General features: G+C 56.6%; 51 protein-coding genes and 3 pseudogenes (1 of these 54 running past the window's edge). 30 read left to right on the plus strand and 24 right to left on the minus strand.

Features of this window, described 5'->3' with window-relative positions:
- From ACF8FB_RS10330 to ACF8FB_RS10355, 6 genes are all read left to right on the plus strand, one after another.
- Positions 1-63, plus strand: the end of a protein-coding gene (locus ACF8FB_RS10330) for a TIGR03751 family conjugal transfer lipoprotein (protein WP_392511282.1). The gene continues 357 nt to the left of window position 1, outside the view; only the last 63 of its 420 coding nucleotides appear in the window; its start codon lies beyond the left edge, outside the window; the stop codon is at positions 61-63.
- A complete protein-coding gene (locus ACF8FB_RS10335) occupies positions 63-2,804 on the plus strand; it encodes a conjugative transfer ATPase (RefSeq protein ID WP_392511283.1) in 2,742 nt (913 codons plus the stop codon). Before ACF8FB_RS10330 ends, ACF8FB_RS10335 begins: the two co-directional genes overlap by 1 nt.
- Before the next feature lie 222 nt (positions 2,805-3,026).
- Complete coding sequence (locus ACF8FB_RS10340; protein WP_392511314.1) at positions 3,027-4,004, plus strand: TIGR03756 family integrating conjugative element protein; 978 nt, start codon at positions 3,027-3,029, stop codon at positions 4,002-4,004.
- Positions 4,004-5,359 (plus strand): integrating conjugative element protein, encoded by a 1,356-nt coding sequence (locus ACF8FB_RS10345; protein WP_367250899.1) that lies wholly within the window; start codon positions 4,004-4,006, stop codon positions 5,357-5,359. The genes ACF8FB_RS10340 and ACF8FB_RS10345 overlap by 1 nt, the downstream gene beginning before the upstream one ends.
- Positions 5,356-5,661: a hypothetical protein gene (locus tag ACF8FB_RS10350; RefSeq protein ID WP_367250900.1), complete on the plus strand. Its 306-nt coding sequence runs from the start codon at positions 5,356-5,358 to the stop codon at positions 5,659-5,661. The genes ACF8FB_RS10345 and ACF8FB_RS10350 overlap by 4 nt, the downstream gene beginning before the upstream one ends.
- 9 nt (positions 5,662-5,670) lie before the next feature.
- On the plus strand, positions 5,671-7,209 hold the full coding sequence (locus tag ACF8FB_RS10355; RefSeq protein ID WP_367250901.1) for a conjugal transfer protein TraG N-terminal domain-containing protein: 1,539 nt from the start codon (positions 5,671-5,673) through the stop codon (positions 7,207-7,209).
- A 3-nt stretch (positions 7,210-7,212) separates the two neighbouring features.
- On the opposite strand, the gene ACF8FB_RS10360 is transcribed toward ACF8FB_RS10355, so the two are convergent.
- Positions 7,213-7,572, minus strand: coding sequence for a hypothetical protein (locus ACF8FB_RS10360; RefSeq protein ID WP_302088562.1), 360 nt, complete (start codon positions 7,570-7,572; stop codon positions 7,213-7,215).
- 462 nt (positions 7,573-8,034) lie between these two features.
- Between ACF8FB_RS10360 and ACF8FB_RS10365 the strand changes: the two genes are divergently transcribed.
- From ACF8FB_RS10365 to ACF8FB_RS10375, 3 genes are all read left to right on the plus strand, one after another.
- Positions 8,035-8,400, plus strand: a complete 366-nt coding sequence (locus ACF8FB_RS10365) for a DUF3085 domain-containing protein (protein WP_367250902.1) — start codon at positions 8,035-8,037, stop codon at positions 8,398-8,400.
- 295 nt (positions 8,401-8,695) lie between these two features.
- A complete protein-coding gene (locus tag ACF8FB_RS10370; RefSeq protein WP_367250903.1) occupies positions 8,696-9,016 on the plus strand; it encodes a hypothetical protein in 321 nt (106 codons plus the stop codon).
- An 86-nt stretch (positions 9,017-9,102) separates the two neighbouring features.
- The gene (locus ACF8FB_RS10375) at positions 9,103-10,041 is read left to right on the plus strand and encodes an ArdC family protein (RefSeq protein WP_392511284.1); all 939 of its coding nucleotides are present in this window, start codon (positions 9,103-9,105) and stop codon (positions 10,039-10,041) included.
- Between the two features lie 84 nt (positions 10,042-10,125).
- On the opposite strand, the gene ACF8FB_RS10380 is transcribed toward ACF8FB_RS10375, so the two are convergent.
- Together ACF8FB_RS10380 and ACF8FB_RS10385 are read right to left on the minus strand one after the other, a co-directional pair.
- Positions 10,126-10,491 (minus strand): histone-like nucleoid-structuring protein, MvaT/MvaU family, encoded by a 366-nt coding sequence (locus ACF8FB_RS10380; RefSeq protein ID WP_367250905.1) that lies wholly within the window; start codon positions 10,489-10,491, stop codon positions 10,126-10,128.
- 125 nt (positions 10,492-10,616) lie between these two features.
- Positions 10,617-10,810: pseudogene (locus tag ACF8FB_RS10385) on the minus strand (hypothetical protein).
- A 222-nt stretch (positions 10,811-11,032) separates the two neighbouring features.
- Here ACF8FB_RS10385 and mobH point away from each other — a divergent pair.
- Positions 11,033-12,757, plus strand: a complete 1,725-nt coding sequence (mobH, locus tag ACF8FB_RS10390; RefSeq protein WP_392511285.1) for a MobH family relaxase — start codon at positions 11,033-11,035, stop codon at positions 12,755-12,757.
- 264 nt (positions 12,758-13,021) lie between these two features.
- Here mobH and ACF8FB_RS10395 read toward each other — a convergent pair whose 3' ends face one another.
- Together ACF8FB_RS10395 and ACF8FB_RS10400 are read right to left on the minus strand one after the other, a co-directional pair.
- On the minus strand, positions 13,022-14,200 hold the full coding sequence (locus ACF8FB_RS10395; protein ID WP_392511286.1) for a UvrD-helicase domain-containing protein: 1,179 nt from the start codon (positions 14,198-14,200) through the stop codon (positions 13,022-13,024).
- Positions 14,193-14,549 carry a hypothetical protein gene (locus ACF8FB_RS10400; protein ID WP_392511287.1) on the minus strand — a complete coding sequence of 119 codons (357 nt, stop codon included), beginning with the start codon at positions 14,547-14,549 and terminating at the stop codon, positions 14,193-14,195. Before ACF8FB_RS10400 ends, ACF8FB_RS10395 begins: the two co-directional genes overlap by 8 nt.
- Positions 14,550-15,772: 1,223 nt before the next feature.
- Here ACF8FB_RS10400 and ACF8FB_RS10405 point away from each other — a divergent pair.
- Positions 15,773-15,853: pseudogene (locus ACF8FB_RS10405) on the plus strand (dehydrogenase); the annotation flags it as partial.
- Between the two features lie 42 nt (positions 15,854-15,895).
- On the opposite strand, the pseudogene ACF8FB_RS10410 reads toward ACF8FB_RS10405, so the two are convergent.
- From ACF8FB_RS10410 to ACF8FB_RS10420, 3 genes and pseudogenes are all read right to left on the minus strand, one after another.
- Positions 15,896-16,173: pseudogene (locus tag ACF8FB_RS10410) on the minus strand (LysE family translocator); the annotation flags it as partial.
- Between the two features lie 436 nt (positions 16,174-16,609).
- Positions 16,610-17,491, minus strand: coding sequence for an alpha/beta fold hydrolase (locus ACF8FB_RS10415; protein ID WP_015270316.1), 882 nt, complete (start codon positions 17,489-17,491; stop codon positions 16,610-16,612).
- A 212-nt stretch (positions 17,492-17,703) separates the two neighbouring features.
- Positions 17,704-18,684, minus strand: a complete 981-nt coding sequence (locus ACF8FB_RS10420; RefSeq protein WP_392511288.1) for a LysR family transcriptional regulator — start codon at positions 18,682-18,684, stop codon at positions 17,704-17,706.
- A 112-nt stretch (positions 18,685-18,796) separates the two neighbouring features.
- Here ACF8FB_RS10420 and ACF8FB_RS10425 point away from each other — a divergent pair, with 112 nt between their 5' ends.
- The 7 genes from ACF8FB_RS10425 to ACF8FB_RS10455 are packed head-to-tail and all read left to right on the plus strand — an operon-like array spanning position 18,797 to position 25,255.
- A complete protein-coding gene (locus tag ACF8FB_RS10425) occupies positions 18,797-20,149 on the plus strand; it encodes a cation:dicarboxylate symporter family transporter (RefSeq protein WP_392511289.1) in 1,353 nt (450 codons plus the stop codon).
- An 11-nt stretch (positions 20,150-20,160) separates the two neighbouring features.
- Entirely contained in the window at positions 20,161-20,721 is a 561-nt protein-coding gene (locus ACF8FB_RS10430; protein ID WP_015270313.1) for a carboxymuconolactone decarboxylase family protein, read from the plus strand.
- Between the two features lie 10 nt (positions 20,722-20,731).
- Positions 20,732-21,550: an SDR family NAD(P)-dependent oxidoreductase gene (locus tag ACF8FB_RS10435; protein ID WP_003258699.1), complete on the plus strand. Its 819-nt coding sequence runs from the start codon at positions 20,732-20,734 to the stop codon at positions 21,548-21,550.
- 60 nt (positions 21,551-21,610) lie between these two features.
- Entirely contained in the window at positions 21,611-22,555 is a 945-nt protein-coding gene (locus ACF8FB_RS10440) for an amidohydrolase family protein (protein ID WP_392511290.1), read from the plus strand.
- Positions 22,556-22,591: 36 nt separating this feature from the next.
- Positions 22,592-23,527: an SMP-30/gluconolactonase/LRE family protein gene (locus ACF8FB_RS10445; RefSeq protein WP_085588720.1), complete on the plus strand. Its 936-nt coding sequence runs from the start codon at positions 22,592-22,594 to the stop codon at positions 23,525-23,527.
- Positions 23,528-23,552: 25 nt separating this feature from the next.
- Positions 23,553-24,365, plus strand: a complete 813-nt coding sequence (locus ACF8FB_RS10450) for a substrate-binding domain-containing protein (protein ID WP_085588718.1) — start codon at positions 23,553-23,555, stop codon at positions 24,363-24,365.
- Positions 24,362-25,255: an alpha/beta fold hydrolase gene (locus ACF8FB_RS10455; protein ID WP_085588716.1), complete on the plus strand. Its 894-nt coding sequence runs from the start codon at positions 24,362-24,364 to the stop codon at positions 25,253-25,255. Before ACF8FB_RS10450 ends, ACF8FB_RS10455 begins: the two co-directional genes overlap by 4 nt.
- A 141-nt stretch (positions 25,256-25,396) precedes the next feature.
- Here the strand turns inward: ACF8FB_RS10455 and ACF8FB_RS10460 are convergent, their stop codons facing one another.
- Positions 25,397-26,320: a carbon-nitrogen hydrolase family protein gene (locus ACF8FB_RS10460; RefSeq protein WP_015270308.1), complete on the minus strand. Its 924-nt coding sequence runs from the start codon at positions 26,318-26,320 to the stop codon at positions 25,397-25,399.
- A gap of 152 nt (positions 26,321-26,472) precedes the next feature.
- Between ACF8FB_RS10460 and ACF8FB_RS10465 the strand changes: the two genes are divergently transcribed.
- Positions 26,473-27,399, plus strand: a complete 927-nt coding sequence (locus tag ACF8FB_RS10465; protein WP_392511291.1) for a LysR substrate-binding domain-containing protein — start codon at positions 26,473-26,475, stop codon at positions 27,397-27,399.
- Positions 27,400-27,472: 73 nt separating this feature from the next.
- Here the strand turns inward: ACF8FB_RS10465 and pcaF are convergent, their stop codons facing one another.
- Both pcaF and ACF8FB_RS10475 read right to left on the minus strand, forming a co-directional pair.
- Complete coding sequence (gene pcaF, locus ACF8FB_RS10470) at positions 27,473-28,690, minus strand: 3-oxoadipyl-CoA thiolase (RefSeq protein ID WP_085588712.1); 1,218 nt, start codon at positions 28,688-28,690, stop codon at positions 27,473-27,475.
- A 103-nt stretch (positions 28,691-28,793) separates the two neighbouring features.
- Positions 28,794-29,696 carry a LysR family transcriptional regulator gene (locus ACF8FB_RS10475; RefSeq protein WP_392511292.1) on the minus strand — a complete coding sequence of 301 codons (903 nt, stop codon included), beginning with the start codon at positions 29,694-29,696 and terminating at the stop codon, positions 28,794-28,796.
- A gap of 100 nt (positions 29,697-29,796) precedes the next feature.
- Between ACF8FB_RS10475 and ACF8FB_RS10480 the strand changes: the two genes are divergently transcribed.
- On the plus strand, positions 29,797-30,906 hold the full coding sequence (locus tag ACF8FB_RS10480; protein ID WP_392511293.1) for an AbrB family transcriptional regulator: 1,110 nt from the start codon (positions 29,797-29,799) through the stop codon (positions 30,904-30,906).
- A gap of 10 nt (positions 30,907-30,916) precedes the next feature.
- On the opposite strand, the gene ACF8FB_RS10485 is transcribed toward ACF8FB_RS10480, so the two are convergent.
- The 7 genes from ACF8FB_RS10485 to ACF8FB_RS10515 all read right to left on the minus strand — a co-directional run bounded on the left by ACF8FB_RS10485 (position 30,917) and on the right by ACF8FB_RS10515 (position 40,127).
- Positions 30,917-33,001 (minus strand): 3-hydroxyacyl-CoA dehydrogenase NAD-binding domain-containing protein, encoded by a 2,085-nt coding sequence (locus ACF8FB_RS10485; protein WP_085588706.1) that lies wholly within the window; start codon positions 32,999-33,001, stop codon positions 30,917-30,919.
- Positions 33,002-33,027: 26 nt separating this feature from the next.
- Positions 33,028-34,281: an OprD family porin gene (locus ACF8FB_RS10490; protein WP_392511294.1), complete on the minus strand. Its 1,254-nt coding sequence runs from the start codon at positions 34,279-34,281 to the stop codon at positions 33,028-33,030.
- Between the two features lie 80 nt (positions 34,282-34,361).
- On the minus strand, positions 34,362-35,360 hold the full coding sequence (locus tag ACF8FB_RS10495; protein ID WP_392511295.1) for an ABC transporter substrate-binding protein: 999 nt from the start codon (positions 35,358-35,360) through the stop codon (positions 34,362-34,364).
- A 36-nt stretch (positions 35,361-35,396) separates the two neighbouring features.
- Complete coding sequence (locus tag ACF8FB_RS10500; RefSeq protein ID WP_392511296.1) at positions 35,397-36,164, minus strand: ABC transporter permease; 768 nt, start codon at positions 36,162-36,164, stop codon at positions 35,397-35,399.
- A 26-nt stretch (positions 36,165-36,190) separates the two neighbouring features.
- A complete protein-coding gene (locus tag ACF8FB_RS10505; RefSeq protein ID WP_392511297.1) occupies positions 36,191-37,018 on the minus strand; it encodes an ABC transporter ATP-binding protein in 828 nt (275 codons plus the stop codon).
- Between the two features lie 217 nt (positions 37,019-37,235).
- Positions 37,236-39,317, minus strand: a complete 2,082-nt coding sequence (locus ACF8FB_RS10510; protein WP_392511298.1) for an acetate--CoA ligase family protein — start codon at positions 39,315-39,317, stop codon at positions 37,236-37,238.
- Positions 39,318-39,320: 3 nt separating this feature from the next.
- The gene (locus ACF8FB_RS10515; RefSeq protein WP_392511299.1) at positions 39,321-40,127 is read right to left on the minus strand and encodes an enoyl-CoA hydratase/isomerase family protein; all 807 of its coding nucleotides are present in this window, start codon (positions 40,125-40,127) and stop codon (positions 39,321-39,323) included.
- Between the two features lie 82 nt (positions 40,128-40,209).
- Here ACF8FB_RS10515 and ACF8FB_RS10520 point away from each other — a divergent pair, with 82 nt between their 5' ends.
- Both ACF8FB_RS10520 and ACF8FB_RS10525 read left to right on the plus strand, forming a co-directional pair.
- Complete coding sequence (locus tag ACF8FB_RS10520; protein ID WP_392511300.1) at positions 40,210-41,046, plus strand: IclR family transcriptional regulator; 837 nt, start codon at positions 40,210-40,212, stop codon at positions 41,044-41,046.
- A gap of 555 nt (positions 41,047-41,601) precedes the next feature.
- Positions 41,602-42,900 (plus strand): MFS transporter, encoded by a 1,299-nt coding sequence (locus ACF8FB_RS10525; RefSeq protein WP_392511301.1) that lies wholly within the window; start codon positions 41,602-41,604, stop codon positions 42,898-42,900.
- A 188-nt stretch (positions 42,901-43,088) separates the two neighbouring features.
- Here the strand turns inward: ACF8FB_RS10525 and ACF8FB_RS10530 are convergent, their stop codons facing one another.
- Positions 43,089-43,616 carry a GNAT family N-acetyltransferase gene (locus ACF8FB_RS10530; RefSeq protein ID WP_392511302.1) on the minus strand — a complete coding sequence of 176 codons (528 nt, stop codon included), beginning with the start codon at positions 43,614-43,616 and terminating at the stop codon, positions 43,089-43,091.
- A 156-nt stretch (positions 43,617-43,772) separates the two neighbouring features.
- Here ACF8FB_RS10530 and ACF8FB_RS10535 point away from each other — a divergent pair, with 156 nt between their 5' ends.
- The gene (locus ACF8FB_RS10535) at positions 43,773-44,393 is read left to right on the plus strand and encodes a tyrosine-type recombinase/integrase (RefSeq protein WP_020191365.1); all 621 of its coding nucleotides are present in this window, start codon (positions 43,773-43,775) and stop codon (positions 44,391-44,393) included.
- A 224-nt stretch (positions 44,394-44,617) separates the two neighbouring features.
- Here the strand turns inward: ACF8FB_RS10535 and ACF8FB_RS10540 are convergent, their stop codons facing one another.
- Complete coding sequence (locus ACF8FB_RS10540) at positions 44,618-44,998, minus strand: cupin domain-containing protein (protein WP_392511303.1); 381 nt, start codon at positions 44,996-44,998, stop codon at positions 44,618-44,620.
- 110 nt (positions 44,999-45,108) lie between these two features.
- Here ACF8FB_RS10540 and ACF8FB_RS10545 point away from each other — a divergent pair, with 110 nt between their 5' ends.
- On the plus strand, positions 45,109-45,969 hold the full coding sequence (locus ACF8FB_RS10545) for a LysR family transcriptional regulator (protein WP_392511304.1): 861 nt from the start codon (positions 45,109-45,111) through the stop codon (positions 45,967-45,969).
- Positions 45,970-46,186: 217 nt separating this feature from the next.
- Here the strand turns inward: ACF8FB_RS10545 and ACF8FB_RS10550 are convergent, their stop codons facing one another.
- Complete coding sequence (locus ACF8FB_RS10550; RefSeq protein ID WP_392511315.1) at positions 46,187-46,816, minus strand: DUF4113 domain-containing protein; 630 nt, start codon at positions 46,814-46,816, stop codon at positions 46,187-46,189.
- 108 nt (positions 46,817-46,924) lie between these two features.
- On the opposite strand from ACF8FB_RS10550, the gene ACF8FB_RS10555 reads away from it, so the two are divergent.
- Genes ACF8FB_RS10555 through ACF8FB_RS10565 form a run of 3 tightly spaced genes read left to right on the plus strand, consistent with a single transcriptional unit; the run spans position 46,925 to position 49,328 of the window.
- Positions 46,925-47,968, plus strand: coding sequence for an adenosine deaminase (locus tag ACF8FB_RS10555; RefSeq protein WP_392511305.1), 1,044 nt, complete (start codon positions 46,925-46,927; stop codon positions 47,966-47,968).
- Positions 47,965-48,525: a non-canonical purine NTP pyrophosphatase gene (locus tag ACF8FB_RS10560; protein ID WP_392511306.1), complete on the plus strand. Its 561-nt coding sequence runs from the start codon at positions 47,965-47,967 to the stop codon at positions 48,523-48,525. The genes ACF8FB_RS10555 and ACF8FB_RS10560 overlap by 4 nt, the downstream gene beginning before the upstream one ends.
- Positions 48,522-49,328, plus strand: coding sequence for an SIR2 family protein (locus tag ACF8FB_RS10565; protein ID WP_392511307.1), 807 nt, complete (start codon positions 48,522-48,524; stop codon positions 49,326-49,328). The genes ACF8FB_RS10560 and ACF8FB_RS10565 overlap by 4 nt, the downstream gene beginning before the upstream one ends.
- A 238-nt stretch (positions 49,329-49,566) precedes the next feature.
- On the opposite strand, the gene ACF8FB_RS10570 is transcribed toward ACF8FB_RS10565, so the two are convergent.
- Both ACF8FB_RS10570 and ACF8FB_RS10575 read right to left on the minus strand, forming a co-directional pair.
- Positions 49,567-49,770 carry a hypothetical protein gene (locus ACF8FB_RS10570; protein WP_392511308.1) on the minus strand — a complete coding sequence of 68 codons (204 nt, stop codon included), beginning with the start codon at positions 49,768-49,770 and terminating at the stop codon, positions 49,567-49,569.
- Between the two features lie 258 nt (positions 49,771-50,028).
- Positions 50,029-50,559 (minus strand): hypothetical protein, encoded by a 531-nt coding sequence (locus ACF8FB_RS10575; RefSeq protein WP_392511309.1) that lies wholly within the window; start codon positions 50,557-50,559, stop codon positions 50,029-50,031.
- 292 nt (positions 50,560-50,851) lie between these two features.
- Between ACF8FB_RS10575 and ACF8FB_RS10580 the strand changes: the two genes are divergently transcribed.
- The 3 genes from ACF8FB_RS10580 (at position 50,852) to ACF8FB_RS10590 (ending at position 53,201) form a co-directional block, all read left to right on the plus strand.
- Positions 50,852-52,048, plus strand: coding sequence for a hypothetical protein (locus ACF8FB_RS10580; RefSeq protein ID WP_392511310.1), 1,197 nt, complete (start codon positions 50,852-50,854; stop codon positions 52,046-52,048).
- Positions 52,049-52,222: 174 nt separating this feature from the next.
- Positions 52,223-52,567: a hypothetical protein gene (locus tag ACF8FB_RS10585; protein ID WP_392511311.1), complete on the plus strand. Its 345-nt coding sequence runs from the start codon at positions 52,223-52,225 to the stop codon at positions 52,565-52,567.
- Positions 52,568-52,571: 4 nt separating this feature from the next.
- Positions 52,572-53,201 carry a hypothetical protein gene (locus ACF8FB_RS10590; RefSeq protein WP_392511312.1) on the plus strand — a complete coding sequence of 210 codons (630 nt, stop codon included), beginning with the start codon at positions 52,572-52,574 and terminating at the stop codon, positions 53,199-53,201.
- 72 nt (positions 53,202-53,273) lie between these two features.
- On the opposite strand, the gene ACF8FB_RS10595 is transcribed toward ACF8FB_RS10590, so the two are convergent.
- A complete protein-coding gene (locus ACF8FB_RS10595; RefSeq protein ID WP_392511313.1) occupies positions 53,274-53,363 on the minus strand; it encodes a hypothetical protein in 90 nt (29 codons plus the stop codon).
- Positions 53,364-53,598 lie beyond the last annotated feature (235 nt).

Raw genomic sequence — 53,598 nt, forward strand, 5'->3', positions numbered from 1 at the left:
GTATTTCCGCTGTACGAGAAGGTCCAGTACGCGCTGCCCGGCGAACGCTTGGACGACCTGTGATGGCCGATGATCCGAGTCACGACCCGCCACGCTGGAAGCCCTGGCGCGCGGCGCAGCGCCGACGCGCGACGCTTGCCGACGAGACCATCCAGTACGCGCATAACCCCAGCTTCACCGATCACCTGCCCTGGGTCGAATACCTCGAGAATAAGCAGTGTTTTCTGCTCGACGACAACCGCTCAGTGGGCGCGGTGTTCGAGCTGCAGCCGATCGGGACCGAGGGCCGTGAGCCTGAGTGGTTGATGGCGGCCCGTGACGCCCTGGAGGATGCGCTGCAGGACAGCTTCGACGAACTGGACCAGGCGCCCTGGGTGGTGCAGTTCTTTTGCCAGGACGACAGTGACTTTGCCCCGTACCTGGAACGCCTGGAGCGCTATATCGCGCCCCGCGCCCGCGGCACACCATTCACCCAGGCCTTCTTCACGTCGATGCAGCGTCACCTCGACGCCATTGCTAAACCGGGAGGGCTGTTCGATGACCATGTCGTGTCCCACCTGCCCTGGCGCGGCAGCAATCGGCGGATTCGCCTGGTGGTCTATCGCTGGCTCGGGGACCAGCGTGACGAAGACGGGCAGAGCCCGACTCAGCTGCTGAGCCGCACCTGCGACCGCCTGGTGGCGTCGCTGCAGGCCTGCGGGGTCAGCCCTCGACGATTGACCGGCCGCGACTTCTACACCTGGTTGCTGCCCTGGTTCAACCCGTCTCCAGCCCTCACCGGCGAATCCCCCGCAGCGTTCTATCGACGCGTGCCCTATCCGGAGACGGACGACGGCGAGGAGCTACCGCTGCCGTTCGACCACGATTTTGCCGAGCGGCTGTTTTTCCAGGAACCGCGCTCCGATAGCGAACAGGGCCTCTGGTACTTCGATCAACAGCCCCATGCGGTGATGGTGGTCGACAAGCTGCGTAGGCCGCCGCATATCGGCCAGCTGACCGGCGAAACGCGTAAGGGCGAGGCGTTGAACGCCTTGTTCGATCAGTTGCCCGAGCAGGCGGTGATGAGCCTGACCCTGGTGATCACGCCCCAGGATGTGCTTGAGGAGCAGCTCAACCGTCTGGCGCGTAAAGCCATCGGCGAGAACCTCGCCTCGACCCAAACCCGCCAGGACGTGGAAGAAGCGCGCGCGCTGATTGGGCGCAAGCACAAGCTGTACCGCGGCACCTTGGCGCTGTATCTGCGCGGTGCGGATGAACAGCAGCTGCGCCAACGTTCGGTCCAGGCTGCCAACGTGCTGCTCGGTGCCGGCCTGCAGCCGGTGCGCGAGGGCGATGAAGTGGCCGCCTGCAACAGCTACCTGCGCTGGTTGCCGATGGTCTACAACCCCGCCCGAGATACGCGCAACTGGTACACCCGGCTGCTGTTTGCCCAGCATGTCGCCAACCTATTGCCGCTTTGGGGACGCAGCATCGGTACCGGCAACCCGGGCATCACCTTTTTCAATCGTGGGGGTGCACCGCTGTCGTTCGACCCGCTGTCGCGCTTCGACCGCTCGATGAATGGCCACCTGCTGTTGTTCGGCCCGACCGGCGCCGGCAAATCGGCCACCCTGGTCTCGATCCTGATGCAGGTCATGGCCGTGTACCGGCCGAGGCTGTTCATCGTTGAAGCGGGCAACTCCTTTGGCCTGCAGGGCGACTACTTCGCCACGCTCGGCTTGTCCGTCAACAAGGTCCAGCTCAAACCCGGCAGTAGCCTTAGCCTGGCGCCGTTTGCCGATGCCCGTCGGCTGATCGAGCACCCGGATCAGGTGGCCAGCCTGTCGATCGAAGACCTGGATGAAAACGCGCCGGACAGTGATGAGCAGCGCGATGTGCTGGGCGAATTGGAGATCACCGCACGGCTGATGATCACCGGTGGTGAAGCGAAGGAAGAGGCACGCCTGACCCGCGCGGATCGCAGCCTGATCCGCGAGTGCATCCTCGATGCCGCCCAGCACAGCGCCGCGACCGACCAACAGGTACTCACGCGTCATGTCCGCGATGCCCTGCGCCAGGTCGCCAGCGACGCCCATTTGCCTGACAAACGCCGGGAACGCGCGCAGGAGATGGCCGAGTCCATCGACCTGTTCTGCCAGGGTTTTGAGGGCGCCCTGTTTGACCGGCCCGGCACGCCCTGGCCGGAGAGCGACGTGACGATCGTCGACCTCGCCACCTACGCCCGCGAGGGTTATGAAGCGCAGATGTCGATCAGCTACATCAGCCTGATGAACACGGTGAACAACCTCGCCGAGCGCGACCAGTACCTCGGCCGGCCAATCATCATGGTCACCGACGAGGGTCACATCATCACCAAAAACCCGCTGCTGGCCCCCTTTGTCGTCAAGGGCACGAAGATGTGGCGCAAGCTGGGCGCCTGGTTCTGGCTGGCGACGCAGAACCTGGCCGACTTCCCCGACGCGGCGCAGACCATGCTCAACATGATCGAGTGGTGGATCTGCCTGAACATGCCGCCGGCGGAAATCGAGGAAATCGCCCGTTTCAAGAAACTCACGCCGGCGCAGAAGGCGCTGCTGCTCTCCGCGAGCAAGGCCTCGTGCAAGTACACCGAGGGCGTAGTCCTGTCGAAGAACCTGGAAACACTGTTCCGCGCAGTGCCGCCGAGCCTGTACCTCGCACTAGCCATGACCGAGCCCGAGGAAAAAGCCCAACGGTGGCGATTGATGGAGGAGCACCAGCAGTCCGAGCTGGAGGCCGCCCTGCAGATCGCGACGGAGATCGATCGCCTGCGCGGCATGTTATGAGCGATGCCGCCAGGACTGTTCGCAATCCCTTAGTTCAGCAAAAAATCGACAAGAGCACATTTGTACTCTTTCGGTATTTTGCCTGACTCGCTCTCCCAGATCAGCCGCCAGACGAAATCGATAAACGCGGGCTCAGTTTGTTTCCCGTACTCCAGTGCCGGATACGGGATGCTGAAACTTGGCGCATGGATGCACACCGCTGCCACCTGCCGAGCGTTGCCCATGAACGTGACCGCCTCTACCGCCTGCAGATCACCGAAGCCCAGCAAGACCGGCCGAAGTCGTGCGCTCACTGCGGCGGTTCTGCTCATCGCCACCGAGCAGTGCCTGGCACTGACCACCCCGACCATCATCGCCTCCGTCACTTCGCTGCAGTGCCTGGAGTACCGGGTCGTCGGGATCTGCTACTGGCTGCTGTGCACGCCGTTCGGCTGCACGGTGCGAACCTCGCCGAAGATCCGGCATTTCATTCCCGAGCTGGTGGTGTCGAGTTACGCCGACACCGGCGCCAACCCCTGGAGTGAGATGTCGGCACTGTCGATGCCGACGTCAGCATCCCAAGGCGGTGGCAACCTCATCACGCCTTCGCTGCAGCGCGATAACCTGCCTCGGTTCAAGAATGTCGACGGCATCGGGCACCCCGGCGGGGCTGCCCTGACGGCCTTTGCGCACACGTTCGGCTATGCGTGCCCAAGCGGTGCCGTGCCGCTTGCGCCCTACTACCTCAGTACCCTCGACCCGCTGGCGTGGCGCCAGGCCATTCCCGAATCTGTCTACCCGCAAGCACTGGTTCCGGGCATGCGCGAGATCGGTAACCAGGCACTCGGCGACATGTGGGGTAGCGTCTACCCACGCCACGGTTTTCTGGTGCAGCCCGACGATTTCAAGGCGGCTGCCGTAGTGGCCCAGCGCGCCAGTGATTTCATCACCCGCGCTGGCCAGCCGCATGTCTACGTGCCGTTGCAGCCAATGCCCGCTCCCGGCTACTGGCCGCCGCAGCCGGTGATTGAGAACAACGTCAACAACCACCGCTGGCAATTGCTCACGCCGGTGATCCAAAGCACCTGCGCCATCTTCCCCAGCGCTACGATCCAGAGCGCCGACGGCGCCTATGCCTGGTCGCTGTGGCGGCCCTACCGCTGCTGCCAGCGCATGGGCCAGACCTTCCTGTTCAGCATCGATTTTGACGGAGGCCAATGATGAAGACACTCTCGCTAGGTCTGCTGTGCTTCCTCGTCTATGCCGTGGGCAACGCCGCCGAGAACGGCTACCACCTTGGTGACCAGGCTCAGGTGCTGGACGACCGGGTGATGTACACCATCGGCGGCGGTTCAGCGGCAGGAGCGCCCTCCTCGCTCTACCGACCCAATGGCCTTGGCGTGGGCATGTCTTGGCGCGCCAACATGATGTGCGGAAACATGAACCTCTCGAACACCCTGCAGAACCAGCTCAATGGCGCCACCCAGGGCTTCCAGCAGATCATGGGCAACGTCATTCAGAACGCCACACAGGCGGTGATGTCGCTGCCGGCGATGATCATCCAGCGGGCCAACCCCGGGTTGTACGAGCTGCTGAGCAATGGTGTTCTGCAGGGACGGATCGACTTCGACCGATCCAAGCTCACCTGCCAGGCAATGGCGGCGAAGATGGCCGACAAGGTCGACCAGGCCGGCTGGGGCGCGCTGGCGCAGAACCAGGAGATGCAGCACAACCTCGAGCAGTCCGGCGGTGATGCCGTGACGGCGGTGAAGGACACCGAATCCAACAACGGCAACAACGGCGTCAGTTGGGTCGGTGGGAAAAAAGCCGGTGGCAACGGCCAGCAACCCATCCGGGTGACGTCGGACGTGGTCAAAGCCGGCTACAACCTGCTGCACAACCGGGCGGTCGAGGATACCTCGGCTCTTGGTTCGGCTTGCCAGAATGGCGCCATCTGCCAAGCCTGGTCGAGCCCCGAGGAAGCCTCCGAGTGGGCGACGCGTGTGCTCGGGGAAACCGAGGTTCAGACCTGCGACGACTGCGAGACGCTGCGGGTAACTGCCGGTACCGGGCTGTCGCCGCTGATCCAGGAAACCTACACGGAAAACCTGGAAGGCTTGCAACTCATGGTCTCGGGTGCCGACCAGCCGACACCAGAGAACCTGGGCAAAGTCTCTAGCCCGTTGCTGCAGGTCTCCCGCGGCGTCATCGAAGGGCTACGCGACGACCCCGACCAGAACCTGCTGGCCCGACGCCTGGCCAGCGAGACCGCGCTATCGAGCGTGATCTACAAGGCGATGCTGCTGCAGCGCACGCTGTTTGCCGGCAGCCATGAGCCTAACGTGGCCTCAGCACAGCCCGCCACCAGCGCCCTCAATGGCAACGTCGAAACCCTCGAGCGCGAGATCCGCCTGCTGCAAACCGAGCTGCAGGTGCGCCAGTCGCTGGCCACGAACACCGCCAGCCTGGTCCTCGATCGCCACGCCGGCGGTGCCGACGCCTCGCGTAGCATCGATCAGCGTGATCCGGAGCCGGACCGTTTGCGCCGGGCCGAACAGGAGAGGAGCACGCCATGATCTTGTTTTCGGTGAGGTCCACGCTCGCACGTGTGCTGATGATCCTCGGCGCCATGCTGGGCATGTTGATGATTGCTTGGATGGCGCTGCACCTGTCCGTGACCCAGCTTGATTGGGTCCAAACAGCACGCTCAAGCACGCACTATTTCGCGTGCTGGCGCGCGCTCTTGTACACCCTGATTTTTGCCGGGTGGGCCGCAGCGTTACGCAGGCGGCCCAAGCCTGAAGATGAGCAACGGCTGAAGCGCCTGGGCTTGATCGGCTTCAGCTCGATCATCCTGGTCGAACTGTCTCGCGTGTGAGGTGCAAACATGAACATGAGCACCAACAGCTATCTCGAGTACTACCTGTCGCTGCTGGCCTGGATCATCAACAACGGCATCTGGAACACGTTGGCAGACACCGGACTGTTCGCCGCTCCCTTCGGTGCAATCATCCTCCAGGAATGGCTGTCGGCCCGGCAACAGGGTGCCGACGAGGGCAACAAAGGGCTGTTGTCGATCCCTCGCATCGAGAACCGGTTGTGGATGAGCTACGTGGTCATATTGTTTGGCTGCATGCCGTTTTTCCCGCTGAACCTTTCATCCGTGAGCTTTGACTATGCGGCGAGCCAGCGCTGTGGCGTGTCCATGGCGAAGCCCGCAGACACGGCCTGGGGCACAACCTTCAACACCATCGGCGAGAAGTCAGCGAATGTACCGGTGTGGTGGTTCCTGGTGCATGCCACGAGCAAAGGCATCACCGCCGCCGCGACCGCGTCGATCCCCTGCGCACCTGACATCCGTGCGATGCGCATGGAGATCGACAGCTCGCGGATCAACGACCAGGTACTGCTGCAGGAGGTCGCCGACTTCACTCGAGACTGCTACGGCTTTTCCCGCTCGAGGTTGTTTACCAATCGGCCCGAACTGGACGAATCGCAGAGCTATGACGCTTCATGGATTGGCTCGACCTACCTGCTGAACACACCGGGCTATTACGATACCGATCGATCGCGAACGCCCAGAATCGATTGGCCATACGACGAGACCCGTGACACCTCCCTACCCCAGCTCGACAACGGTGCTGGTTATCCCACCTGCAAGCAGTGGTGGAGCGATGGCACCATCGGATTACGTGATCGTTTGGTGGCCGAGGTCGATCCATCGCTGATGTCGCAGTTGCGGGGTTGGCTGACTGGGCGCACCACGACCGAGATCGAAGACGCTACCTTGCGAGAACTGGTGAGCCCGCGGCAGCAATCGTTGAGCATGGCACCCGGGCAGGTGTTCCAGGACTACGGCAGCAGTGCCCGGGGCGGTTCACTGACACAAGGGCTCAACAACCTGGCCACCAATACCGGCCTGGCCCTGGGTTCTTTCAGCAATTTCCCGGCGATGAATGCCCTGCGTGCCGCCCTACCCATGGTTCAAGCCTTCCTGATCATGGGCACGATCATCAGTTTGCCGCTGGTGCTGCTGATCAGCACTTACCAGCTCAAGGCGCTCATGACGATTACGTTCGCGCTGTTCACCCTGCACATGCTGACGTTCTGGTGGGAGCTTGCGCGCTGGATCGATTCGAGCATGCTGGAAACGCTGTACAACCAAGTCTCCGCCACCGAACAGCTGCTTTTGTCATTACCGACGGCAGGATTCATGGACGGGACGGTTACCGCGCAGGTGATCGAGTACGTTATGGGCGCAATGTTCGTGGTGCTGCCGATGTTTTTCCTCGGCGCGATGAGCTGGGCTGGTTACAACGTTGGCAGCAACGTTCAAAGCTTGCTTACTCAGGGCGTGGAAAGCGCCAAACTTCAAGCTGGGAAAGGATCATCTGAAGTTGTCGGGGGTATTCAAAAGCTCAAGTAAAAATCAGCGTAGTGATCCGTGGTCGTCATACATTTCAGGATACTTTAAACGATGGCGAGGGTGACTCACTTCGAAAATATCAGGCTCATTATCAGGTGCAGTTATTGGCAATGCTGCGATTGTCCAAAGCGCAAGCATCCCAAGCGCTAAGAAAAGCGCAACTGACGCAACCGCAAGCAAAATGAGCAACTTGAAAATCTGCAAGCCAAATTGCCGATACTTGAAGGGCACTGAAGCTAATGCACTGGAGTGAAGCACCGTCGTTTCGAGTCGCTTGACCATCTGGCCAGCACCAACCGCAGCGTGTATGCAATGCTTGCCGATGCTGGTCCGACTGGAGGTTGAAGAAGCTGTAGTCGACATTTGATTGGCTCCTTTCCCGTCATTTCGCTCGCGGCCATTTGGTTACAGCCAACTTGGATCCAAGCTTTAGCTTACTCTGCTGCCGCTGATTTCCATGACCGTTGATCACCTGAGGGTAGCGAATTATCACCGGTGGCGCTCAGTGGACTGGTTCGCTCGACCCGTGCGAAAAACACCATTGACGCTTTTCGGCTCGCTTGTTAAACCAGTTGTGCAATCGCTGGTTTTCCGGCATCCCAGGTAGCCATAACCTTTGAGGCTACGTCACGTATGTGATGGTTACCCCCCAAATGCGACTCGCGTTCGGCAGCTCGCATGGTCACCGTTCCCCGGTGATGAACGCCTTCTAATCCCCGTAGCTCTCTGAGCCTGCGTCTTCGACGCACCTAACCCAATCCATTCCAGTGCTGGGAATTCTCCCGCATGGGTGGCATTCCTCCGCACCTTCTGGAGGATCTCACCATGTTGCGTTTCACAGGCACTGAACTTCACGCCGTGTTAGCAGAGGCCAGTATCAACGGTTGCAGAGTGATATTGGTCAAAGACCACGGCGTCTACCTAATGTCAGAGGTTGGCGAAAGCAAGCCGGATGGCGGTGGGCGTAAACGCGTGGCTTACGCCACCGGTTGCAACCCTGCCGTCGACGCCTTCGACACCTGGTGGAATCGCGCCCGCGATGAATTTGGCGGCGATGATTTTGCCGAGTACTTTGACATCAATGATCCCGTTCTCGCCAGCCTTCGCGGCACTGCAGGATCGCTGGTGGTGGAGGCCACCTCCACCCACCTGTACCTGGCCGCCGAGGTTGATCCTGCGGGAAAAGCTTGAACGTAAAAGCAAGCACTTCGCGCTTCCCGAGAGGCACTTAGCGGGCCTTTCGGGAGGCATTACACACTACGTTCAGACTGAGTGGAGATCGCCGCTGGTCAGGAATTCAAGGCCGATAGTCTTCCTTGGAACACCCTGGATAGACCCGTTCAAAAGAGGTCAGGATCGGAGATTGACCCCACGCTCAGGCGCGTTTTAATGGACGGACGCTCCCTGCTCGGCGGGTTGATCGGATCCGGCAAATCCACACCAAACCTCAGAAAGGTGACGCGGAATCTGCTAACCGGAGGCCTCCATGCCCAGGATGAACCACCTCTCCACTGCAATTGTGCTGAGCCCAGGGGTCTGGCGGCAGTTCATTGAACCCGCCACAGGCGAGGAGCCGGTTGGACAATCTGCACTGCGCTTGGCTGGCCTGCTCAATAGCGCGCTGATCTCTGCACCGCTTGCCCTGCACCGTCCCATAGCACTGCAACTCGACCTACTGAGCAACGGCACTTCAGAAATTGCCCATTTGCCGCAGCTTCAGCTGGCTCGCGTCACACCACGCAGCGGCCCGGCTTTTTTGCTCGTCCGACTGCCTGATGAGAGCGCGGTAGACATCGCCGCCCTCTGACCCAGTTAGCACACTCACTTCCCCTCTACCCCACCGGGAACCCTTCCCGGTGGGGAGGTGTTCCCCCTTCACAACCGGAGAACGCCATGTCCGATATCTACCAGGACGTCACCAACAAGATCGTCAGTGCCCTGAGCCAGGGCGTGATCCCCTGGATCAAGCCCTGGACCACCACAGGTTCAAGCGCTGACGGTCCTTTTCCCATCAACGCCATCACTCGGCGTCCCTACGCCGGCATCAACATTCCGCTGCTGTGGGCGGAGGCGCGACTGCGTGGCTTCACTCAAGATCGCTGGCTGACCTACAACCAGGCGCGCAAAGCCGGAGGCCATGTGCGAAAGGGCGAGCAATCCACCCTCGCGGTGCTGTACAAACCGATGAGCAAGGAAGCGCACGACGAGGACGGTCAAGTCGTTCGTGATGAACAAGGCAATATCAAGATGGTGCAGTTTGCGCTGCTGCGGACGCACTGCCTGTTCAACATCGAACAGACCGAAGGCTTACCGGGCGAGGAGCCAGCCTCCGCTGAGCACGCCGAGCCCGCGACCTTTATCGATCATGAACCGGCCGAGCATCTGCTGGTCGCCAGCGGGGCGCGCATCGAGCATCGCTACGGCGATGACGCGTTCTATCAGCCGATTCGTGATCTGATTCAGCTGCCTACCAAGGCGCAGTTCGAGGACGTCGGTAGCTACTATGCAACGGCTCTGCATGAGCTCACGCACTGGTCGGGCCATCGCACTCGTCTGAACCGGGAAGGTATCACCGACGGGCATGCATTCGGCTCCACGGCGTATGCCTTCGAGGAGCTGGTCGCAGAAATGGGCGCCGCGTTTCTCTGCGCACTCACCGGTACCACGGGTGAGTTGCGGCACGAGGAATACTTGGCGTCCTGGCTGAAGATACTCAAGGAAGACAAACGAGCCATTTTCCGCGCCAGCGGTCAGGCGCGGGAAGCCTCTGAGTATCTGTTGGCCTTGCAGTCCGCTCAAGCCACGGATACCCCTACACGTCTCACCGCCTGATTTCATTCACCCAGCAAAAGGCCCCGATCTGGGGCCTTTGTTTTATCTGCTGCGCGGCACTGGCCGCAGGCAGGAAGCCAGTGATTACTGCAGCCAGCTCTCAACGGTGTCCGAGCCGTGCTCCTGCTTCCATTGCTTGAGGATCTTGTGGTTGCCCCCCTTGGTTTCCACAACCTCACCGCTCTGCGGATGCTTGTAGCGTTTCACCTCGCGAGGCTTGCGCTGGCTGCTGCTGGACGCACTCGCGGTCGCTACACTCAGGCCCTTGGTCGGATCCAGAATGCTGATCACCTGGCGCAGGCCCATGCCGTACTGTTCCAGCAACGCTTTGAGTTTCTGTTCAAACTCGATTTCCTGCTTCAAACCGGAGTCGTTTTTCATGGCATCCAGCTGTTGCAGCTGCGCGGCCAGTTGCGCTTCCAGTGCTTTGAACTCGGCAAGTTTGGACATGAATAATATTCCTAGGCGTGGGACAAGTGCAGGGATAATAACTGAGACCGCGACTTTAGCCGAGGGTTTACTTAAAGCGTACGAGCTCTTGCGAGGTGCAGGTAAAAACTACCTCGCCTGGTTACTCAATCAGACAAGTGCTGACACATGAGCGCCACAAGTTGCCTCGGGTGTGCGCTGTTCCCGATCTTGAACACGATATCGCGCTGGCTGCGGGGCAGTTTTTTCCACAGCGCTTGGCCGCAGATCGGATGGCCGCATCCGTGCCATGAATCCGATCGGCCAGTAACACGACCAACACTGCATCACTCAACGTCATCCGCGCCCCTGCTCTAGTAATGATGCCGGGCAGTCTACGCCCTGAACAAAGGGACCGCTATTCCGAGCGGCCGCCGATTCCGATGGACCTGGCTTCGAATTATCACACACGCGAAAAAGGCCAAGGCGGTAAAGGGTAACGGCGGCAATGGAAGGGGGCGCAAGGGTAAGAGGCTTATCCGAAAAGGCAAAAGGACTTCCCGAACGAACAGCAGGTCATGCGATGAAACGCTGGTGGTTGAAATTTCGAAAAGGTGAGGCGCCAGAGCTCACTCCCACTCCCTTCGTCGAGGGCTTCATGGTTCCGCAGTCGGCTGAACATCTGCTCGCCGTCGATCACCGAAAAAGGCTGCTCGAACGTATCTGGCAGTATACGGCCCTCTCCGAAGCGCAGTTTGATCGGCTCTACCTCGAGCCCATCCGCCGCTACGCCAGCTTCGTACAGCAACTTCCGGCCAGCGAAAGCCATCATCACGCCTATCCCGGGGGCATGCTCGATCACGGGTTGGAACTGATGGCTTGCAGCTTGAAGCTGCGCCAGTCCTACCTTCTCCCCAGTGGAGCTGCACCGGAAGACCAGGCTGCACAGGCCGATGCCTGGAGCGCTGCGATTGCCTACGGCGCCCTGCTTCATGACATCGGTAAAATCGCTGTCGACCTGCAGGTGGAGTACCAGAACGGTGAGTGCTGGCACCCCTGGCACGGCCCGCTGAACCAGCCCTACCGTTTCCGCCACCACCCCGGCCGCGATTACAAGCTGCACGGTGCCGCGGCGGGGTTGCTCTATACGCAGATCCTGTCACCCGCCCTGCTCGACTGGCTCAGCAATTACCCCGAATTGTGGAGCCAATTGCTGTTCCTGCTCGCCGACCACTACGAGCACGCTGGGACACTTGGGGAGCTCGTGCTGCAGGCCGACCGGGTGTCCACCGCGCAAAACATCGGTGGTAATCCTGCGAAGGCTTTGCAGGCGCCCAAGCACTCCCTGCAGCACCACTTGCTAACGGGACTGCGCCATCTCGTCAAGAACGAGTTCAAGCTCAACCAGCCCGGCGCAGCCGGCTGGCTGACCGAAGACCACCTGTGGCTGGTGAGCAAGACCACGACCGACAAACTGCGCGCACATCTACTGGCCCAGGCTGTGGACGGTATCCCCATCTCCAACATCGCCTTGTTCGATGAGCTGCAGTCACATGGATTGGTGGAAGCGACACCGGAAAGCAAAGCGGTTTGGAACGCCACTGTCTCGGACGGTGACTGGCAGCATCGCTTCACCTTCCTTCGCCTGCAGCCGAGTCTGATCTGGGCCGATGAGCTCCGACCAGACTACTTTAGCGGCACGATTGAACCAATGACGGTCGCCCCCCTGCCAACTAGTGAAACCAGCGAACCGAGTACAGCTGGGCCGCAAACTGCCGCGGATAAGACGCGGCCGGCCGCCGCTCCCCAGACTCAGGATTTTGATTACCTAGACGATCTGATGAATATGTTGGAGGAGCCGCGTCAGCCTGAGACCAACTCAAGCACTAGAAGCGAGCAGTCTGCAACTACACCGCCCCAGGATACCATCGGAGTGGCCTTTCTAGAGTGGCTGCGCGACGGTCTGCGCAGTCATCGATTGGTGATTAACGACAGCAAGGCCAAAGTCCACACCGTGGAGGGTACTTTTTTCCTGGTCACTCCGGGCATTTTCCAACGCTACGCCGCGGAGCATCCGGAGCAGGCGAAAACGGACGATGAGATTGCACCTTGGCGCCACATTCAACGTCACTTTGAGAGGCTGGGAATTCATCAGAAACGAGCTAACGGACAGAACATATGGACCTGCACGGTAAGAGGGCCTCGCAAAACAAGCCTCCTAAATGGCTACCTTATTCTCGAAGCAGCAAGCATTGCCGATGTCACTCCAACTGCAAACCCATTCCTTTCATTGCAAATATCTGGGTAGTTACGCACCCTGCGATGGAAGCTGGTTGCGCTCGTATTTACCCTAACCGCGATAATTCACGCCATTGAGCTTCCGATGCCCATGATCGCTCGGTTATCGATAATAGCATTGCTAAGTCACGCGGATTATGGCAGGGCTATGGGAACCTATCTGCACTCTGGGCCAGCGAGGGGCACCGTGCGTTCGAGACCGCGATCTTCACTCCCGGATGCAATGAAGCCAAAGTCAAGCCGCCATCAAAGGGAGGCCCGTCGTCGTCCATGACTAAAACACCAGCTCAGCAACGGCTTGCCCCATACCATTCCAAAGCGGCAACTGAATACTTTCCAGATGCTCATCGTCGACCACGAATGCAAGACTGTACCTCGCGCGGGTGATAGCCACGTACAGCTTGTTCCTGGACTCCTCCGTTTTGTCCTTATCGAAAACCTTAAGGTCACCGCCTAAATACTTGAGATGTTTGTCCGGAGAAATAATCAGAACGCGATCAAACCCAAGACCTTTGCTGGAGCCGAAGGTGTGACAGGGCATGCTAGGCGGCAAATAGCTTTTGCCCATAGACGACGACCATCGCAAGACCTGAGGATTGAACGCAGCGAGATACTCGCTCACCTGTGAGCGTTTGATGACGAAGGCGCCGTAGTGGTGGGCCACTTCATCAGGAACGTTCTCTACTTCTGATAGAGTCTTGTCATAAAGACCGGGGTGAATCGTGTCGGATAGATCACAGATGTCCTGGATGCATCGACGGTTCTTCGCCAGCGAGCGCTGTTCAAACTTCAAGCGCTGGAAGTATTGGATCTTCTGCAGCGGCGTTTCCGGCGCCTTATGGCCGAACGTAGTCGTGTAAATGGTTTGACGAAAATCACCGACACAGCAAATCGAGTCAGGCATGACCTTACTCAGCGCCTTGATGACGTCGTAATCCCAGCCCACCAGATCCTGAACCTCATCGAAAAAGACCCGCTGATAAATTTCCCTCAGCCGCTTAGCAGGAGCATTCTTAGACGCAGCCGAGACCCTCGTCGCCAATTTCGCGAGCAAGCCGGTATAGGCTTTTGTCTTACAAGAGGTCAGATAATGGAGCGGGTTCAAGCCGTCCTCGGTCTTCTCCCCTCTATTGGGAAACCAGGTCTTCGTACCCGGGATCAGGTGAGGGTTCTGCTCCGTGAACATTGTCGTAGTGATACGCTGAGGGAACACAAAGTGTTGGTACGGTCTCACCTTGTCTTCCAAGTAGAAAGAGAACAGACCTTTGACGACAAAATCGTCACAGCTTCTGCCGTACACCTCGACGAAGCGAGAACGCAACTCGGCCTGGTTGCTCATCGTGTAGGTAACGACCAACACGCGTCCACCCGCCTTGATGACTTCGATAGCATCTTCAATGATTTTGTGGGTTTTGCCTGACCCGGCTCCAGCGATCCAAAATTCATTAGCCAAAGTCGAACACCTCATCCAGAAATGCCGGATACTTGAAATCCAGGCTCCCATCGAAAAGCTTGATTGCCGAATCGACCTTGCGCGCCCCCTTGCCATTGCCCTTGACGCTTTTGAACCAATTGATCAGAAATTCGCGACGTTTATCCAATCCGGCTTCCTCCTTGTAGAGATTGAAGGTTTGCGTGGATAGCGCTTCCTTCGCGAAAGCGTTCAGCGTTTTCAGGTCAGTCGCATTGGCGTAAATCATTGCGGGCTCAAGCGAGAATTCCTCGTCTTTGGCTGAGGAGATGAGCTTGATGTTTGCAAAGGCCGCATAATCGTCTCGGGCCTTCACAACGTTGCCGTTCATTTTCACGATAGTTTGAATTTTTTTCAGGTTTTTTGAACTTATTTGAAGAATGGCCGCATGTCCCGTGCGTGAAATCAGATCTACCCATCAGATGTGATTGACACACGTGTCAACGTCTATAGCCTTGTAATTGAGGGCTGCAATTGCGCATTTGTCGGGACTGGGTACCAGCAAGAGCCCCCCCGGAATTTTGGCAGCTGAGAAAGCTGGTTTCTCTGAAGTAGTGACGACGGGCATAGCCGGTCGGATTCTGAACCCAAGGTCGCAAGGCTGGGAGCTAAAGGATCGCTGCGACTACTCCTCAAACCTACCGAAAAGGCACCTTTGGGTGCCTTTTTGCTTGATGCTTGGCGTCAGTTGCATCGTCCAAAGGCTGCGTGGCTAGGCTCAAGCGGGCTCAGTTGCACAAGCTTGAGTAGAGCATTATCCCAGCTCGGGTGATCAGAGAGTGGAAGCGCGAGGCCTCAATTTGGGACCGCCCAGCAGTGTAGGATTCAGCATATCGACATGAATGGAGGCCTTCCCCTTCCTGGTTTACAGCGCCTGATAGGCTGTATTTTTCGACCCCATGTAAACCACTTTTTTCACTGTAAACCACAGTGGTTTACAGTGAAAAAAAGTGGTTTACAGCTGAGCTCGTAATCGGTGGAGAGACACTTTTCCGTCCCTAGACAGCGGCCTTCATGGACTGCTGGAAGGGCGAAGAGCTGTTTAACCCCAGAAAGGGGGTTAGCAATGATCCTGAACTATCGATTTCCGGCGGTTCGGGTGGGTGTTTCCGGAATCAGTTTCTTGACCATGGCGTCGGTCCTGTAGGCTTCTTCAGCGTCGTCGGACAGCGCCGCCCAGCGGGACGGGCTGATGCTACGGCAAAAAAATCGAGCGGATGGAGACCGGGACAAAGCCTGACAAGTCGAATGAAGTAATCTCTCTAGTTCCCGATTAGCTGCGATATTCAAATCTTATCCGACCTAATTCTCTAAATATTAAAATAATAATACGGTAAACGTAGTAGATAATACATTGCCTCCGTACGGTGGGCGCCAGCTAACTGTTGCGCTGGATGCTCGGCGCAAAACAGCCGCTCGGCCGCTGACGCGTTCATCGCCGGCGGTTCCGCTGATACCGTGCGCAGCTATCAGAGCGCCCTTGCCTAGGGTCAGACGTACTATCCACAACTGACCCGGAGTCGAGATGAACAGATTCGAGAACAAAGTGGCGTCGTGACTGGAGGTGCTGGCGGTATCGGTTCCGCAATAGCAGCGCGCCTGGCAAGTGAGGGGGCGACGGTCGTAGTCAGCGACGTCAATCTGCAAGCCGCGCAGGACGTTGCCAAACAGATTGAGGGCTCCGAAAGCCAAAAAGATCACACCCGTCGTACTGTCCATCCAGCGGATAGCCTTTTCTTTACGCAGCACCGTGGCCAACGACTGGGTCGCACCGATCAACACCAACGACACAGCAGCCGAAGCAGTACCTGAATCCCCCAAAGGCCGAATGTCCAAGCAGCCAGTGGTTGACCTTGCGGAATGAACTGGGGCGGGAACGAAACGTAGAAAATCCACACTTTCGGATTCAGTAGGTTCCCCATCATCCCCTTCACGAACCAGTTTGAGGACGCCTTCTCTGGGATGCCAAAGGCTGTCTACGCAGTGATTTTCGCCTTCCAGAGTGCTCCCGAAAGTCAGACCGCCGCTTAAACTCACCACCTTCGTAAACCGGGCTGCCCCAGCAGACCTGGCGCGGAGGATTGTCGGCACTGACCAACGGTCAGATAATGCGGTAATGCTCGCGACTGGTGATTTCGAAACAACTGATGGCCTCTCTAAGCTCCCCTTGTAGGAGAACAGGAGCTTGGCCTTTTCGTGACCTTGTTCTGATCATGGCTAAAGCCATCTATCCAGCGAGGCAAAGCCAACCGGCAATGGCCTGTTGCATGTTCCGCTGATGTAGGCGCTTTTCAGAAACTCCCAACTGGCCATCAGCGATGGCCAGATTCCTGAACACGACAAATTTGCTTAGATCTTATGTCGACCTCGAGCCGAGAGATGGTGGAGGAGTCAGTCCTTACTTGCGTAAACCCGATCAGCAAACCTGGAAATCGCATCAGCCATCTCCTTCGGCCGTTCAGGTGCAAGGGCATGGCCTGCTCCGGCAATTACTTGGTGTTCCACTCGATCACCCAGCATCGACTTGAGTATATTGGGAATTACAACTGCATCCTTTTCAGCTTGAAGGTCCAGAATGGGCACTGTGTTACCAGCAGACCAGTAGCTCTCAACCGGTGTGCTATCTCGGGCGTGATCTTGAGCCACATGTGTTTTGTCATACCACCCGGTTAACCACGCTCGCGCATCATTGCCAGGGGCGAAGAATGCTAGCTCAAGGTATTTGATTCGCTGAGCTTCAGGTAACGCATAGTTGCCCGCTCCCTTGATCGCTTCAACCATCCTTCCATAGGGCTTCTCCGACGATCCCGGAGGCAACTTCCCAATGGATGCAGCAGCCAATACCACACCTTTCACAAGATCCGGACGATCAACCGCAAGCACGCGTGCGGGCTGGCTTCCCCAGGCATGACCAACGACAATTGCAGCCCCGGTGTGGGCCTTGTCCATCACTAACGCAACATCGGCAGCAAAATCATGCAACGTTGGCGTGTCCATGGGGGCCCGGCTTCCATTGACACCCCGAGGCTCTGGTCGAATCACGCGGTAACCATCATCAGCCAGGTAGCTGGCTACCTGATCGTAATCGTGAGCACCCCGGCCCTTAGACGGCAGGATGACGATGGTTTTTCCAGATCCCTGAACCAATGCCTCAATGTGGACATCCCCCTTGCTCGCAGTCAGGATGGAGACATCATTCTTGGCGTGAGCAAATTGGCTAGCCAAGCAAAAACTGAGCAGAGTTAGTGAAGTCGCAAAGTAGGTAGAACGCATGGTCTATGCCTCTTATTTTTATCTGGTATGCGAAGGCTGATACCTGCCCCGCTGACAGCAGACTATGCATTTAAAAAAAACTGACAAATACCGTGTATTGATAGCTGTTCATGACAATTGAGCATGGCTCTCTTCAATCCGCTCCCTCGGTGAAAGAACAGCATGCGAGGGCGATGTCTAGCACAGGACATACGTGGGTTTGAGCATCGCTGTCACTGCGCCAACCAGTGCGTTGCCTCTTTCCAAGCACCGACCGTAACGAGCTCTTCCAGGGTCTCCAGCAAGATTTTTTCATAGCTTAAGGCCAGACGAGAGCTACGTCGGTCGCGTAGCCGAGTCAATGACACGGTTGAGCGGATACCGGGCCGTTCAATTGCATGGCCGACCAGCGTGTGGCTGTTCATGTCCTCCTGAACAGCGGCATGGGCGAGAATGGAGTAGCCAAGCCCCTCAGCGACCAACCGCTTCGTCAAACTAACGCTATCGACCTCGAGCACGACATTCAGACGAACCGCGTTTTGTGCGGCAATCTGTTCCACCAGGCGACGGTTGCTATGAGGCAACCCCGGCAAGATCAAAGGGAAGTCGCCAAGCGCAATCAGACGGACGTTACGCGATGCCTCGCCAGGTGGGCCAACCAGCACCATCCGTTCGCTGAACAATGGCCGCACATCGAATGCCTCGATCAAGGGTTGGTTATAGACAACCGCCACATCGATCCGGCCCTCCAGCAACCATTCTTGAAGCGATGTGCTGAGCCCCTCAAGCGCATGCAGCGATGCCTTTGGCCACCGTTCCTTGAAACTACGAATCAGCTGAGGGCCGACAATTGACCCAATTGCTGGGGGCAGGCCTATCGCCAAATGCCCCCGCTCCTCATCCGCAGTGTTGCGCACATGGTCTGCAGTTTCTTCCATGTAGCGCAGCATGATCTCTGCACGCTCCAACAAACGAGAGCCTGCTGCAGTCAGCTCAACACCTCTCCCATGTCGAGTGAAAAGCTCGACCTGCAGCTGCTCTTCCAACTTTGCAATCTGTCGACTGAGCGCTGGTTGAGCGATGAATAAATCCCTCGCAGCCCGACTGAATCCACCACATTGGGCGACCTTGACGAAGGAACGAAGCTCACGGATATCCATCTGAAACTCCATGCTTAACTGGCATAGCTTTTTATCAAAATAAGGTTTTTGCACCGATTACGCCAGATCTCTATGCTCAGTTCTAATAGCTATGCCGGTGGGATTGGCCACCCCAGCATGCGAATCACAAGAACAATGACGCCCATCCCGTGGGCGAGGAATTGCTATGAACCAGTTGAAGAAGCTCCACGTTCAGGTGCTGATAGCACTTGTCGCTGCCGTCATCCTCGGTTTCGCCGCGCCCACCTGGGCCACTGGCATGAAACCTCTCGGACAAGCCTTTATTGCGCTCCTGAAAATGATGCTCGCTCCAATCGTCTTCGTGACCTTGGTGCATGGCCTCACCCACGTCCAGGACATGCGCAAGCTAGGCCGGCTTGGCATGAAATCACTGCTCTATTTTGAAGTCGTCAGCACGGTCGCGATGCTCGTAGGCTTTGTGTTGGTGAACGTTGTCGAGCCAGGTGTTGGGCTGCATGCCACAGGGATGAACGAGTCTTCGGCTGCCATCAAGGCTACAGCCGCAGCAGGCGAGGTCTCGGTCATCACCTACCTGCTGAGCTTGATCCCGCACACCCTTGTGGATGCTTTCGCCAAAGGCGACATCATCCAAGTCCTGCTGATCTCAGTACTGGCCGGTATTGCTATCAACCGTACGTGCGGGCCAGAGTCCGTAGCAGTGCGCGCAATTGACGAAGCTCAAACCATCCTCTTCAAGATGCTCAGCTTCATCATGAAGCTGGCCCCCCTCGGCGCATTTGGCGCGATGGCCGCTGCGATCGGTAGCTACGGTGGCGACACCCTTCTTTACCTTCTCAAGCTCATCGCCGTCTACTACGCCGCCTCGCTCCTGTTCGTGTTCGGAGTGCTCGGCACCATCAGCTGGTCGGTTGGCCTGCCGTTCATGACCGTGCTGCGGTTGATCCGCGATGAAATTCTGCTTGTGTTCGGTACCGCCTCTGGTGAAGTCGCGTTCCCGCGGCTTATCGAGAAACTGAAACGTACTGGTTGTGATGAAGTGGTTGTTGGTTTTGTGCTGCCGGCCGGTTACAGCTTCAATCTGGACGGCACGGCGATCTATATGGCAATCGCTATCGGATTCATTGCGCAAGCCACCGACACTCCGTTCTCGCTCTGGCAACAGGCCGGCTTGCTGGCAATCCTCAGCATTACCTCCAAAGGCGGTACAACGGTTGCAGGTGGTGCTTTCATCAAGCTGGCAGCCACCCTGCAGTCTGTACAGACCCTTCCGCTGAGCGGCTTGGGCCTTCTGTTCGGCATTGATCGGATCATGGCGACAGCAACAGCCCTGACCAACATCGTTGGCAACACCATCGCCGTTTTCGCAATCGCCCGCTGGGAGGGTGCTTTTGATCCGGAAGCGTTCGAACGTGAAACGGGCCGTGCCCCTGGCCGCAGCCTGCTGCGCCCCTCGGATGTCAGCGCAGCTCAAGTAACTGCCCCCGAAGCTGTTGCGCAAGCCCAACCCCAGTCTCAATCGCAAACCCAGCACTCGTAACAGGAACGGCCATGAATCGCTTGCCTCCCATTGATCCGCAACAACTGAATGACGCCCAGCGTGTCGTTTACGACCGCATCGCCAACGGCCCACGCAAAGGTGTCCGCGGCCCGCTCGCCATCTGGCTACATCGACCAGAACTGGCTGAGTGCGCCCAGGCTCTTGGTCGCTACTGCCGCTACGACAGCTGCCTGGAACCGCGCCTCTCTGAATTGGCCATTCTGCTGATGGGGCGTCATTGGCTCGCAGAGTATGAGTGGGCTGCACATAAACCGTTTGCTCTGGAGGCCGGCCTGGCTCCCGAGATCATCGACGCCATACGCGATGGGAAAGAGCCGAGCTTTCAGAAAGCCGATGAGGCGTTGGTTTATCGCTTCGTTCGTGAACTGCACGATACCCGCGGCATTAGCGACGGCCTCTACAAAGAGTTCATTGAGCTGCTGGGTAACGACGCCGCAGTCGATCTCGTTGGCATTGCCGGCTACTACACGCTGATTTCCATGACTATCAAGGTCTTCGAAGTGCCGCCACCGGCTGGTGTCGCTCCCGAACTGCCTACCACGTTGAATTGAGGATTACCCCATGACTGAAGATATTCCAACCAGCGATCGCTTGAAAGGCAAGGTCGCCATCGTCACCGGTGCAGGTTGTGTGGGTGCCGGCTGGGGTAATGGCCGCGCCGTGGCAGTACTGTTCGCCCTTGCCGGCGCCAAGGTGTTCGCTGTCGATCGCGACCTCGGCGCCATGGAGGAAACGCTGGGCCGTATTCGTGAAGCGGGTGGTGAAGTGACGCCGTATGCCTGCGACGTCACCGACAGCTCAGCGGTAGCTGCCATGGTAGAAGCCTGCAAGCAAGCGTACGGGACTGTAGACATCCTGGTGAACAACGTCGGCGGCTCCGCCGCGGGTGGCGCAGTTGCCCTGCCAGAGGACAAGTTCGACGCCCAGATCGCTCTGAACCTGAAAAGTGTGTACCTGACCTGTAAACACGTGATCCCGGTAATGGAGGCAAAAGGCAGCGGCTCAATCATCAACACTGCTTCGACGTCTGGCATTCGGTTCACCGGCTCGGCGCAAGTCGCCTACGCCGCGAGCAAGGCCGGCGTCATCCAACTAGGCCGTGTTACTGCCGTTGAGTACGCCCCCAAAGGTATTCGCGTAAATACCGTGGTACCCGGTCAGCTGCATACGCCTATGGTCGAAGTCCGTCTCGCAGGGCAGCGCACCGGCGGCGACGTAAACAAGCTGCTCGACTCCCGCCTGGCTCGAATTCCACTGGGCTTCATGGGCGACGGTCGTGACACCGCTTACGCCGCGCTGTACCTGGCCAGTGATGAGTCGCGCTTCGTGACTGGTACCGAGATCGTCGTCGACGGCGGCATGACCGTTCGCTGCGGCTGATTTCTATAGGGGGCCGGCCATGGCCCCCCGTCCACCGACAAATAATAAGAGCAGGTCACTATGGACGATCTAAATCAAGTTCAGGCCTCACGACGCCTGTTCATCAAGCACACAGCCATCGCTGCAGCAGCTATCACCCTACTCGGCGAAGCAACCAGCCAGACATTTGGAGCCTCCATGTCCAGCCCAACCAATGCGCCTGGGATGTGGGATTGCCACACCCATATTTACGGCCCCTGGGATCGTTTCCCACTCCCTGCGAACGCCGCATACACTCCCGCCCCCGCGCCATTTTCAGATCTTCTGGCGTTGCATCAGCGCCTTGGCATTGAGCACGGTGTGCTTGTTCAAGCTGCACCCTATGGAACGGATCACTCCGCCATCCTGGCCGCAATCGCTGAGAGCGGTGGACACTACCGCGGCGTTGGTCTGATCGACGAAACAACCACCGATGAACAGCTGCAGGTTCTGCACGACGGCGGGCTGCGTGGCATCCGTTTCAATCTAATGGGGCACCTGCCGGGCGCACGGGATCCTCAAAAGCTGCGACAACTGGCCGAACGTGTTGCTCCATTTGGATGGCATGTGTTGGTTCACGGAGAACTACACACTTTGTTGCCGTTCCTGGACCAGTGGAAGGACCTGAAGACGCCTCTGGTCATTGATCACATGGCGCGCCCAGATTTCACCCAACCCCTCGATAGAGAAGAGCTTGCTGCTCTGAGGAAGCATCTTGAGCATTCGGCCCGATGGATCAAGCTCTCCGGTATCGATCGCGCCATGCAGGGTCAACCTGGCCCGTGGCCGCAGGCTCTGGATTACGTTCGCGAGTTTCTGGAGTATGCCCCGGAACGCGCGATTTGGGGCTCCGATTGGCCGCATCCAAACATCAAGGGCTCCCCTCCGGATGACCGCCAACTGCTCAACTTCATTCAACAGGTATGTGACAGCCCTGCACTGAAACAAGCCGTTCTGGTCGACAACCCGGCCCGCTTGTACCGCTGAGCTCTTTTGGTTTCAACACACTGACGGAAACGAATAATGGACGATAGAGATTGGCGTCCAAGCACCCGTGTGCCTGATCCGGCCGTACGGGAGCTTGACCCACGCTTTGCACATTACCGCCTCACCCACGCAAAAGTGGAACGCTTGGGTGGGGGAATGCGGTGGGCTGAGGGGCCGGCTTGGTTCGCAGATGGCCGGTATGTGCTGCTCACCGATCTGCCCAACGACCGCATCATGCGGTGGGATGAAGCCACCGGTGTCCTCGGCGTGTTTCGCCAACCGGCCAATCAGGCCAATGGGATGACGCGTGATCGCCAAGGCCGCCTGCTGGTGTGTGAACACGGTGGTCGACAAGTCACACGCACGGAATACGACGGCAGCATCACCGTTCTGGCGAGTCACTTTGAAGGCAAGCCACTCAACTCTCCAAACGACATCGTGGTGAAGTCGGACGACAGTATCTGGTTCACCGATCCGCCCTTTGGCTTGGTCAGTGACTACATGGGCCGTCAAGGCGAAGCAGCGCTGCCGGCTAACGTTTACTGCCTAACGCCAGACGGGAAGCTTCACTGCGTTGCCGAAGATGTCGAAGGTCCTAACGGACTCGCATTCTCACCCGACGAGAAAATCCTCTACTTGGTCGAGTCGAGAGCTCGCCCACGCCGCATCGTCGCATACAGCGTCGATGACCAGAACCAGCTCAGCGAGCGCAGGGAACTCATCGATGCAGGCCATGGCCTGCCCGATGGCATACGCGTCGACGTGGACGGAAACCTGTGGTGTGGCTGGGGCGCTCCCGAGCCTGGCCTGGATGGGGTTCGCGTCTTCGCACCTGACGGTACTCCTATTGGACACATTGATCTGCCTGAGCGATGCGCCAACCTCTGCTTCGGCGGCCCGCGACGCAATCGCCTGCTGATGGCCTCCACAACCTCATTGTATTCGCTGTTCGTTAACACTCGCGGCGCCTGAAGTGCGCCCTTCCTAAGGTAGCTATATGAAAAAAACAAGATCTGCTCCGCTACTGCTCTCGACTGGCCTCGCCGGTCTTCTGACCCTCTCTGCCGGCGTTGAAGCATCCGAGCTCAAGATAATCGCGAGCGGTGCGCTGAAGGGGGCCATGGCCCAACTACAGCCAGCGTACGAGAAAGCCAGTGGCAACACACTCAGCATTAGTTGGGGACCTTCGATGGGAGACTCTCCTGAGTCCATCCCCCAGCGAATCAAACACAAGGAGCCTATGGACTTGGCCATCATGGCCAGCGAGACCCTGGATCTACTGGGACCTACAGGTGCTTTCGACATGAGCACTCGCCGAGAAATCGCCGACTCCCGTATCGGCATAGGCGTACCAAAAGGTCATCCTCACCTGGATGTGTCCACCGTGTCCGCTCTGCGTGCCGCGCTACTCAGCTCTGACAAAATCGCATATTCCCAAGGCGCTAGTGGTGTCTACATCCGGACAGAGCTGTTTGCTCGCTTGGGCATCACCGATTCGGTCAAGCACAAAACAGTCGAGATTCAAGGCAAGGAACTGGTGGGCACTGCGCTTGCTCGCGGCGACGCGGACATCGGCATGCAGCAGATCAGCGAACTGAAGGTAACCCCTGGCGTGGATTACCTAGGCCCGCTTCCCGAGGAGGTACAGAAAGTCAGCCGGTTTTATGCGGCCGTGGCCAGTACCACTTCTAACACCAAGGTTGCACGTGAGTTCCTTGAATACCTCAACAGTGCCGAAGCTAACAAATTGCTTGAGGAAAGCGGCCTTGAACCTGCCCCATCACTTACTGCCCAAGGAAAAAAACAATGAAAAAGATTTCTCACTTCATCATTGGTGCGTCCCTGACGCTGGCTGCCTCCATCGCCATGGCTAGCAGCTCTGCCGCAACGAATGCAGTGCAACAGGAAATGGTGCGGTACGACAACGTCCAGATCGAGGTCAACTCCCAAGGTAAGGGTCCGATCATCGTGATGCTTCCCTCGCTGGGACGCTCGGGTCGTGACTATGACCAAGTGGCAAATTACCTGCAGCAAGATGGGTTCAGGGTGGTGCGCCCTGAACCCCGCGGCATAGGCCAAAGCAAAGGCCCGATGGAAAAGCTCTCAGTCCATGACTTTGCCCGCGATATCGCTGCAGTTGTCGAGCACGAGAAACAAGGGCCGGTAGTAGTGGTTGGGCACGCCTGGGGTAACTTCCCGGCTCGACAACTGGCGGCCGACAGGCCCGACCTGGTGCGCGGCGTGGTGCTCGCAGCGGCTTCTGCCGGCAAGGTTCCACCCGGATCGTCTGAGAAGCCCATCAACGCCGAAATGCGTCAGGCAATCGATGGGGCCGGTGACATGTCTCTGTCCGAAGAGCAACGTCTGGTCTACCTGCGCAAAGCATTCTTCGCCCCCGGCAACGACCCTCGTGTCTGGCTTGGCGGATGGCACGACGAAACGCATGAAGCTCAGTCCCATGCACGCAATACCACACCGGTCGATGACTACTTCGCCGCTGGCAAGGCCCCGATCCTGGACCTGCAGGGTGAATCCGACACAGTAGCCCCACGCAGGTTCTCAGGCGTTCTGCAAAGCATGCTGGGCGATCGCGTTCAGGTGGTGGTGCTCAAAAACGCCGGACATGCGATGGCGCCTGAGCAACCGAAGGCAATGGCCGACGCTATTGCGACGTTTGCCAAAGCTCAGTACGCGCATTGATGGAAACCAGGACGGGCGCCGCGAGGCGCCTGCCCTTGGTCTGCACATCCACGTTTCACTGCCCCTGCCTGAGCGACGACATCACGGCGCATTTGCGCTTCGCAAAGCTAATCAAAGCCTGCCGCAGGTTCCGAAAACTCCTCACTTGAAAAAGTCGACACCCGGCCTGGCGCGCTCATCGACGCTCAGTGAAAACACATCGGGCCGCGAATAGTGGCCAACCACATCGAAGTCGTAGCGAGCACGCACCAACTCATCAAGATCGATTTCTGCCGTCAGTAATCCCTCTTCACCACGCAGTGGACCGGCGAGTACATCACCCAGCGGCCCGACGATGACACTGTTGCCCTGAATCAGGGGACGGTCAGGATCCCAGGCTGGTACCTCGATACCCAGTTCGAGTGGCGATTTCTGCACCTGACATGCACTAACCAAAAACATCCGCCCCTCATGAGCGATATGCCGCATGCTGGCCAGCCAGACGTCACGCTCATCGACTGTCGGCGCGCACCATACCTGCACGCCTTTGGCGTACATCGCAGTGCGTAACAACGGCATGTGGTTTTCCCAGCAGATCGCCGTGCCGAGCTTGCCGGCTGGTGAATCGACAACAGGTAATGTCGAGCCGTCACCCTGCCCCCAGATGAGACGCTCAGTACCCGTTGGCATCAACTTGCGGTGCTTGGCGATGAGTCCACCCTCTGGTGAGAAGAACAGCGCGGAACAGAACAGCGTGTTACCAGAACGCTCGATCACCCCGACGACCAGGTGAGCTCCCGTGCGTTCGGACAATGCAGCGAGCTCGTCTGTCTCCGCGCCGGGGACATCAATAGCATTCTCGAAATAGGCTTGGAATGTCTCACGCCCCTCCGGCAAGCGATATCCCAGGAAAGTGCCGAATATCTGCCCTTTTGGGTACCCGCCTAGGATCGCCTCGGGCAATACGACCAGTTTCGCCCCGCTCGACTTTATCTTGGCCTCATACTCGATGATGGATTTCAGCGTCTGGGCCTTTCCGAGTGGATGGGAGCCAACCTGTAGCGCTGCAACGGTGATACGGGACATGATGAGATCTCGCATGATGTAAGTGCAGGCAATGTTCGGCCCCGATCCGTTATTGAGCAATACTGCACCGACTCGATCTGATATCAATTACAATCATATCGTGACAGCATTGGGGGACTGCTACCTGTGTGCCTGGAAAGGTTCCACCAATCATGAAAAAGCTGGACATCGCCTCTGTGGATCTGAACCTCTTCAAGGTTTTCGAAGCCTTGTATGAGGAAGGAGGCGCGGGCCGCGCCGCCATTCGCCTGGGCATTACCCAATCAGCGGTGAGCGCTGCTCTATCCAGACTACGGGCAGTGTTCGGTGACCACTTGTTCGAACGGACAGGACGAGGCCTTAAACCCACCGCAAAAAGCGAGGAATTGCGCCCTATCGTGGCCGCCGCGCTGGACAAGTGTCGTCAGGGGCTGATGTTGGCACTCCATGACGATGCGGCGATTCACGGGCGCGCCATTGCACTGGGCATGTCGGATGACTTCGAACTGGCAATTGGCAGGCTGTTGATCGACAAAGTCCGGGAACAGGCGCCTGGTATCCGCCTAGTGTTCAAGCAAACCCACAGCTTGCTGGCAAGCGATGCTTTGATGAACCGGCAATTTGATCTTGCCTTGACATCGGGCGCCGTGGCCTCGAAGACGCTGGGGCGGCTGGCGCTTGCAACGGGTGACTACACCTGCCTTACTGCGGCCCGTGCTGACGCCACCCCGCTGACACCCGGGTCTTACCTTGAAAAGCGCCACATTCTGGTTTCATCGGGCGGCTATGTGGGCGTGGTTGATGAGGTGCTAGCTGCGCAGTCGCTGAATCGCACAGTGGAGGCTTCAACCACTCATTTCTCCGCGCTTCCCGCGCTTCTGCAGCACAGCGACTGCGTGGCCACCTTGCCGACCCATGCCGCCAAAGCCTTGGCCAGCGTCAGCAACGTCCAATGCCACCCATGCCCAATCAACCTTCCGCGCTACTCAATAGAACTGGGATGGCGAATCGACAATGCGCGTGATCCTGCCATTGGCTTGATCATTACCTTGATTCGTGAAGTCATCGCCCAATTGCCTGGTGTCGTGGTCGTCGGTTGATTCAAAGGACAGAGACGCTGCTGGCCCAGTCAGGCTGGCGGTTTATGGTCCACCAGCACAGCAATATCTTTCTCTAGGTGACAGCGTCGATACGTTCGAAGGCCAGCGCCAAGCCTTGTCCCACCCCCACGCACATCGTGGCCACACCAAAGCGCCCCCCCGTCTTCTCGAGCTGGTGCACCGCTGTCAAGACCAGTCGATTTCCGCTCATCCCCAAAGGATGACCCAGCGCTATAGCTCCACCGTTGGGGTTCACTCGCTCACTGTCATCTGGCAAACCGAGCTCGCGCATCACTGCCAATCCTTGCGCTGCGAAGGCTTCATTGAGCTCAATGACGTCGAAAGCATCAATTGTCATGTTCAGCCGTTGCAGAAGTTTTCGCACAGCAGGGACTGGACCAATTCCCATTACTTCAGGCAAAACACCGGCGCTGGCCATTCCAAGGACCCGGGCACGAGGTTTTAGACCGAACTTGTCTACCGCATCAGCACTAGCGAGGATCATCGCGCTGGCGCCGTCATTCAGGCCTGAAGCGTTGCCAGCAGTTACCGTGCAATAAGGACCATTTACCGGTTTGAGTTTGGCCAGCGCTTCTGCAGTGGTTTCAGGACGGGGGTGCTCATCACACACCACAACGGTTTCGCCCTTTTTGCCGGGAATGATGACGGGAACAATCTCTTCAGCATAAAACCCGCGCTCGATCGCGCTAGCAGCTCGTGCTTGACTACGCAGAGCCATGGCGTCCTGATCCTCACGAGAAATGCCGTACTGCTGGGCAACTTTGTCACCGGTCATCGGCATACTATCGACACCGTACGCGCTTTCCATTGCCGGATTGATGAAGCGCCAACCGAGCGTCGTGTCTTCAAGTTTCTGCGTACGCCCAAACGGGCCGTCAGCTTTTCCCATCACGTAGGGCGCGCGAGTCATCGACTCAACGCCTGCGGCAACGGCCAATTCCATTTCACCATTAGCAATCGCCCTGAAGGCCGCACCAATAGCTTCCAGACCGGATGCGCACAGCCGATTCAACGTCACACCAGGTACCGAAGGAGAGAGCCCAGCGAGTAAAAGCGCCATGCGTGCCACGTTGCGATTGTCTTCACCTGACTGGTTGGCGCACCCCATGAAGACTTCGTCCACGGCGGCCCAATCGATACCTGGATTGCGCTCAATCAACGCTTTGAGTGGGATAGCAGCAAGGTCATCCGCCCTCACTGCAGAAAGTACACCATTCAGACGGCCAATCGGGGTGCGTACTGCATCACAGATGAAGACATCGCGACTCATCAGAGCTCTCCTTACAAGAGTGGTTAGCGCAGCCAATCGACGCGCGCCCACAGTGTCGGAGAGCACTTCGGCAGTGACAATGAGCTAGTTCCACTGACTGGAATCAGATCTCTGTGAAAAATCGCTTTCCGTCAGCCTTCAGCAGCTCGACCATCAGTCGCACAGCCGGTGCCAGATAGGCCTCCGCTCGCACTGAAACCGCGACGGTCCGAGTCATCGTAGTCTCTTGAATGGGGACCTCTCTTAGAGTGGATAGCCAACGTCCAGACACTAACGTTTCCCGGGCCAGAAAGCTCAGTAATTGCGTCTTGGCTATCAGCCTCGGCAACAATGAAACGGCATTTGCTTCAATCTGCACCGTAGGAGCAGGCAACTGATGTGACCTGAATGCCTCGTCGATCCAGCGTCTGGAGGCAACTGCATCGCCAGGCAGAACCCAGCGGTATTGGCATAGCGCTGCGATGCTGATAGCAGAAGAGAAGACGGGATGATCTGCGCTGGCCACGACTACAGCTTCATCTTGAAGAATCGGGAAGGTGAGCAGATGGGGATCACCAGCATTCAAAGGGCAAATAATCGCATCCAGGCGGCCGGAGCTCAGGGACTCCCTGAGAATGTCATCTTGGCCGATCGAGAGCTTCAATCGCAGCTCGGGAGCGCGCTCCAACAAGAAGGATGCCAACTGCGGAAGGAGGTGCTCGGCCATGCTCGCGGAACAGCCCAAGCGTATAGTCCCGATTTGCCCGCTCGCAAAGTCTCGTACTTCGCGCTCGGTCTCCGCAATGCTCAGTTGTAACTGCCGCCCGCGCTGGAGAAGGAGCTCGCCAACCTCAGTGAGCCTTATTCTCCTGCCTTCTCGTCTGAAAAGCTGCGCGCCTAAAGCCTCTTCGAGACGCTGAATGCTTTTGCTGAGCGCAGGCTGACTTTTGTGCAACAACTCTGCAGCTTTACCGAGATGACCCGTTCGTGCAATGGTCTCGAAGTAAGTGAGGTCCCTAAGATCCATGATTCATAACTCTCGGTAATCGGTTCATCAAAAACAGCAAATGGACCACGGCCATCAGCCCCTCGGATAATCATCTGGCCCAGCATCCGAGGATTCTCCAGTGCCAAACCCCTCTTCACTCTCGAAGCCCGCCCTGTTGCAGTGGCTATGCGTGATACTCGCAGCCGGCGCTGCGGGGCAGTTTTTTCACTTCCTGCATATCCCTGCAGGCTTGTTCCTCGGGCCCATGCTCGCGGGCATTGCTTGTGGTCTTTTGGGCGTGACAATCCGTGTTCATCGTCATGCGTTTCGCTTCGGCCAAGGTTGCGTGGGTGTGTTGGTGGCTCACTCGATGACTTGGCCAGTCATCCAGACGCTCGCACAATCCTGGTATCAGATGTTGGGTGTCACAGCCCTGACACTGGCCATGAGCGCACTGGTAGGTCTGGGAGCTATCCGATTCAGTGGCCTATCTAAAGCAACTGCAGCTTGGGGAACAGCACCCGGTGCAGCATCGGCGATGGTGGCAATGTCGGAAGATTATGGAGCTGATGCACGTGTGGTTGCGACCATGCAGTACGTCAGGGTGGTTTGCGTGGTAGTTGTAGGAGCACTGGTAAGCCATGTGCTAGGTGCGCACACGCCCTCCTCTGGAGCCGCCAATATGAGCCAGACCGCAAACCTGTTGGATCTAGCTTTGAGTCTCGGGGTCATTTTAGTCGGTGTTGCAGCAGGTACGCGTCTGCCGGCAGGCGCACTGCTAGTGCCACTGCTGCTTGGAGGCGGGTTACAGTTGTCTGGCGCACTAACGATTGATCTTCCTAGTTGGATCTTCAGCCTCGGCTACGGTTTGATTGGATGCTACATCGGGCTCAGATTTGACCGACGAACCGTCGCATACGTCTGGCGGCAGATGCCTGCAATGGTTCTGAGCGCTTCTGCCCTGATCTTACTGTGTGCCGGCTCTGCCTGGTTCCTTGCAGAGCTGATGGGTATTGATTTTCTTTCGATGTACTTAGCCACAAGCCCAGGCGGCCTGGACGCCATGGCGATCCTAGCTGTCGAGACGCACGCAGACACCGGCTTCGTGCTAGCCAGCCAAACGCTGAGACTGTTTTCAGTAGTATTGGTCAGCGTGGTGATAGCGCGCCAGGTTTTACGAAACGCGCCCGCAGATGCCGCAGAAAAAAAGGGTCAGCCAAAGTCGTGGTCATCGGCCGACCCAAAGTAAATCCACAGCATTAACTTTGGCTAAGTGAAACACGCTCCTTTGCTCTGGATTGAAGCAAAGCGCAGACTTTCAATTGCCGGTCAGGATGCTTGAGAGCCCACTGCTCCAGGGCTTCGCCGATCTGAGTCAGCCCGATCTGATCTGCATAGTAGAGAAGCCCACCGCGGTAGCGTGGGAAGCCATATCCGTGGATCCAGATGAGATCAATGTCATTAGGGCTGTCGATGATACCTTGCTCCAACATGTAAGCGGCTTCATTGATCATTACGAATAAACACCGCTGCAAGATCTCATCGTCCGAGATTACCCGCGGCTCCAGGCCTCTTGCTTGCCGGTGCTCAACAAGCATGTTCGCAACGAATGGATCAGGAGAACCCTTGCGCTGGCCCTCTTCATACCGGTAGTACCCCGCCCCCGACTTCTGGCCGAAACGGCCCGCCTCGTGTAGCTGCTCAATCAGGTTACATTGACGCTCAGCCTGACCAAGGTGTTCCCCCCGGCCTTTCCTGTTGAACCAAGCGATATCAACGCCAGCCAGATCACGCAGTTCAAAGGGGCCGATCGGGAAGCCGAAGCCACGTAGCACTCGGTCGACATCCTCTGGTGACGCGCCTTCTTCAAGCAAGAATGTCGCTTCGCGCTCGCGGACGGCCAACAACCGATTCCCTACAAACCCATAGCAGTTCCCTACCGCAACCGCGGTCTTGCCCAAGCGCCCACCCAGTTGGAGCACGGTTGCCAGCACATCGGGGTGCAGGTGAGCGGTTTTCACAACCTCGAGCAGCTTCATGACGTGAGCGGGGCTGAAAAAATGCATACCGATGACGTCTCCTGGGCGATCGGTAACACTGGCAATCGCATCGACATCGAGGTAAGAGGTATTGGTTGCCAGGATCGCCCCGGGCTTGGCAAAACGATCCAGCGTTCGGAAGACGTCTTGCTTGACGGCCAAGTCTTCAAACACTGCCTCGATGATCAAATCTGCACCTGCGATCGCCTCAAGACTTCCTTCGTACCGAATATGCCCAGCATGCTCAGCCGCCTTTTCTGAGGAGAGGCGGCCTTTCTCAAGCGCGCTGACATAGTAGCGCTCGACAGCCGCTCGTCCGCGATCAAGCGCCGCAGGCTGAGTATCGATCAGCACTGTCGCGATACCCGCGTTAGCCAAGCACAACGCGATACCGCTCCCCATCGTGCCCGCTCCGATCACCGCGACCGAATCAACGGCACGAACTGGGGCTTGTCTAGCTAATGTGCGGCGGCGAGAGGCAAGATCACGCTCGGCAAAGAAGACATGCCGTAAGGCGCGTGCCTGAGCACTTTCACGCCGGGAAATAAAAATATCTCGCTCCAGCGCCATGCCCTCGTAAAAGGGAACCTGCCAAGCTGCCTGCAGTGCTTGGAGCGCGAGAGGTGGAGCCTCCTGCCCCACAAGCTTACGAAGAATCGCCTGAGCCCTACGCTGGAAAACTGCAGGATCAAATGCAGATACGGTCCGATTGCAGGAGCGCGGTATCGACTGCCCAATAGTCTCCTGTGCGAACGCCAAAGCAGACTCGAATACGGATGAGCGACTCAAGCGATCCAGTAAACCAATCTCCAACGCTTGCTCTACACCAACCTGCTCTCCGCCCAATACCATATCGAGCGCCGGGAGCATCCCGCATAAGCGCGGCAGGCGTTGCGTTCCGCCGGCGCCGGGGATCAAGCCCAAACCCACTTCGGGTAGCCCGAACTGAGTGCCTGGACCTGCGATGCGGTAATGGCAGGCAAGCGCAAACTCAAGGCCGCCACCTAGGACCGAACCATGCATCGCAGCGATAACAGGCTTCGGCGAGTTTTCGATTGCCGCCAATACATCAGGCAGGTGCGGAGCCTGCAAAGGCAGATCGAACTCTTTTATATCGGCACCGGCGATGAAGGTACGCCCCTCACACACGATCACTACTGCCCGAATATCGGCGTCACCCGCCGCCTGCTCGAATCTCGCAAGTACCTGTTCACGGACCTCACGCGAGAGGGCATTTACTGGCGGATTGTTGATGATGATCAGACCGACATTACCTTCGCGTTGAAGCGCTACGAGGGAGTGCATCGTTTCTCTCCTGGTGAGGATATTCATTACAGAAGCGACAACGGGTAGCTGACAATCACCCGCACATCATCGGCATCCCGAGCGAAGTCCGCGCGGTAGGTGGCACTGCGCAGACGCATGCTCAGCCCCTTCAGGGACCCGCTCTGCAACACGTACTGCAACTCGACATCGAGCTCGCGCTCGCCGTCCGAGCCCGAATCCACTCCGCGCACATCAGCTTGGTTGCCTTTCAGATATCGAGTCATGAAGGTCAACCCTGGGACACCCACGCTCGCAAGATCGAAGTCGTAGCGAGCCTGCCAGGAGCGCTCGTCCTTCTCGGCGAAGTCGCCCACCTGCACGAAGTTGACTAGGTAGGGGTCAGTGCCATCCACGTAGGGGAATGCCGAGCCCCCGGACATTTTCTGGTAGCCGAGACCAAAAGCGTGGCCACCCAGTTTGTAAGTACCCATGACACTAAGTGCGCGGTTGTCGATAGGACCGCCGCGGGCTTGCCCCTGGTCGTCGCTATCGAACACGCGGACATCACTCGTAAATGAGCCCCAGGTGCCCTTTCTACGATCAGTCAGACCGTAGAATCGCTGGGTATAGACGTCTTCGAGAACCGCGTACTGGGCCAACAAATCCGTACTATCAGCAACGTGGTACGTCACCCCCATCATGTTGAAATCACCGCCATCAAGAGGGCCGCTAAACCGACGGTTCTTGTTGTTCAGTGCCAGCCCTGTGGAACCGGATTGATCGCGATATACAGTTCCCTGGATCTTCGCCCCGGTAAACTCCAAGGCTTTCCATTCGTTGATCTGAATCTGGGCACCGTCGAATGTCTGGGGCAACAAACGTCCGTTGTTAGAGACCAGGGTTGGCCATTTTGGTATCAACGTGCCGACACGGAGCTCGCTCTCGGACACCTTGACCTTGAGTGTCCCACCGGCTTTGGAGTAGTTGTCCGGCACATCACCATCATCTTGCACTGGCAGCAACCCAGTACCCGAACGACCCGGCCCTGAGTCCAGCTTGACCCCAAGCATGCCGATTGCATCGAAGCCAAAACCTATAACGCCAGGCGTGTAGCCCGACTCATAGCGCAGAATGAAGCCCTGGGCCCATTCCTGTCGCTTGGATTGCGCACTACCTTCGCGAAAATCTCGGCTCATGTAGAAGTTGCGCAGCTCCAGAGAAGCTTTGCTGTCTTCAAAGAAGCCTTGCGCACCAGCAAGCGGCAGATACACGGCAAAGCCAACCCCTGCCGCGCAGAGCGGCATATTTTTTTTCATCATTACTGCTTACCAAGAAGTTGATCGTGCGCGGCGGTAGTCCGTCGCCACCGCGGTGATCAGGCAGGAGTTTGCAAGGCGCTTCAGCGCACCTGGGTCAGGTAATCTTCGGCTTTACCAGGGATTTTCTCGTTCTGAATATCACCCAGGAACTTGATCGCACGATTGACTTCCTCATCGGTGAGGTAAGGCGTCTGCGGGAAAGACTTGCGATTGTTCTCCCACGCGGCTGCATAAACCTTGTCGTTCACGCCCTCGAAGCGGCTGCGAACTGACTTCATGGCTTCCTGAGGCTGCTCGTTGATGAGTTTCGTGGCATCGCTCAAGGCAGCCAGGAAGGCTTTGACTGTGTCCTGGTTCTCGGTCGCCCACTGACGACGAGCACTGAGTGCAATCGACGGGTAGCCATCAAGCTCAGGTACCATTCCTTCGGACATGTCGAGCAAGGTGTAGCCCTTGTGGTCGATTACGGCGCTATCGGACGCCGGCGACGAAAGCGCGAAGCCGTCGATCTTGTTCTGGGCAAATGCTGCAAGCATCGCCGCACCGTTGTTGAGGTACAGAAGTGTGAAGTCTTTTTCTGCATTCAACTTCGCTTCTTTACCTAGGAAGCGCACGAGGAAGTCTGCGCTTCCGCCGGCGCCGCTGACTGCCAAGCGCAGCCCCTTGAACGCAGCCAAACGTTGCTCAACCGTCGAGTCTGCTGTGAGGCCCAGGCGATCAGCGAGGTCTTGATGGATAACTATGTTGCTTGCGTATTGGCCGACCAAACGACCAAGCAGGGTGATGTCCGCGCCCTTCACCTTCGCGTTGATCGCATTCTGGATAGCACACGAGCAGAACTCGACCGAGCGACTGGCAAGCCCTGAGGCCGCCGCGCCGCCACCTTTGAATTTCACTAGCTCGACATCTAGTCTATGCTTTTTGAACATGCCGCCGTCCAAGGCTACAAACAAGGGCATGTGAACAAACCCCTCCGTACCCAGAGCAACTTTAACGGTTTCGGCAGCCTGCGCGTAAAAGCTGGTTGCACTCATGGCAACGCTCAACCCCAGCGCAGAGAACAGACGCTTGATAGACATGGCAAAGACCTCTTCTTGTTGTTGTGTTGGTTGCAATCAGACGGACAGTTCCCGTTCTTCCTGATCTTTTTTCCAAGGCATCAATGACGCTTCCAGTTTGCGCACAGCGGCTTGAAGGATCAGCGCAAGCGAGATGATTGCAATGAGCGCTGCGAACACGCCTGCCGTATCCAACTGCCCGGCAGCGTCCTGCAGCAGATAGCCCAAGCCTCGGTTGGCGGCCATGATCTCGCCAACGATGGCGCCGATCAGCGCGTACGGGACCGACATCTTGAGGCCGGTAAATACCCACTGAATTGCAGAAGGCAGGACGACTTTTGTAATCAGGTGATGCTCTTTGGCACCCATCAACCGCAGAATTTCCAACTGCTCGCGCTCTACAGCACGAACACCGCTGTAGGTGTTGAGGAACACCAGGAAGAAGACGATGGTGGCGGTAAGGATGATTTTCATCTCTATGCCGATACCGAACCACATGATGAAGAGCGGAGCCAAAGCGACTTTCGGCAGGCTGTAAATCGAGACAAGAATCGGGTCGAGCAGTTTAGCCAGAAGCTCATTTCGACCGAGGATCAGGCCTACCGATATACCTGCGCAAGCGCCAAAGAAGAAGCCCACGAGGGTTTCAACCACAGTGATCCAACCATGCGAGAACAGACGGCCACTGGCGACCAGGTCAATGAAACGGCTCCCGATTTCCAATGGCGAACTCACGAAAAACGGATCGATCAATGGGCCTGAAGCGAATTGCCAGGACAGAAAGAGCACAGCAAAAATGGCGACACGGCCGATGAAGATTTTCATGTTCGTAATTCTCCGGAAGAAGGACCTTAGGCGTCATGAGAAGGAGTGATGAACTCCCAAAGATCGCCGCACAACTCGTGGTAACGCGGGTCCTTGCGTAGCTGGAGAATGTTGCGGTCATCACCTAGAGGGATGCTCACGTCGCGAACGATAGTGCCCGGACGTCCAGAGAAGATCAGGCAGCGATCGCCCAATGCCACGGCCTCATCCAGGTCGTGCGTGACGAACAGCACCGTCTTGTTGAGCTGACGGCTGAGCTTGAACAGCTCGGTCTGCATGCGCATGCGCAGCTGTGCATCAAGGGCAGCGAATGGCTCGTCCATCAGCAAGGTTTCTGGGTCATAAGCGAGCAATCGAGCCAGCGCAGCGCGCTTGCGCATGCCCCCGGAAAGCTGACTGGGATACGCCTTTTCATGCCCCTCAAGCCCAACAAGGGACAGCAGTTCGCGAATCCGCTCCTGTCGCTTGGCTTTCGAGACACCTTGGATTTCGAGCGGAATGGCGATATTGCCAGTCACATCACGCCATGGCAGCAGATGGTCGCTTTGGGTCATGTAACCGGTACGGCCGTTGATACCTTGAACAGCCTGGCCCCGGTACAGCACTTCACCTGTTGTAGGCGCGAACAGTCCGGCGACCATGTTCAAAAGAGTGGACTTGCCGCAACCCGAAGGACCGATGATGGTCACCACCTGGCCTTGTTGAATGTCGACATTGATGCTGTGGGAGGCTTGCTTGGCAACCCCCTTCACGGTGAATGACTTCGAAACCTCTCTGAACGAAATGACCGTCGGTGAGACGGCTTTTGCGCCGATAGGCTCGGGTGAGGTGGCACTTTTCAACACGGCGGTCATGGCGATACTCCCGGCACGAAGGTGGCGTTCAGCTCAAAAATTTTGGCTGTCGCAACTGAAGTGGTCGGAAGAGCGCTGCGCCGAGAAGCGGCGGAATAGAGACTGTTCATAGCGACCTACTTATTTTTATGAGTCAGAAATGAAGCGTTCTTTGATTATGCAATCGTGAGATACGAGGTCAAAGAGACTGTTCCACAGAATGGAACAGCCGTTCTTTTCACGCGATGATTGTCAAGCCATCCAGAGCGATGACCCCGCTACCCGCTGGACGAACAAGGAGCGGGTTGATTTCCGCCTCGACCAATCGGTCGCCGAGCTGCATGGCCATTTGCGAAAACGCCACGATGCATTTTACTGCGGCGTCGACGTCTGCCTTTGGCATGCCGCGGAAGCCATCCAATAGCGGGTAGGTTTTCAGTTCACACAGCATTTCCCGGGCTTGCTCTTCACTCACAGGCAGAAGATGCAAGGTCGTATCCTGGAAAAGCTCCGCAGTGACGCCTCCCATTCCGAGCAGCAGCGCTGGGCCGAGCTGAGGGTCCCGGTGGAAGCCGAGGATCAGCTCCTGCCCACCAGTGACCATCTCCTGGACCAGGAACGACTCCGGGATGAAGCCGACATGCCCGCCGACTTCATCGCGCATGCGCTCCAAACGATCCCCGATAGTGTCTGAAGTAAGATGCAACGCTACTCCACCTACTTCACTTTTGTGCGGGATCAGTTCCGAGAGCACTTTCAAGGCTACATGCCCGCCAAGTTCGCTCGCAGCCTGCGCTGCCTCCTGCCCGCTCTTCACCACCAGTTCGCGAGTGACCGTGATGCCAAAGCCCGCGTACAAGCGCTTGCTACGCTCTTCATCAAGCGGACCACTTGGCAGTTCTTCCACCCTAGCTGCTGCAGCTGACGGGGCTATATCGGCCGCACTTGCCGAGCTCCCCTGACCGCTCATGACCAAAGCCTTGAGCGCGCTGGCGCAGCTCTCAGGGGCGTTGAACGCAACACCACCCGAGCCGTTGATACGCTGAGCTGCTGCGGGGGCGTGGGGACTGATGTAGGCCAAGACCGGCTTATCCGAACTAGCTAGGCTGTCGCGGATAGCGTCCGCCATCAAATGAGGTTGAGCGACACCCGATGAGCCAACTACGGTGACCACAGCATCATAGTCATCGCTGTCGAGCAGAATGCCGATGGCGCTGCGCATCAACTCTGGCTGCAAGCCTGCCAGGGTCAAATCGATGGGATTACGGTCGAGCACCGCTTGGTCACCGATGTCCAAGTTACGCAGCCTCTCGGCAGTTTCCGGCCCAGGCGCAGGTGTTTCGAAACCGCTCATGCCCAGGTTGTCAGCGATCAGTGTGCCAGCTCCACCGGTCGAGGTCAGGATCGCCACTCGACGGCCATTCATTGATCTTCCGCTTGCCAACGCGAAGGGGATATCGAGCAAATCCGCGAAGGTTTCGGCGCGGATCACGCCAAGCTGCTTGAAGTAAGCGGAGTACAGGTCGTCAGAGCCAGCCAGCGCGCCCGTGTGCGAATTGGCCGCATGAGCACCTGCCTCGGACCGTCCTACCTTGTAAACCACAACTGGCTTACCAGCACTGCGGGCCTTGCGAGCTGCTCGAGTGAATTTTTCGCTGTCGCGCAGTCCTTCGATGTACAGCGCAATGACCGATGTGGTTGGGTCATCAGCGAGGTAGTCGACGAAGTCTGCAACGTCGAGATCCACTTCGTTACTGGTAGAAATGAGCTTCGAGAAGCCAATTCCAGCAGCGACACCGCGAGAAAGAAGCGCGCCCAGGATACCTCCGCTCTGAGAAACCACTGCGACGCGGCCGGGGAGCAGCTGGTCCATGTCCAATGCACCACTTGCAGAGAGGGTCACGCGCTCCGTGAGATTAACCAGCCCGATAGTATTAGGACCAAGGATTCTCATCGAGCCTCGTGCCGCCTTGAGCTCTTCTTGCCGTTGAGCCCCGGTTGTGCCGGTCTCACCATAACCACCTGCCAGTACGATCGCTGCTGGGCAGCCGCGCGCAGCGAGATCGGCAACAGCCTGGTTGGCCCGCTCTGGACCAAGCAGAATGATCGCGACATCCGGTACTTCCGGCAAAGCATCCACGGAGGGGTAGCAGCGCAATCCATCAATTTCCTCGTACCGCGGGTTCACCGGGTACAGCCGGCCCTCGAAGCCGTGCTTGCGAAGAAATGCGATGGGACGGCCGGAGGTTTTTCGAGCATCACCCGATGCGCCGATGACGGCAACGCTGGCAGGGCTGAGAAGGCGTGCAATTTGGTCCATGATTTAGCTCCGCTCTGCCTTGCGAGCAAGGAAGGCGGCAACCGACTCCTGATGCTCGCTGGAGGTGTAGCAGATGCCCTGGGCTTGGCTGCCCATGGAGAAGATCTGGCTCTGAGTCAGCTCAAAGGTGTTGTTCAGGATCGACTTGCTCAGCGCCAGAGCAGTAGCCGAGCCAGCAGAGATCTGCTGAGCCCAATCCTGAGCTGCCGGGAGAAGGTTCTCATGCGGTGCCACGCGATCGATCATCCCGATCTGCTGTGCTTCGAGTGGCGAAACGGCGCGGCCGCTGAAGATCAACTCTTTTGATTTGCTCAGCCCTACACGGCGTGGAAGGAAGTACAAACCACCGCCATCAGGGATCAGGCCCCGCGCGATGTAACTCATAGCGAACGAAGCTTGCTCGGAGGCGATGATGAAGTCACAGCTCAGCGCCATGTCGCAGCCCAGTCCGGTTGCCGCGCCATTGACTGCAGCGATGGTGGGTTTAGGCAGGTTATGGAGCAGAGACACTGCGTGGTGGACGCGCTGCTGACGCTTCCAGCCGTTGAAAGCTACCGAACCGGCCGGTGCACTCATTCGGGCTTGCATGCCCTTGATGTCCCCGCCGGCGCAGAACCCTTTGCCAGCGCCGGTCAGGATCAGCGCTTTGATGCTGCTGTCCGCCGCGACATGCTCAAGGTGCTCGATGAGCAGCGATCGCATTTCATCGCTGATGGCGTTACGTGCCTCTGGACGGTTGAGCGTCAGGGTTGCAATACCGTCAGTGACGGTAAGGTCGATCGGAGTCGACAATTCCGTGGAAGTCGTCATGCGGTGCCTCTCTTATTATTCGGTTGATTGACCGCCCAGCAATGAGCCAAGCTTGATTCCAATCTGAGGGAGAGTGATTTTCATGACAACGCGACCGTTCCACCTATTGGAACATGGCGAGAGCGGCCTTACCTCCCCTCACATTCCCGGGCAAGGCAAGGCACCGCTCAATCGCTCGCTGGAGCGCGGGCTAGATATTCTTCGCGCCTTCAGACCTGGCAGCGAACATCTGACCAATGGGGACCTGAGCGAGATCACCGGACTATCAAAGTCCACTGTCAGCAGACTTACACAGACCCTCGTAAGGTCTGGCTTCCTGGATTTCGACAGTATTTCCAGAGGCTACAGGCTAGCGCCTTCGGTACTTGGCATGGCTCACTCCATGTACCACGGCAGCTTTCTGCTTCAAGTCGCTACGCCTCTGATGGCCCAGGTGGCGCGAGACCACCAAGTGAATGTTGGCCTAGCCGCAGCGGACGGCGACGAGATGATTTACCTCGAGTCGATACGTTTTAGTAAACGCAAATCTCCGCGAAACGTACTGACCGGCCAGCGGCTGCCCATGGAAATGACATCCTTGGGTAGAGCCTATCTCTCGATCCTGAACGACGCGCAACGACGGCCCCTGATCGAGCTGTTCAGATCAAGACGATGCGAAGCCAGAGCTGGACAACTCATATCAGATATCGAGGCCGCGATTACCGATGTAGAAAACAACGGCTATTGCGTTGCTTCATGGCAGCCTGAAGTCATCGCTATCGCTACCCCACTGAACCACCCGGTCTACAAGACACACGCTCTGAACATCAGCCTTTCAACGGTCGAAGCTCCCGGAGGAGTCATCGATCGGTATGCTCCAATCCTCCTGTCGCTCGCAGAATCCATCCGAGCATCACTCAACCAGCCCGGGGACGAGTGAGCGGAGAGCATAGCTAGCGAGCCCTGCCCTTTGCCCATCCTTATACGACCGACGAAAAAAACCGCCTAGCAAACCCGCACGGTAGCTAAGCGGTGTGAGAAAGCCCTGGGCATTAACCAGATGTCATCACCAAGTACTGGAAAAACCTGACCCTTCAGCGGAACTTAGCAGATGGCATAAGCCCGAATTTCGAATTGGCATCGACCATCTCCATTGGCTGTTCCAAAGCCATGACATGCCCGGCGCTTCAGAAGCCTAGCGTTTGGTGTTCAGTTCCATCCCAAGCATGAATTTCAAGATATTGGGGACCACAGTCCATGGTTGGTCTTGAAAACACCCATATCTTATGTTCATGGCGTGTAAAGGTAGCCCAGAAGGATAAGTAACAGAAGGAAAACAGCAAATGCTTTGTTTTCATAAGTAACGATACCAATTAAGCATGGCGCGAGCATGCCGTAAAGTTATGGCAGGCCATGGCTAAAAGGTTTTGGCACTGACCGTCTTCTCTGCTCTATGCTGCGCGGCCCTGCCCCTACAAAAATAATGGCTACCTAAATGACAACCTTGAGTGTACCCATTGCACAGGAAAGAGATCCTGCCGAAATACACGCGTGCAAACAAGCCGCAATACGACTTATACCGCTTCTAGCGCTTGCTTACTTCTTCAACTATCTGGATCGTACAAACGTAGGATTCGCTTCACTAACAATGAACGAGGATCTCGGGCTCACAGCGTCGCAATTTGGCTTTGCCGCAGGTATCTTCTACTTAGGCTACTGTATGTTTGAGGTGCCTAGTAATCTGGCACTCTATAAATACGGTGCACGTCGCTGGCTTGCGAGAATCATGATTACGTGGGGACTGTTTGCCTCCGCCACCTCCCTTGCACAAGGCCCAACCAGCTATGCCGTGATTCGGTTACTTGCCGGAATTGCCGAAGCAGGTTTCTTTCCTGGCGTGATCTTCTTCCTTTCGTTGTGGTTCCCCGCTCATTACCGCACGAAGGTCATGGTTTGGTTTCTTTTCGCGATTCCAATGTCCTCCGTGCTCGGCGGCCCCTTGTCTGCCGCAATGTTGGAAATGGATGGTATCTGGGGCTTTGCAGGGTGGCAGTGGTTGCTTGTCTTGCAGGGTCTCCCGGCCTGTTTCTTGGGGCTCTTGTGTTTGCGCTTACTGGCGGACAGGCCAGCTGACGCGCACTGGCTTACACCCGAGGAGAAGCGGGCTCTACAGGCAGTTCTCGATGCCGAACATGAATCCAAGAGCGCTCATAGTTTCAAACAGTCACTCAAGGATCCGAGGGTTTGGTTGCTCGCAGCAATTCTCTTCAGCTACATCATTGGTATCTTGGGCATCGGCGTTTGGCTTCCACAGATCCTCAAGAGCCATAACTTGACAAATATGCAGATTGGGTGGATCTCCGCTGCCCCTTATTTGATCGCCAGTGCAGCCATGCTGATTTGGGCCAAACTGCTCGCCCGTAAAAGACGTTATATTTTGCATCTTGCGCTGACATGCGGCACGGGCGCGGCTGGCTTCATCTTCTCTGTGGTTTACAGTGACTTACTTCCAGCTCTATTCGGGCTCACAGTAGCATTGATTGGACTCTGCTCCGTGCGGACCTGTTTCTACAGCATCCCGTCGACATTTTTGAGCAAGCAAGCCGCCGCTGGGGGTATTGCTTTCATCAACGCGACTGGCAGCCTTGGTGGCTTAGTAGGACCTTACGCAGTCGGCTGGCTCAAGGATGTCACTGGATCCTTCAGCGCCGGCTTGATGGGCATGGCATTCATGCTTTGCTTGGCTACCGTGCTGACCATCGTTCTTAGCTTCATGGTCAAGGAGAGAAAATAGACGGCTGACTAGGTGATACCGCATGCAGGTGGCCCATGAGTAACCTGCATGCGGGGGAGCATTGACCTTACTGACGACATCCTTCGAGGATGACCGCTTTCGACCCAAAGCGGCCGTTCATGAAAGTTTGGTGGCAATTCCAAACCTAGGCTCCGCATTCCGTTTAATCTTAGAATTACCAATATCGTTCAATTACTTATTTTTAGTTCGAGAATGTCATCTCCAGAGTCATCTCTTTTCCCTGTTGGGCTCCACCCCAGATGTCGGTAAAATCCATAAGACCTAACATCCGGATCGCTGGAACAAGCCAAGAACACGCGAGGAAGCCCTTGATTTTTGAGTTGATCCACCATCATCGCAAGCAGCGATTTGCCGATCCCCAGGCCCTCGTACGATGGAAGAAGGGCTAGAACAACAATCTCGCCGGTATCCCGATCTCCAAAGCAGTAGCCAATCATCCGGCCATTTTCACACGCTACGAAGCCAGGGCAACTGCCGTCTCGGATGCCCGTGCTCCAAGATTCGGTGGTAATGCCAAGCGCATGCAGTTCCTCTGATGAGAATGCATTTTCTCGCGTCAACCCTCGGATTTTTATACACAGGGAGGCGTCATCCGGGTGGGCAGGCCGATAGGTTATGTTAGTCATGAATTTATCACTGTATTGACGAACTTCTAGTTCAAGGGATATGAAATACCTGCCATAGCTGATATCCAATCAAACCCAACATTCGTTCAACCGTTTCGTAATGTCAAACGAATCGATGTTTTAAAATGTAATTACGTTCAGACACTCCCAATGTCCGTTTTGAGTCGGTTAGCGCCTCTGGATTGGGTTGACCATCCTTGTCCTACCTCACATGGAGGACAAGCCATGAACGCCATTACGACCAGCAGCCATCAGCCTTGGAACAAAGGAACATTGGTCGGGCAGAAAGCTCCGCTCCGACTGAAAGATATCTGGGCCATTCGGGTAAGGCTCCAAATCGCGGAGGAAACTCGTGATTTAGCCCTTTTCGATCTGGCCATCGATAGCAAGCTACGAGCCTGCGATCTGACCAAGCTTCGCGTACGCGACGTTGCTCATGGGGAGCACGTGTCATCGCGGGCGATAGTGATGCAGCAGAAAACTCAACGTCCCGTACAGTTTGAAATTACAGAGCAGACGCGGCTGGCCCTACAGGCCTGGATACATCAAGCCCAACTCCACAGCGAGGATTGTCTTTTCCCAAGCCGGCTACACGCCTCAGTGCATCTCTCCACCCGGCAGTACGCCCCAATCGTCAAAGCGTGGATAAAGTCTATTGGGCTAGATCCTGCTATGTACGGCACCCACACGATGAGACGTACAAAGGCATCGCTGATCTATCGCAGGACAAAGAACCTGAGAGCAGTTCAGCTCCTGCTCGGCCATACAAAGCTTGAAAGCACGGTGCGATACCTGGGCATTGAAGTCGATGACGCATTGGAGATGGCAGAGCAGACGGAGGTCTGACAGCGTCCAGCGACGGTCGAGGTATGACCGTCGCGATTCGACCCAGAGCGGCCTTTACCGAGGCCTAAGAACGGTCATAGTCGCCATGAGCGCTCACCGAAGACTCGCTTCCGCGGGTAGGCAGCCAGAAGTCGAAATGGTTACCCAGCATGATTGAATGCACACAGCTAAGATCTGACTATGCATCTTAATCTCGAACGCGAAAACGTGGCCGCTGTATTGGATCAGGTTGGATACAACTGATCATCTATCGAGACTGTAAGTGGCGAATGTACTCCGCCGGTATGGAGTGTGGTATCAGTTTCAATAATCATCACCGCACATTCATCCTCGGCGATCGGCTTGTGTCGCATCTGCTTGGGAATTACGCAAAACTCTCCTGCGTTCAAGACAATGGTGCGATCTTCGAGCTGAATACGAAGCGTGCCATAGATCACTGAAAACATCTCGTCCTCATGTTCGTGAGCATGCCAAACGAATTCTCCTTTCAGTTTTGCAATTTTGACGAATTGATTATTGACGCGACCAAGGACTCGCGGCTTCCAGTATTCTCTGAGCGCATCCAGTTCATCTCGTAGGTTAATGCTATCTAAAGTGTTTATCATACTCTTGCTTCTGCCTGTTAGTCAGTCTGAGCCCTGCAATCTAAAGAAAAGCGTGAATTCTGAGTAGCGACGAATTACAATACCGGCATTAACGTTGCTAATGGCCTGATATGAATAAAACTCACAACCTTGATCTGGCGCTACTCAGAGCCTTTGTCGAGGTGGCGGATACGGGGAGCATGAGCGTTGCGTCAGTCAATCTACATCTGACTCAAGGAGCTGTGAGCCAGCGAATCAAGCGCCTGGAGGCATTTCTCGGCTGTCAGTTATTACTGCGTGACACACAGGGCAGTCGTTTGACCTCGATAGGAACATCGCTGCTGCCAGATGCCCGTCGCCTGCTGCGGACACATGACGCCTTCTGTACATCCATTGGCGGTAGGGAAACAGCCGCCTTGGTGCGCCTAGGGCTCCCTTTCGATATGGCCGGAGCCCCGCTTGTCCCCTTACTCAAAGCTTTTAGTACTGTCTTTCCGAGGGTAGAGGTAAAGATTTTCAGCGCTTCCTCGACGGATCTCGACCAAGCGTTCAGCAATGGAAAACTCGATCTGGTACTCAGTCAGGGCCCGGTTGACGTCGAATTGGGCGAAAGGGTGGCTGTGGATCAATTGGTATGGTTGGGCAACGAGGCGACAGCAGCACAGCGGCCGTTGGCGCTGTGCTTCCTGACCGCGAATTGTGCCTTTCGTGATACCGTTTTTCAGCGTCTCGGCGAAGAAGGTATCGTCGGAAAGATGGTGTTCGAAAATACATCAGCCGATACCACATTGACCATGGTTCGCAATGGGCTTGCAGTTACACCTTGGCTGCGGAGTCTCGCGCCTGAAGATATCATCCTGTCATTAGCAGATTGTGGGCTACCGACACTGCCCGAGTTCGCGGTGCGACTCCAGTCGGTGGATCATGCCAATCGTCCTATTTCTGGTCTTGCGGACCTAATCAGGGATCATTTCAAGCGCTCAGGCATCTAGCTCCGAATTAATTGAAGTCTTTACCTAAAGCGGCCTATTGGGTCTAGGCAAGCACAACAGCGGCAAGCTGGCCTTCAACCGACAAGTTATGAGCGGTCATTTGTAAACGACTATTTTTGAACTATCGCTTCCAATCGCCTTCGGCAGCTTCGGGTCGAAAGCAGCCATTCACGACCGGCAACTAACGCCCCGCTAGCCGCGGGGCGCATCGATCGGCTCAAGCTACCTCTCCATCCTCAATCAGAGCCCACAGCCTAGCCGCCTCGGCAAACTCCAGCATGTCAGCCAGCTGGCCCGCAGATTGGCTCATCATCTCCCTTCTCATCCCCCAGTCCGACGTTGCCGGTACGCTCGCAGCTCGCATTGTCCCCCTCCCCCAGCGCTCATTGATGTCATCCATCACCTGCATCAGCCGGTCACATGCCACCGATTGCTTGAGCGCGAACAAATCCTCTGAAAACTCACCTGGTTGCCGCAGGTCCATCAGCAGCACCTCGGCCTTGCTGTAGCGGAACCCAGGCCTGAACGGATCGGTGATGTCGACCACGCCACCTGTCTGCGCCTGCAAGCGCTTAGCAGTATGGTTGGCCAGCTTCGCGAGCGTCTTCGTGCCAGCAATGTCGACCCCCACCGGAATCCCCGTGCACTGGAAGATCCTCGAGCGCAGCTTTCGCCCAAACTGGGTCAGGTTTTCCTGAATGCCGGTGAGGTCAGCGAAACACTCGTCGATGCTGTAGACCTCAGTTGCCGGCACCATGGACTCAATCAGCGTCATAACCCGCTCGCTCATGTCGCCGTTTATGTGGAATAGAAATTCAACCCCCCTTTCACTGCATTTTTGGTCCAAAACGAAGCAAGCATCGAATCCGCCCGAGGGCACAACTGGCTGGTGCACGACCTCTACCTGGATGTAGGATTCTCTATCCCCCCATTACCGCCGAGAAAAGGACGTCGCGTGAACCAGTGCCCCTATAATTTCGCGCGTTCGTTCGGTGATAGACACCTCCACTTCGATATGCCCCCAACCCCTGCTGGTCAAATCCTTGATCGCGGCGAGCTCCACGTTCACATGAACGGCGCAATTCCAGCAGCAACCATACGCGAGATCCTGAACGACGAAGCAACGGAGCTGCCACCGGACTTTGTAATTGAGAAAGACCTAATTCGTAGCGAGCCCTGCACATCCCTGGCAACCTACCTGAGGCCTTGGCAGGTGCTGCGGCTATTTCCGAGAAAGCGTGAGAATCTGGATAGGATTTCCCAGGCAGTTGTCGCAAGTCTCGCTGGAAACGGAGTGCGTTTTGTCGAGCTACGCAGCAGCGTATTGTACCTGGCGACCCTCCAACGATGCTCAGTTACGCAGGCTCTGGAACACCTCATAGAATCGACCCGTCTCGCCACCGAACCCTATGGTATGCGTAGAGGGTTGATCATGACGGTAACTCGCGGCGACTATGCTGCGGTTGGACTTGCCACCCTCCTTCAAGCCTATCGGGATCTTGGTGAGCCAGACGATGTGGTAGGTCTTGATCTTGCCGGCGATGAGGAGATCCCTTACCCCGCAGAACTGCCATCGTTGTTTCTTGCGGCCAAGGAGCAATTGGGGCTAGGCATAACTATCCATGCGGGCGAAACCGGACGGGTGGATAACGTTAGAGCCGCCGTCGAACTGTTTGGCGCTGATCGCATTGGTCATGGCACTGCTGCTAGCCAAGATCCTGCGTTGCTGGAGCTACTGGCTGCGCGCGACATTTGCATCGAGGTCTGCCCGATCAGCAACCGCCTGACCGGAGCGGTCCCTGCCAATCAGGCCCATCCTTTACGGGAATTTCGCCGGTGCGGCGTGCCCTTTGTTATTTGTTCAGACAATCCGGCCATCCATCAACGTGGGCTTGCGGACGATTATGCAGTTGCCATGTCCGAAGGTCTCACTGCGGATGAGATAAACCAGCAGTTTGCGACCGCCAAACGCTATTCCTTCCTAGAGGATCTGAGTTGAAAATTCGTTTTATGTCTGGCAATCATCACAAGATTGCCGAGGTCCAGCGCATTCTCGGCCCTGTAGGCGTGGAAATCGTGCCAGTGTCGCGGAAGATCGAGGAGTTACAAACCGAAGATGTTGAGCTTTTGGTAAGAGATAAGTTAATCAAAGCGTTTCAGGCGATCGGTCACCCACTTTTTATCGAGCATACTGGCCTATACCTGAAAGGTCTAAATGGGCTGCCGGCAGGCCTGACCCAAATTTTCTGGGACCGGCTGGAAGCCGATCGATTCGCCGCCCTCGTTGCCGGGCTTGGGGATTCAGCAGTCACGGCGAAAACGGTGCTGGGATACTGTGATGGATGTGAGATCCATTTGTTCGAAGGCGCTATCGATGGGACGGTGCCCCCTTTGCCAGCTGGCTCCAAGGATTTCCAGTGGGATTGTGTTTTCGTGCCAGATGGCCACACCCAAACCTTTGCTGAAATGGGTTCCGCCAAGGACGACATTTCTATGCGACGAAAAGCCTTGGACAAATTCGCGGCCCATTTAAAAACTGCAAGAGGTCCACGATGAACGCCGAATTGATGCGGGCCTACAGCACCAACAAGTTGATGCTATTCGTCGGTGCCGGTGTCTCCGCCAACCTGAAGCTGCCCACCTGGGACGAGTTGATTGCGCACATCGCGCGAGAGCTGGGATACGACCCCAAAATTTTCGCCACCTACGGCACGCCCCTAGCCTTGGCAGAGTATTACATTAAGAAAAAAGGCAGTTTGGGCGCGCTTCGCAGCTGGATGGACCGCGAATGGCACAAAACCACCACCGATGTTACTCAGTCCGACATTCACCGTTTGATAGCCGAGGGAAGGTTTGCGCGGATTTACACCACAAACTATGACCGTTGGCTGGAGTTGGCTCATAAGGCTTTCGGCGTTCCGTATGACAGGATTGCCAACGTGGCCGACCTTGCCAACACGTCAGATGGTCGCCGTCAGATCATAAAATTCCATGGTGACTTTGAGGACGACGCCACAATTGTCCTTGGCGAAACCAGTTACTTTCAACGTTTAAATTACGACTCACCGCTCGACATCAAGCTTAGCCACGATGTCCTCTGCAATTCGGTGTTGTTTATCGGATACAGCCTTAACGATATCAACATCCGCCTGATGTTCTCTAGGCTGTCTCAGATGTGGGGACGTTCTTCCCTTGCATCCACTCGCCCCAAATCTTATTTCTTCACAAACCGCCCAAATCCGGTCGCTCAAGAAGTGCTCGGCCAGTGGGGCATCGAGATGATCATTGCCGAGGAGGATGACCCCAAACAGGCGCTAACTATCTTGTTACAGAATCTGGTAAATGAGTCCGGGGCTTAGCGGGGTTTAGGTTCTGGCGCAGTTGCCTTTTAGGGGGAGCTGCTGACTTCGCCTTGCAAGGATCGTGTTGCTGGTGGCGATAGAGGAATTGTGGGCGGCAAGAATGCCGGTGGGTGAGAAATGCAGCGAGGCGTGTTGAATACCGGTCATGAAGGCGGGGAGCGAAAAGCGCCGAATGAGTTGTAATAAGCAACTTGTCCTCACTCGGAAATCCCTTTCAGAAGCGCACAGCCTATACCTAGATGGTTGGGGCTTCTACGCTAAGGGTCGGAGGCAGCCATTGCTGATGTTGCCGGTCGTTGTTGCGAAGCGTGCCCACAACCATCAGCGGTGTCTCCCAAAAGCCCTTCATCTGTGTCTGCGCCATGATGATTCTCAAAAGCTTTCCAGTGCTATCGCCCTCGCTGTAGCCGAAACGCTTCTGGCCACAGATCACTTTCATGACGCTCTCATAACTGGCATTGGGGTCAGCGGCTTTCTGACTGCGGCCTAGTTTTATTTCCTGCGGGAAAAAACTTGAAAATATTTCCTATCACATCATCTTCCTGCTGCTAGTTAACTGAGAAGCGTATTTCTCACCCGGTAGCCGAGCCTCCCAGGCAATTATTCTGTCGAGATCGTTCAACGGGTTCGGCACCATCCATCGACCGCCACTACGCGATCGATTGAACTCCCCGACCACTTGGCACCTATCACTGCGTCACTTCACGATAAGCGTCTCTTTTCCTGTCTCAGGATCACGAGACCACTTAATGTCGCAAGGGTCATCATTCCCAACCTGGCGAAATAACGAAATCACCTCATCGATACTGATGAAGTACAGGCATTTATCCTTGTCGAGATCTGAGCTGAAGAATGCTCCGTCCAGTCCGCCTCCCCAAGATATCGCGAAAACGAAGCTATGAATGATCCGCCCACAGACAAAGATAACGTCCCGCCCCTCCTGACTGGCCTTGGAGAGGTCGTAGAGCTCATCTAAGCGGTGATTGTTACGCCATGTCACGCGCTTCAGATTTGGATGCTTATGAAGAGGGATAGTACGGTGGCGGGCATTGTCGGTGATCTTGGCAGGGGCCTCTAGGAGCTTCCTGACGGAGTAGAAGCCAATAAAGATGTCGCGTTCCACCTGGGCCAGCTCTTCATCAGACAGGGCACTGGCCGTTTTGAGGTGCTCAAGACGATCCGCCATCTCTAGCAGCGGTTGTTTCCAGCACCAACTCTCCCAGATCATCTTGTGAGCCCTCTTAAGTCGCCATAGCGATTTGGATCGATAATGCCTGACATTCCGGGCTTGGGATAGGTAACAGGAATCGACGCTTGACCTGGCCTGAAGACTGAGCCTTCACCCGCAGCGGTCGATTCAAGCCACGACCTTTGAGGAGCGGCCTCAGATCTTGCCCGAGCTACCAGTGAAGGGTGTCGTCACTTTCGCCACCGCCTCATTAGACAGTTGAAAACTCAGCCTGAGGCCAGGAAACTTCGTAACATCCGGCGCTGACCACACTCACTTGCTAGGAGGTCCAGTGACAGCCCGCCCTAAATACTCTCGTTTTTTTGAAAAACAAGCCTCAAACCGCGACTCTACGCCGGCGCCTCAGTCGTCCCCTATCGCTACATGGTTAGCAAAAGCCATGACTTATTCAGGACTGATGGCCAACGCCTCTCAGGTCTTGATGCTAGCTGTAGTCGTAGTTGGCTATTTTTACACAGTGCGGCCAGTTTTCCAGAAAGAGGTGGTCTCCGAGGATCTCGCTCGCCTGCAGCTTGAACAACGAAAGCTTCAGCATCAAATGGAGGGGCAAGCGGAATCCCTGCTAGCTGGGGAGGCGAAAAATAAGGATCTGGCTGATCAGCGAGCTTCAATCGAGAAGCAGATTGTGACCCTCAACCAGAAGGTAGGAGACGCTGAGAAGTCTGCCCGCGATGCCATGCTTAGGGCACAACGGGCAACAGCTGAAGCCAAAACGGCTGAATCCACCCTTGCCGGCCTTCAAGCGCAACACTACGGGCTAAAAGTGCAAAGCCTCCTAGGCCAAACAGCGCTGCCAAGCAGCATGACTCATGTCCTGAACAGATCAGCAAGCACACTACCCTTTGCGGTCTTCAAGGATGAGAAAGCAGGTTCTATCGCACAAAAATTACAATCGTTGGAGCTTCGCCCCCTCGATCTAGCGAAGTCAACACTCTCTCAACTGCAAGAGCAAGCCAGGAAGAATTCCCGAGCGCCCAGCGCGGCCATCGATGCATTGTTGGCGCGCAATTATGAAAAGGGCATGATCGAGCACACTCAAGACTTGATATGCCCCACTCCTGCATATGCGGACTGGCAGTCTGCATTTCAGTCGGCAGTGCAGGCAAGCGAAGGGAACATTCGGGACTGCGTGCGCGAATCTTGGGCCGATCGAGTAACACGGGAAGGCTGGTCACCTTCCGATATTCGCAACCTCCAAAAAACCGACTATTGGAAACAGCTCGAAAGCAGCTTCAACGCCTCATGCAAATTGTCCTACAGCTATCTGATGCGCACAGCGTTCGAAGACGCCTGGAAGAAGGCTGATGAGGCCTGCGACGAGCGTCGGATGTATGTTAATCAACTCGTGATGGGCACGCCCTTCAAGTTACGGCTGAAAGAGTTTACGGTGGTAACACCGCCGTCAACCGAAGACATCGCCAAGCTGTTCCGAAATCGCAATACCAAGGAGCCTGCGGCTCAATTGTGAGAGGCGTCAGGGCATCCAGCTCTGCGTAATTGCTCTCGCCACTGGCAGGCCATGCAGCCGACCAAGTGTGTCTAGCGCGCCTCCATGCCCCATAGGTGCCGCCATGGGTTGCTATGCCCCGGACGAAATTGGATGATGCGGTATCAGATCGCCACCTCGGAATAGGCCGCACCTATGAGTAAGACGAACAACATTTCGATCGGCACCATGCAAAATTCGCAAGTTCAACAGGATGCTCAGCATTCCACTCAACATCTTGACCAGCGCGTTCAGGATGTGGATTTGAACGCTTTTCTCGAAGCGTTTTCTCAAAATATCGCGAGGATCAGCGATCAAACCGCGGCCCAAGCTCTGCGATCTGATGTAGAAACGATCAGGCTCCAGAACAATGCCCCGTCGCCCAAAAAAAGCGTCATCAAGGAATGTCTCGGCTCTATCAAAACGATCCTGGAGGGAGCCGCAGGCAGCGCCCTCGCGTCGTACCTACCTGCGGTAACCAGTTTGCTCGGAGCGTTCTGACGCTATGGACAGCCTGGTTTTAGAGCTGCAGCGCGATGTGCTTGACCGGACAATTCACATTCCGGATCTCCTGCGAAAAGCATTACTGGTCTCCAGAAAGCTCAAGATCAAGGACATTGAGGAATGGCTCGATAACGAACTGAATGGGTACGAACTTCGCTCAGTGCCTAGCTATCGACTCATTTCGGGGGAGCTCAAGGCCTTCAATCCGTATCGAGGGTGGATCCCGGTGGACATGGGCGGAGAGCTCCACGCTTCGATGTGTGAAACCCCAGCCCGCGATTCTGTAAGTCAGATCGCCGATCTGGTGGAGCGCACAGAGACTGGAACGGTGATCGTCAAATTCCCGGCTAATCTCAACACAGCATTCCGGAACCTCATGCGTACCGACTACGAACCAGCGCTGCACGTACCGGTACACAAATTGGTTCGCATCCTTGACGTTACGAAAACCAACATAATGGATTTTGCCCTAGACCTAGAGGCCCGAGGGATTCTCGGCGAGGGCATCAGATTCAGTAAGGCCGAAGAGCAACTGGCGCAGTCGATCACTTACAACACCATCAATATTGAGAGGATGGAAAACTCTCAGTTGCAGCAGTCGACCCATGAGTCAGGGCAGCGCAAGAGGTAAGGCTCCGAGTGCCCTTAGCTTCAGTGCATAAAAAAACGGCCTGATGGCCGTTTTTATAGTGTTGCTTGAGAGTCAGGAAACCCAAGACTCTACCGGCCCTGAACCATAATTCGCTTTCCATTCCTTTAGCCGCTTATGATTCCCGCCTTTGGTCTTGATCACCTCGTTGGTATCGGTAAGTCGCCCGCCTCTGGCCTACAGCTGTCCGCCACGAAGGGCAGCTATGGGTCGATTGCTGCCGTTCACGATCATGGATATCGTCATGCCGACCTCTTCGCTATATTAGGTCTGATAAGCCACAGGTTATCCGACCTAAATGTCACAAAGGCCCTGGATGCCACATTCTCGTCTGCTGATCACACGGCCGCTTCTCTATCTGCATTAAGTGGGCTGAACA

Source organism: Pseudomonas sp. yb_2 (genome assembly GCF_043103905.1).
Classification (GTDB): Bacteria; Pseudomonadota; Gammaproteobacteria; order Pseudomonadales; family Pseudomonadaceae; genus Aquipseudomonas; species Aquipseudomonas alloputida.

Bases quoted from the DNA above. Each gene is read 5' to 3' on its own strand.
- ACF8FB_RS10335 (WP_392511283.1), top strand. From the start codon at position 63: ATGGCCGATGATCCGAGTCACGACCCGCCACGCTGGAAGCCCTGGCGC.
- ACF8FB_RS10340 (WP_392511314.1), top strand. From the start codon at position 3,027: ATGAACGTGACCGCCTCTACCGCCTGCAGATCACCGAAGCCCAGCAAG.
- ACF8FB_RS10345 (WP_367250899.1), top strand. From the start codon at position 4,004: ATGAAGACACTCTCGCTAGGTCTGCTGTGCTTCCTCGTCTATGCCGTG.
- ACF8FB_RS10350 (WP_367250900.1), top strand. From the start codon at position 5,356: ATGATCTTGTTTTCGGTGAGGTCCACGCTCGCACGTGTGCTGATGATC.
- ACF8FB_RS10355 (WP_367250901.1), top strand. From the start codon at position 5,671: ATGAACATGAGCACCAACAGCTATCTCGAGTACTACCTGTCGCTGCTG.
- ACF8FB_RS10360 (WP_302088562.1), bottom strand. From the start codon at position 7,572: ATGTCGACTACAGCTTCTTCAACCTCCAGTCGGACCAGCATCGGCAAG.
- ACF8FB_RS10365 (WP_367250902.1), top strand. From the start codon at position 8,035: ATGTTGCGTTTCACAGGCACTGAACTTCACGCCGTGTTAGCAGAGGCC.
- ACF8FB_RS10370 (WP_367250903.1), top strand. From the start codon at position 8,696: ATGCCCAGGATGAACCACCTCTCCACTGCAATTGTGCTGAGCCCAGGG.
- ACF8FB_RS10375 (WP_392511284.1), top strand. From the start codon at position 9,103: ATGTCCGATATCTACCAGGACGTCACCAACAAGATCGTCAGTGCCCTG.
- ACF8FB_RS10380 (WP_367250905.1), bottom strand. From the start codon at position 10,491: ATGTCCAAACTTGCCGAGTTCAAAGCACTGGAAGCGCAACTGGCCGCG.
- mobH (WP_392511285.1), top strand. From the start codon at position 11,033: ATGAAACGCTGGTGGTTGAAATTTCGAAAAGGTGAGGCGCCAGAGCTC.
- ACF8FB_RS10400 (WP_392511287.1), bottom strand. From the start codon at position 14,549: ATGAACGGCAACGTTGTGAAGGCCCGAGACGATTATGCGGCCTTTGCA.
- ACF8FB_RS10415 (WP_015270316.1), bottom strand. From the start codon at position 17,491: ATGCGTTCTACCTACTTTGCGACTTCACTAACTCTGCTCAGTTTTTGC.
- ACF8FB_RS10425 (WP_392511289.1), top strand. From the start codon at position 18,797: ATGAACCAGTTGAAGAAGCTCCACGTTCAGGTGCTGATAGCACTTGTC.
- ACF8FB_RS10430 (WP_015270313.1), top strand. From the start codon at position 20,161: ATGAATCGCTTGCCTCCCATTGATCCGCAACAACTGAATGACGCCCAG.
- ACF8FB_RS10435 (WP_003258699.1), top strand. From the start codon at position 20,732: ATGACTGAAGATATTCCAACCAGCGATCGCTTGAAAGGCAAGGTCGCC.
- ACF8FB_RS10440 (WP_392511290.1), top strand. From the start codon at position 21,611: ATGGACGATCTAAATCAAGTTCAGGCCTCACGACGCCTGTTCATCAAG.
- ACF8FB_RS10445 (WP_085588720.1), top strand. From the start codon at position 22,592: ATGGACGATAGAGATTGGCGTCCAAGCACCCGTGTGCCTGATCCGGCC.
- ACF8FB_RS10450 (WP_085588718.1), top strand. From the start codon at position 23,553: ATGAAAAAAACAAGATCTGCTCCGCTACTGCTCTCGACTGGCCTCGCC.
- ACF8FB_RS10455 (WP_085588716.1), top strand. From the start codon at position 24,362: ATGAAAAAGATTTCTCACTTCATCATTGGTGCGTCCCTGACGCTGGCT.
- ACF8FB_RS10460 (WP_015270308.1), bottom strand. From the start codon at position 26,320: ATGTCCCGTATCACCGTTGCAGCGCTACAGGTTGGCTCCCATCCACTC.
- ACF8FB_RS10465 (WP_392511291.1), top strand. From the start codon at position 26,473: ATGAAAAAGCTGGACATCGCCTCTGTGGATCTGAACCTCTTCAAGGTT.
- pcaF (WP_085588712.1), bottom strand. From the start codon at position 28,690: ATGAGTCGCGATGTCTTCATCTGTGATGCAGTACGCACCCCGATTGGC.
- ACF8FB_RS10475 (WP_392511292.1), bottom strand. From the start codon at position 29,696: ATGGATCTTAGGGACCTCACTTACTTCGAGACCATTGCACGAACGGGT.
- ACF8FB_RS10485 (WP_085588706.1), bottom strand. From the start codon at position 33,001: ATGCACTCCCTCGTAGCGCTTCAACGCGAAGGTAATGTCGGTCTGATC.
- ACF8FB_RS10490 (WP_392511294.1), bottom strand. From the start codon at position 34,281: ATGATGAAAAAAAATATGCCGCTCTGCGCGGCAGGGGTTGGCTTTGCC.
- ACF8FB_RS10495 (WP_392511295.1), bottom strand. From the start codon at position 35,360: ATGTCTATCAAGCGTCTGTTCTCTGCGCTGGGGTTGAGCGTTGCCATG.
- ACF8FB_RS10500 (WP_392511296.1), bottom strand. From the start codon at position 36,164: ATGAAAATCTTCATCGGCCGTGTCGCCATTTTTGCTGTGCTCTTTCTG.
- ACF8FB_RS10505 (WP_392511297.1), bottom strand. From the start codon at position 37,018: ATGACCGCCGTGTTGAAAAGTGCCACCTCACCCGAGCCTATCGGCGCA.
- ACF8FB_RS10510 (WP_392511298.1), bottom strand. From the start codon at position 39,317: ATGGACCAAATTGCACGCCTTCTCAGCCCTGCCAGCGTTGCCGTCATC.
- ACF8FB_RS10515 (WP_392511299.1), bottom strand. From the start codon at position 40,127: ATGACGACTTCCACGGAATTGTCGACTCCGATCGACCTTACCGTCACT.
- ACF8FB_RS10520 (WP_392511300.1), top strand. From the start codon at position 40,210: ATGACAACGCGACCGTTCCACCTATTGGAACATGGCGAGAGCGGCCTT.
- ACF8FB_RS10525 (WP_392511301.1), top strand. From the start codon at position 41,602: ATGACAACCTTGAGTGTACCCATTGCACAGGAAAGAGATCCTGCCGAA.
- ACF8FB_RS10535 (WP_020191365.1), top strand. From the start codon at position 43,773: ATGAACGCCATTACGACCAGCAGCCATCAGCCTTGGAACAAAGGAACA.
- ACF8FB_RS10540 (WP_392511303.1), bottom strand. From the start codon at position 44,998: ATGATAAACACTTTAGATAGCATTAACCTACGAGATGAACTGGATGCG.
- ACF8FB_RS10545 (WP_392511304.1), top strand. From the start codon at position 45,109: ATGAATAAAACTCACAACCTTGATCTGGCGCTACTCAGAGCCTTTGTC.
- ACF8FB_RS10565 (WP_392511307.1), top strand. From the start codon at position 48,522: ATGAACGCCGAATTGATGCGGGCCTACAGCACCAACAAGTTGATGCTA.
- ACF8FB_RS10570 (WP_392511308.1), bottom strand. From the start codon at position 49,770: ATGAAAGTGATCTGTGGCCAGAAGCGTTTCGGCTACAGCGAGGGCGAT.
- ACF8FB_RS10575 (WP_392511309.1), bottom strand. From the start codon at position 50,559: ATGATCTGGGAGAGTTGGTGCTGGAAACAACCGCTGCTAGAGATGGCG.
- ACF8FB_RS10585 (WP_392511311.1), top strand. From the start codon at position 52,223: ATGAGTAAGACGAACAACATTTCGATCGGCACCATGCAAAATTCGCAA.
- ACF8FB_RS10590 (WP_392511312.1), top strand. From the start codon at position 52,572: ATGGACAGCCTGGTTTTAGAGCTGCAGCGCGATGTGCTTGACCGGACA.